Source organism: Bacillus massilinigeriensis (assembly GCF_900117315.1).
Classification (GTDB): domain Bacteria; phylum Bacillota; class Bacilli; order Bacillales; family Cytobacillaceae; genus Bacillus_BE; species Bacillus_BE massilionigeriensis.
This window is the reverse complement of the sequence record NZ_LT630337.1, coordinates 1,735,646-1,786,260: the sequence shown is the minus strand read 5'-3', so window position 1 is coordinate 1,786,260 and position 50,615 is coordinate 1,735,646. Positions and strand designations below refer to the sequence as shown.

At 33.5% G+C, this 50,615-nt stretch carries 37 protein-coding genes (2 of these 37 running past the window's edge); 28 read left to right on the top strand and 9 right to left on the bottom strand.

The features are described 5' to 3' along the window. The 5 genes from BQ6100_RS08825 to BQ6100_RS08810 all read left to right on the top strand — a co-directional run. On the top strand, positions 1 to 124 hold the end of the coding sequence (locus BQ6100_RS08825; protein ID WP_075981319.1) for a hypothetical protein. The gene continues 386 nt to the left of window position 1, outside the view; only the last 124 of its 510 coding nucleotides appear in the window; the start codon falls outside the window, past its left edge; its stop codon occupies positions 122 to 124. 20 nt (positions 125 to 144) lie between these two features. Further along, positions 145 to 273, top strand: coding sequence for a hypothetical protein (locus tag BQ6100_RS21830; RefSeq protein WP_261798574.1), 129 nt, complete (start codon positions 145 to 147; stop codon positions 271 to 273). Positions 274 to 796: 523 nt separating this feature from the next. Continuing rightward, positions 797 to 2,371 (top strand): hypothetical protein, encoded by a 1,575-nt coding sequence (locus BQ6100_RS08820; RefSeq protein WP_075981318.1) that lies wholly within the window; start codon positions 797 to 799, stop codon positions 2,369 to 2,371. Between the two features lie 415 nt (positions 2,372 to 2,786). Then, positions 2,787 to 3,050, top strand: a complete 264-nt coding sequence (locus BQ6100_RS08815; protein WP_075981317.1) for a hypothetical protein — start codon at positions 2,787 to 2,789, stop codon at positions 3,048 to 3,050. A 425-nt stretch (positions 3,051 to 3,475) separates the two neighbouring features. Next, positions 3,476 to 3,916 (top strand): hypothetical protein, encoded by a 441-nt coding sequence (locus BQ6100_RS08810; RefSeq protein ID WP_159433141.1) that lies wholly within the window; start codon positions 3,476 to 3,478, stop codon positions 3,914 to 3,916. 215 nt (positions 3,917 to 4,131) lie between these two features. Here BQ6100_RS08810 and BQ6100_RS08805 read toward each other — a convergent pair whose 3' ends face one another. Both BQ6100_RS08805 and BQ6100_RS08800 read right to left on the bottom strand, forming a co-directional pair. After that, positions 4,132 to 5,235, bottom strand: coding sequence for a tyrosine-type recombinase/integrase (locus tag BQ6100_RS08805; RefSeq protein ID WP_075981315.1), 1,104 nt, complete (start codon positions 5,233 to 5,235; stop codon positions 4,132 to 4,134). Between the two features lie 86 nt (positions 5,236 to 5,321). Further along, a complete protein-coding gene (locus BQ6100_RS08800; protein ID WP_084780299.1) occupies positions 5,322 to 5,708 on the bottom strand; it encodes a DUF771 domain-containing protein in 387 nt (128 codons plus the stop codon). 305 nt (positions 5,709 to 6,013) lie between these two features. Between BQ6100_RS08800 and BQ6100_RS21690 the strand changes: the two genes are divergently transcribed. The 4 genes from BQ6100_RS21690 to BQ6100_RS08785 all read left to right on the top strand — a co-directional run bounded on the left by BQ6100_RS21690 (position 6,014) and on the right by BQ6100_RS08785 (position 12,049). Further along, a complete protein-coding gene (locus BQ6100_RS21690; protein WP_235816508.1) occupies positions 6,014 to 6,424 on the top strand; it encodes a hypothetical protein in 411 nt (136 codons plus the stop codon). Between the two features lie 56 nt (positions 6,425 to 6,480). Continuing rightward, positions 6,481 to 7,029: an HNH endonuclease gene (locus BQ6100_RS21685; RefSeq protein ID WP_235816507.1), complete on the top strand. Its 549-nt coding sequence runs from the start codon at positions 6,481 to 6,483 to the stop codon at positions 7,027 to 7,029. 67 nt (positions 7,030 to 7,096) lie between these two features. Next, positions 7,097 to 7,315: a hypothetical protein gene (locus BQ6100_RS08790; RefSeq protein WP_075981314.1), complete on the top strand. Its 219-nt coding sequence runs from the start codon at positions 7,097 to 7,099 to the stop codon at positions 7,313 to 7,315. A gap of 240 nt (positions 7,316 to 7,555) precedes the next feature. Next, on the top strand, positions 7,556 to 12,049 hold the full coding sequence (locus BQ6100_RS08785) for a protein NO VEIN domain-containing protein (protein WP_075981313.1): 4,494 nt from the start codon (positions 7,556 to 7,558) through the stop codon (positions 12,047 to 12,049). Positions 12,050 to 12,368: 319 nt separating this feature from the next. On the opposite strand, the gene BQ6100_RS08780 is transcribed toward BQ6100_RS08785, so the two are convergent. Beyond that, positions 12,369 to 12,671: a hypothetical protein gene (locus tag BQ6100_RS08780; protein ID WP_075981312.1), complete on the bottom strand. Its 303-nt coding sequence runs from the start codon at positions 12,669 to 12,671 to the stop codon at positions 12,369 to 12,371. A 309-nt stretch (positions 12,672 to 12,980) separates the two neighbouring features. Here BQ6100_RS08780 and BQ6100_RS08775 point away from each other — a divergent pair, with 309 nt between their 5' ends. The 3 genes from BQ6100_RS08775 to BQ6100_RS08765 all read left to right on the top strand — a co-directional run bounded on the left by BQ6100_RS08775 (position 12,981) and on the right by BQ6100_RS08765 (position 15,517). Further along, positions 12,981 to 13,661 carry a hypothetical protein gene (locus tag BQ6100_RS08775; protein ID WP_075981311.1) on the top strand — a complete coding sequence of 227 codons (681 nt, stop codon included), beginning with the start codon at positions 12,981 to 12,983 and terminating at the stop codon, positions 13,659 to 13,661. A gap of 148 nt (positions 13,662 to 13,809) precedes the next feature. Further along, the gene (locus BQ6100_RS08770) at positions 13,810 to 15,054 is read left to right on the top strand and encodes a replication-relaxation family protein (RefSeq protein WP_075981310.1); all 1,245 of its coding nucleotides are present in this window, start codon (positions 13,810 to 13,812) and stop codon (positions 15,052 to 15,054) included. A 163-nt stretch (positions 15,055 to 15,217) separates the two neighbouring features. Next, positions 15,218 to 15,517 carry a hypothetical protein gene (locus tag BQ6100_RS08765; RefSeq protein WP_075981309.1) on the top strand — a complete coding sequence of 100 codons (300 nt, stop codon included), beginning with the start codon at positions 15,218 to 15,220 and terminating at the stop codon, positions 15,515 to 15,517. A 65-nt stretch (positions 15,518 to 15,582) separates the two neighbouring features. On the opposite strand, the gene BQ6100_RS08760 is transcribed toward BQ6100_RS08765, so the two are convergent. Beyond that, positions 15,583 to 15,879, bottom strand: coding sequence for a hypothetical protein (locus BQ6100_RS08760; RefSeq protein ID WP_075981308.1), 297 nt, complete (start codon positions 15,877 to 15,879; stop codon positions 15,583 to 15,585). Positions 15,880 to 16,606: 727 nt separating this feature from the next. On the opposite strand from BQ6100_RS08760, the gene BQ6100_RS08755 reads away from it, so the two are divergent. From BQ6100_RS08755 to BQ6100_RS08700, 12 genes are all read left to right on the top strand, one after another. Beyond that, positions 16,607 to 16,855: a TIGR04540 family protein gene (locus BQ6100_RS08755; protein WP_075981307.1), complete on the top strand. Its 249-nt coding sequence runs from the start codon at positions 16,607 to 16,609 to the stop codon at positions 16,853 to 16,855. A gap of 14 nt (positions 16,856 to 16,869) precedes the next feature. Continuing rightward, positions 16,870 to 18,615, top strand: a complete 1,746-nt coding sequence (locus BQ6100_RS08750) for a DEAD/DEAH box helicase (RefSeq protein ID WP_075981306.1) — start codon at positions 16,870 to 16,872, stop codon at positions 18,613 to 18,615. Next, complete coding sequence (gene drmA / locus BQ6100_RS08745; RefSeq protein ID WP_075981305.1) at positions 18,612 to 21,941, top strand: DISARM system helicase DrmA; 3,330 nt, start codon at positions 18,612 to 18,614, stop codon at positions 21,939 to 21,941. The genes BQ6100_RS08750 and drmA overlap by 4 nt, the downstream gene beginning before the upstream one ends. Next, a complete protein-coding gene (gene drmB / locus BQ6100_RS08740) occupies positions 21,934 to 23,643 on the top strand; it encodes a DUF1998 domain-containing protein (protein ID WP_075981304.1) in 1,710 nt (569 codons plus the stop codon). The genes drmA and drmB overlap by 8 nt, the downstream gene beginning before the upstream one ends. A 166-nt stretch (positions 23,644 to 23,809) precedes the next feature. Then, complete coding sequence (gene brxF, locus BQ6100_RS08735; RefSeq protein ID WP_075981303.1) at positions 23,810 to 24,250, top strand: BREX-3 system P-loop-containing protein BrxF; 441 nt, start codon at positions 23,810 to 23,812, stop codon at positions 24,248 to 24,250. 19 nt (positions 24,251 to 24,269) lie between these two features. Continuing rightward, positions 24,270 to 27,971, top strand: a complete 3,702-nt coding sequence (locus BQ6100_RS08730) for a DUF6079 family protein (RefSeq protein WP_075981302.1) — start codon at positions 24,270 to 24,272, stop codon at positions 27,969 to 27,971. Positions 27,972 to 27,983: 12 nt separating this feature from the next. Then, complete coding sequence (locus BQ6100_RS08725; protein ID WP_075981301.1) at positions 27,984 to 30,770, top strand: DNA methyltransferase; 2,787 nt, start codon at positions 27,984 to 27,986, stop codon at positions 30,768 to 30,770. An 83-nt stretch (positions 30,771 to 30,853) separates the two neighbouring features. Next, entirely contained in the window at positions 30,854 to 33,658 is a 2,805-nt protein-coding gene (locus BQ6100_RS08720; RefSeq protein WP_075981300.1) for a DNA methyltransferase, read from the top strand. A 12-nt stretch (positions 33,659 to 33,670) separates the two neighbouring features. Beyond that, positions 33,671 to 35,626, top strand: a complete 1,956-nt coding sequence (gene pglZ, locus BQ6100_RS08715; RefSeq protein ID WP_235816581.1) for a BREX-3 system phosphatase PglZ — start codon at positions 33,671 to 33,673, stop codon at positions 35,624 to 35,626. Next, entirely contained in the window at positions 35,619 to 36,335 is a 717-nt protein-coding gene (locus tag BQ6100_RS08710; protein WP_075981298.1) for a hypothetical protein, read from the top strand. Before pglZ ends, BQ6100_RS08710 begins: the two co-directional genes overlap by 8 nt. 49 nt (positions 36,336 to 36,384) lie before the next feature. Further along, entirely contained in the window at positions 36,385 to 39,570 is a 3,186-nt protein-coding gene (locus BQ6100_RS08705; RefSeq protein ID WP_075981297.1) for a DEAD/DEAH box helicase, read from the top strand. Between the two features lie 36 nt (positions 39,571 to 39,606). After that, positions 39,607 to 41,154, top strand: coding sequence for a caspase family protein (locus BQ6100_RS08700; RefSeq protein WP_075981296.1), 1,548 nt, complete (start codon positions 39,607 to 39,609; stop codon positions 41,152 to 41,154). A gap of 350 nt (positions 41,155 to 41,504) precedes the next feature. Here BQ6100_RS08700 and BQ6100_RS08695 read toward each other — a convergent pair whose 3' ends face one another. Continuing rightward, complete coding sequence (locus BQ6100_RS08695; protein WP_075981295.1) at positions 41,505 to 41,990, bottom strand: hypothetical protein; 486 nt, start codon at positions 41,988 to 41,990, stop codon at positions 41,505 to 41,507. A gap of 854 nt (positions 41,991 to 42,844) precedes the next feature. Between BQ6100_RS08695 and BQ6100_RS08690 the strand changes: the two genes are divergently transcribed. Together BQ6100_RS08690 and BQ6100_RS08685 are read left to right on the top strand one after the other, a co-directional pair. After that, positions 42,845 to 44,347: a malate:quinone oxidoreductase gene (locus BQ6100_RS08690; protein WP_075981294.1), complete on the top strand. Its 1,503-nt coding sequence runs from the start codon at positions 42,845 to 42,847 to the stop codon at positions 44,345 to 44,347. A gap of 469 nt (positions 44,348 to 44,816) precedes the next feature. Beyond that, positions 44,817 to 45,692, top strand: coding sequence for a putative RNA methyltransferase (locus BQ6100_RS08685; RefSeq protein WP_075981293.1), 876 nt, complete (start codon positions 44,817 to 44,819; stop codon positions 45,690 to 45,692). Between the two features lie 186 nt (positions 45,693 to 45,878). On the opposite strand, the gene BQ6100_RS08680 is transcribed toward BQ6100_RS08685, so the two are convergent. Further along, complete coding sequence (locus tag BQ6100_RS08680) at positions 45,879 to 46,307, bottom strand: DUF2383 domain-containing protein (protein ID WP_075981292.1); 429 nt, start codon at positions 46,305 to 46,307, stop codon at positions 45,879 to 45,881. 204 nt (positions 46,308 to 46,511) lie between these two features. Between BQ6100_RS08680 and BQ6100_RS08675 the strand changes: the two genes are divergently transcribed. Continuing rightward, complete coding sequence (locus BQ6100_RS08675) at positions 46,512 to 47,213, top strand: GNAT family N-acetyltransferase (protein ID WP_075981291.1); 702 nt, start codon at positions 46,512 to 46,514, stop codon at positions 47,211 to 47,213. Positions 47,214 to 47,327: 114 nt separating this feature from the next. Further along, positions 47,328 to 48,131, top strand: a complete 804-nt coding sequence (locus BQ6100_RS08670) for an alpha/beta fold hydrolase (RefSeq protein WP_075981290.1) — start codon at positions 47,328 to 47,330, stop codon at positions 48,129 to 48,131. A gap of 96 nt (positions 48,132 to 48,227) precedes the next feature. Here the strand turns inward: BQ6100_RS08670 and BQ6100_RS08665 are convergent, their stop codons facing one another. The 3 genes in view from BQ6100_RS08665 to BQ6100_RS08655 are tightly spaced (at most 21 nt apart) and all read right to left on the bottom strand, a layout consistent with a single transcriptional unit that may run on beyond the window. Then, positions 48,228 to 48,827 (bottom strand): hypothetical protein, encoded by a 600-nt coding sequence (locus BQ6100_RS08665; RefSeq protein ID WP_075981289.1) that lies wholly within the window; start codon positions 48,825 to 48,827, stop codon positions 48,228 to 48,230. A 21-nt stretch (positions 48,828 to 48,848) separates the two neighbouring features. Beyond that, complete coding sequence (locus BQ6100_RS08660) at positions 48,849 to 49,913, bottom strand: LolA-like protein (protein WP_075981288.1); 1,065 nt, start codon at positions 49,911 to 49,913, stop codon at positions 48,849 to 48,851. Beyond that, positions 49,900 to 50,615 carry the 3' portion of a sensor histidine kinase gene (locus tag BQ6100_RS08655; RefSeq protein ID WP_075981287.1) on the bottom strand. It continues 790 nt past the right edge of the window, so only the last 716 of its 1,506 coding nucleotides appear in the window; its start codon lies off the right edge, out of view — the gene reads right to left on this strand; it ends in the stop codon at positions 49,900 to 49,902. The genes BQ6100_RS08660 and BQ6100_RS08655 overlap by 14 nt, the downstream gene beginning before the upstream one ends.

The following is a 50,615-nucleotide window of genomic DNA, read 5'->3' as shown; positions in this document are numbered from 1 at the left end:
GGATAGCAACCAAAGTTTTGATTATGATGAACTGATATACGATGAGTATGTAGAAATATCAAAGAAACGCAGACAGTATCTTGAAGTAATATCATCGATTCATCATTTGAAGGAATTTTTGTAAGTTGGAAGGAGGGAGAATTGATGAGTCAATCAAGAATTATGCATGTAAAGAAACCCTGCCCTGTTAATGAAAACGATGAAGTATTTCGAAATGGAGTATTCATTTTAATATATCTAGAATATTGGAAGACATTCATTGTGGGAAACTAGTTGTTGATAAAGAATACATAGATATTAATGGATGGTTTAGATAGTATTATAGTCCAAGCTGAAATCCGTCCTGGAATATTTTCTATCATAGATGGCAATCACAGTAGATAAAGACATAAAAATGTGACAGCTCTGACATATATTAGAGCCAACTAAGTCAAAAATAGAGCACTTCGCTCAGTCCCTCTACGAATTTATCAGACATCAAGTAGATGCCCGCATAACCAAAAAGATGATAGAAATCTTATTTTTTATAACTTCCGCATTGCTTCTCATATTAGACTATATGGAAAACGCACCGGAGGGTCCCCATATTCCTCACTTCCAAGTATTACCTGAATTATAAGTAACACTTTTTAACGATTAATTGGAACAGTGAAAAATAAAAAGTTTCTTAGTATTTTTTCCTTTTTCAATAATTATACCTGACCCACATAAGGATTTTCTGAAAAAGCTTGTATATTTTTTATGGTTTCGGTACATAACTGTAGAAAACTTACGAAATGAAATGGGTTGAAGTCAAATGAAGCTAAGGAAAGGCATGCTTCAAGAGCAGGTGAATGAAACTCTGCAATCCAATGGTTATAATCTCAAACTATATAACAAGATATATTCCGGAAATAACCAATCCCATGATTGGCTTTGTCAATGCGGCGAATTAATACCTAACAGGAGTTTCTCTAAAATCAGGGAACGAATGTCTGTGCTTTGCAAGAAATGCCAATACCAAAAAACAGAGGAAAAATATAAAGCTGTCGTGGAACTAGAGCCAGATTATATTTATATTAGAAGTTTCAGAAGTGGCGACACCGTTGAAACTCCCAATAAAATAATAATGGTAAAGGACTCTCCCTATATAGAAATAAAACATAAGCCATGTAAAAAGATTTATAAAATCACCTTCGGCGGCTTTCAACAAGGGAAGAGGTGCCGCTGTGCCCCCTATGAAGATTCTGTAAAATGCTTATTTCCGGATGTCAGCAAGCTGATTTACTCCGATTCCGATGGCATCATTATTGATGACGAAATAAAAGGAACTATTCATGCTTATTCAGATCGGAAATTTCATTTTAAATGTGATAAGTGCGGAGAAATAAGTAATAAGTGTTTAGCGCTACACCAGGTCTCAATAGATGGATATAGCTGTAAATATTGCTCCGATGGCATCTCTTTACCAGAGAAATTTATTCTTTATCTACTGACAGCTTTAAATACACCGTTCATATTTCACAAATCATTTAAATGGAGCCAAAATAGGGTATATGACTTTTTTGTTCCGCCTTTTAAATTAATAGTGGAGGCCCATGGAATACAACATTATGAGGAATCCCCCCGAAGCGAACGGACATTAAATGAGGAACAGGAAAATGATCAACTGAAAAAAACTTTGGCTACATCCAGAGAATACAATTATGCAATCATTGATTGCAGGAATTCTACGCTTGATTGGCTTAAAGAAAATTGCATAAAGGCACTCAGCCCCTTATTTGACCTTTCCAAAATCAATTGGGACCAGATCTGGGAAAACTGCCAAAAAAGCTATGTAATAGAAAGTTGGAAACTTTGGAATTCCGGTCAATCTTTATCCGAAATTGCCGACGCATTAAAGTTAACGCCGACCACTGTGAGAAGATATTTAAAATCGGGATCCGCTATCAATAAATGCACTTACAATGCCCAGGAAGAAAAAGAACGAATAAAGCGTAAAGTCATATGTATCACAACCGGGAAAATATATGATAGTATTTCCAAAGCCGCGAAAGAAAATGGATTCACATTAAAAGCTTTACACCGTTGTTGTAATAGTAAATATAAGCGGTTAAAAAAAACGGATTCCTGCGAAATTTTAATTTGGATGTATCTCGATGAATTTCGTGCTTCTACCACGGAGTTCATTGAAGAATTAAAGAATGCCAACCCTCCAACGAAAAGAAGGGTCATGTGCATCACAACCGAAAAAAAATTCAACAGTCCGCGGGAAGCTGCCGAATATTATAAAATTGAACGTCGCAATATCGTATCTTGCTGCAACGGCCAAAGAAATTATTGTGGTAAATTGAAAGATGGCACTCCGCTTCAGTGGCGCTTCATCAGCTAAGCTAAGAATTCAGTTTTTTTAAAAAACCCTTGCCAAATAGGACCCCAGTGCTTTGCACTAGCAGTGTTTTGATTGAAAAACCTTTTCCTAACCTAACAGTACACTTTTTTACTTTTATTATAGAATAAATTTTTAAAAAGAATATAAAAAATTAAGGTGTTACCATAACTGGTAGCACCTTAATTTAGTAGCTTTGCTAAAGGCAATTAAACTTTAGTTTTGTAAATGATAGCAATCCTAGTATCACTGTATAGCTGTAAAGATACCTCTTTATTATTCAAATTGAAATATTGGAGTTGCTTTTATAAATTTTTACAACGGATTTCTAAACTTTCAAACATTTATTGACTACAAAAAAATCTATCATGATAATAAAGGAAGAATATAAAATTTATAGAAATGTGGGGAAAGAGCTATGTCTGGAAAAGATCTATTTAAAGGGTTAATAGGTGTAGGGCTAGGTATAGGGTCTAAACTTCTTTTGGACAGTAATGACCAAAATGACAGTAGTGGAGGATATTATGGGAGTTATACTACTGAGGAAATTCATAATAAACTTGAGGATTATTTGAATGAGTTATCAGAATTAACGGCACAAATAAACTACCTAAATGCAGAAATAAAATCAGCTAATGAGGAACTAAGACAAAGAAACGAAGAATTAGAGAATAGGGGCTAATCTACAGGGGGCCAGAGAACTTAGACAGGGGAAAACAACTGTTTTTAGGTGGGGCCCGCTGCCTAACTACTCAAACAAACCCCCTTTCGCGATTTTCACCCCGTAATGGCGGGGTTTCAGCACTCAAAACTGTTATTATTTAAGTGGCTTATTCAACGTTTTATATTTGCCATTCTATAGGAATGTCCCCTAGCGGATTCCTTACATTGATCACTACAAAATCTATTAACCCTAGAGGTGGGCCGGAATTACTTTCCACATCGTTTACAAGGCTTGTAGCTGTAGGGTGTAGAAATGAGTTTATTTTATTAAAAGTCCATTATAAAGGGAATATAAAAGGCTATGCCTTTGATTTTCTAGAATAATATAATTTAATAAAGCCTAATGTATGTAGAAATGAAAAGAGAAGGGTAGTGTTTTCCTTGTTGTTTGAATTAGATGTCATTGATGCCGTTTGCCAAGATTTAGTAGAAAGGGGTTATATAATCATAAATCGAAAGAAAGAAATTAAGCATTCAGGAAAGGATGTAATCGCAAAGAAAACAAACTCTAACAATGACATAAGACTTTTTATTGAGGCCATAGGGGAAACTAGTTCCGATTCTTCTTCAAAAAGATTCGGTAAGCCATTTGATAGAAGTCAAATAAAGGTTCATATATCGGAACTCATATTTGCCACAGCTGAAACACTCTCAATGCCCAAGTTAGATGGATACGTATATAAGACAGCCATTGCGATTCCAGATAATAAAGATCATCGAGAATTAATAAACAAAATTAAACCGTTTCTTGATTCTTTAGACATTGCAGTATTTTTTGTAAAAGGAAGTAAGGTATCTGAGATTATTAGTAGTTGGGAAGTATAATTTCAACAGTAGAACATATTTATAATTCAACAAAACATCCATAAGCTATGCTCAAAAAACAAAAAGGAACTCACCTTGCCTGGTAAGTAGTGTGAGTTCCTTTTTTCTTACACGCATATTAATTAGCCTCCACAATACTGCGGATGACCAATACTGGTGCTAGTGTTCGCGCACCGACATCTTTCATTCCACATCAATTTAAATTTGAATTGTGCTTACATATTCTCAAAAGTATCAATCGTCTGTTTCTCCTCTTGCTCCCGCATTTCCTTAAGCACGTGAGAATAGTACTTATAAGTCGTTTCGATATTGCTGTGTCCCAAACGTTCACTAACATAATTTACGTCAATCTTCCGATACAATAGAACACTTGCATGAGTATGCCTTAATCCATGCATCGTAATTGGAGAAATTCCAAGTTCTTTTAATGTTTTTTGCAAGAGCTTGTTGGCATTGGTGTTGCTGATTACTCTGTACTTGGACTCTGGGCTATAAAAGACTAATCCATACATATTAGGTGTTACTTTCTCGAAAAGTCTTCTAAATGCTATCATTGTCTTTTTATCTAGTTTGATAGTACGGTTGGATGCTTCATTTTTCGTTGGACCGAAACCTTGGGGATGCCTTTTTGCATAACCCCATGTTTTGTTAATGGTTATTGTGTTGTTTTTAAAGTCGAAATCCTTTCTTGTTAATCCCACTAACTCGCCAAACCTCGCTCCAGAAGTTAATCCTAATAGAATTATAAAATAACCTAGACTTTCACCTAACAAATTATAAATAGCTTCTAGTAATTTTTTAGTTTCAAAATAATTTAAATGCTTTTCTTCTGGTTTCTTTGCAGGATTTGTCCAAGTTAATACGGCTTTCCTAGTAAAATCATGCTGGATAATTTGCTCCTCAATTGCATCCTGAACACACCCCCGGATATGCGTATTTACTTTTTCTACTGTTTCTCGTGCCTTATCCGTGCCAAATTTATTTAAAAATAATTGATAGTCATGGCGCTTAATCTCCTGTAAAGGCTTGCTACCAAAATATTCTTTTATTGCTCTGGACGTATACTCGTAATGAAGCTTTGCTGTTTTTGTTAAATTGGATTTATAAAGCTTCACCCATTTCTCGAAATACTCATCAAACGGCATCGGCTTTAGATGTGGTAATATTCCTTTACTTAATTGCGCTTCAATTTCTGCTGCTGCAATTTGTGCCTCTTTTTTGGTTTTGAATCCACCTTTTCTTATCGGCTTCGCTACACCGTTAACCGTGTGACTCACGGTAAATTGATAGGTTTTACCCCGTTTTTGTATACTTGCCATTCTATGATGTCACCTTTCTAATGTTGTTTGGGGTTTAACCAAGCACGGTAAAAGGGGTGCTTGGTAGTTGTGTATATTAGTAGTCTTTAAGAAAAAATCCGGTTAAAGTTTTCATCTAAAAACTTTGCCATTTTTGATGCTTGAAATGACCAAGTTTGTCCCTTACTTCGTGGATAGAATACAAATCCACCATTTTGTGCATCCAGTACTTTTCGGAAACGTGAAGGATAAAGGATATTTTCTTTGATCCATTCACTTTTTCTATTCACTCTATTTTCAAGATCTTTCATTGACCAGTAGACTCCTGCTAACTGAATTTTTTTCAGTTCTTGTAATTCGATTTTAGAAATTATGACGCTATCTGCAGGTACAGGGATGTTTATATTAACTGATAGTGATTGAACATAACTCGATTCCTTTTGATGGTAGAAAAGTTGATTTTCACTTTGATTTTCTTGAAAGATAGTTGCCATTCTGTTCACCTCCTGCTTGAAAAATGTTTATCAAAGATACTTGGTTATCGGTAGGATAATAGAAATTTCTTTGGTCCAAATACTGGAAATGGCATGATGTGAAACGGTAAATACTTTATGTATTAATAGTAATATCGAATTTGGAGATTGGAAAATTTGTTGGGGGGTACATAACTAAAGATATTGACTAAGCTATTATAAAGTATTGATTTTGGTTCTTAGTTGGTAGAACTATTAATTTTTAGATAATATTGATAAATTAAATGTACAATGAAATTAGAATATACATATAAGGGGAGTATTAAATGGCTAGTCCGATTACTATTTTTAAAAACAACAACTTATTATTTGAAGCTAGGAATATACAAGAAGCAGCCAGGTTTTTAGAAGAACATTTTAATTCAAGTAAATATAAATATTATGACTCTATTGAAAGAGGGTATGTTTATAACATACCTTACTACGATGGGGAAGATGAATATCATTTTGTTGCACCTGAAGAAATAGCGGCAAATCGTCGTAAAGAACTTGAAGAAAGAGGGCACAAAAATGCTCGCCGTGTTTGGTTGATACCTGCTAATCCTAATGATTATGACGTGAAGGCGCATTTAGCTATTATGATACGATTGATTGGAAACGTTCTTTTAACTACGAAAATGGCGATATACTATTTATTTATGTATCCGGTAATATTCGAAAAGTCCGCTTTAAGGTAGAAGTTATAGAAGGTATTGTAAAGGATAAAGATATTACATATGATAAAAAATTCTGGTTGGATGAAGAAAAATATAAGAGGTCTAAGGAGTTTGATTATACAAAAATTCGATTACTTGATGAGATAGATACTCCAGAGCTTTCTCTTGCCAAATTGCGCAATTACGGTCTAAAAGGGAATATTCAAGGAGCTATGAAGCTAAAGGGGGAAATACATGACTATATCATGTCATTTTTTGAACAGGGCTTAACGGATGGATATTATCCTGAAGAAGTTTCTGAGGCGTTAGAAGAAGGGAAACGTAAAACTATTAATGTTAATGTATATGAGCGAAATCCCCTTGCTAGGAAGCAATGCATGGATTATTACGGTGTAATCTGTCAAATATGCAATTTTAATTTCGAAGAGAAATATGGGGAAGTTGGCAAAGATTTTATTCATGTACATCATATTGTTCCCCTACATCAAATACAGGGGGATTATAAAGTGGATCCGATAAGAGATTTAATTCCTGTTTGTCCAAACTGTCATGCAATGCTACATAGAAAGGAAAGGGGTTCCTATTTATCTGTAGAGCAATTAAAAAAGCGGATTAAAAATAATTAATGTTTCGTCGTGTCACAAGATACAACAAAATTACTAAAAAGTATAGGAAAGGAGAAGAGGAATTATCATGGATTTTAAGAGTTTTCTAATGGAAGAATACAAGATAGGAGAAAAATCAGCTCGTGATTATGAAGGACGATTAAATGGAATTATAGCGAGTGGAATTTATAATGGAGAAAGGGAGGTTTCTCCTAGTCTTATAAAGCTAATCGAAGAAAAATTTCCAAATTCATTCAATCATTATCGGCTTACCATTGAAAGATATATAGAATTTAAAAATCGATGAAAGAGAGGCTTAATTGTTTTTTGTAATAAGACTTTATTTAAAAGGGGGAAGGTGGAATTCCGTGCAGGGGAATGATAAAAGCGTTATTACTTGTGTGGGTTCAGAATGCACTAGTGATAACACTTTTTATTGTCTATGGGATTGATTAGAAATAAATACATTCAGAGGAATAGTTAAGTTCTATAGTACAATTAAATTAATAAAAGACATTACATATTTTTTAGAGGAGAAAGTACAGATATGAGCAATTGGAGGACGGTTGATGACCTACGTAATATTTTTATTGAGAAATACACTAATTCAAAATTAAGCAATGAACTTGAAAAAGCATGTAGTGAAGAATATGAACTGATGCGAGATTATAATGGTAGACAAATCTTGGAATTGCTTCAAAACGTGGATGACGCGTACGGTGATAAGAAAAAAGGCGAAAATCTTGATAGTAACGAAGAAGTAGAGGTTAAGATTACCTATAAAGACAATATCTTGGAAGTTGGGAATACAGGAACTACCTTTACAAAAGAAACGATTGAAAGATTATGCTTAGGACGGGCAAGTAATAAATCATCAATAAACATTGGGAATAAAGGTACTGGTTTCCGATCATTACTCAATGATGCGGAATGGATTGAGTTGTATTCCGGTGATTTTGCTATCAGATTCAGTGAGAATTTCGCAAGAAGCTGTTTTGAAAAGTATTCTCACATTGAGTTGATAAATGAACAAAGGAAGTCATGGAAAAAAGACTATTCATTATGTTTTCCGACAATGAACTGTCCCGAACAGATTGAAAAGGTTGACTCAGTTTTTGATACCTTAATTCGTGTGAAACTTAAAGAAAGTAATCGGAAAAAGGTAACTGGAGTATCACAGCAGTTAAAACAACCGTTTTATAAATCATTACTTTTTCTACCTAATATCACGAAAATCACGATTGAGACCGATGAAGAAACTCGAGAGTCAGAAAAATTAATTGACGGGATGGATGTGTTAATCGAGAGAACTGTAAATGGTACGAGCGAGCCTGTTGAAGAATACTTTGTTTTTGAAAGGAAAGTTGAAATTGATGAGAAAACAGCTTTCCTATCGATCGCAGTCCCAAAGGATAGAAATTATGATTTCAAGAAAGAAAAGTTGTACTGTTATTTCCCTATTCGCAATTTTCCAACTCCCATCAACGCTCTAATAAATGCACCATTTATTACCAATAACTCTCGTGATGATGTGCCAAATGATAGTGAGGAAATCAATAAGAAAATATTTGGTAAAGTCTTACCTTTTATTAAGGACGTTGCTGAGGAGCTAGCAAAACCTGAGTATGAAGATACAGCAATAAAAATGGTTACTCCTTTCCAAGATAATAAACTATGGGATAGTGATGTATTTAATTTTCAAGATGAATATTGTGGTTTACTATCTAATGCGATGATTCTACCAACTGTCAATGAAGAATACATTTCCATTTTAAATAAGCCCAAAATACTAATGAATGGATTTCCTATTGAATTCAAAGGGGAAGAATTCAATTTATTATTGCAGCTCTCAACTGAGGAGAATGTCGAGATCGTGACATTGTTATCAGAATATGTTGGTTATGATGAATTGGATTTCTCACCGGAAGATTTAGCAGAAAAGGTGAATCGATTGAATGACCACTGGGATATTTCGACTCAAATTAAAGTGTTTTTATGGTGGAGTAAGTATTACCGAGAAGCAGATATTGTTCCAAACTTGTTGATTGATAGTCGAAATAAATGGATACATAAATCCGAAAAAGTATTTTTACCAACTGATGGAGGTATTTCAGTATTACCTTATGAATTAAATTGGGTGAAACTCTGTGTCTTGCGTCAAGATTTTGTCGATGAACTAATTTCACAAATTAAATGGAATTATGGTGATGAATGGAAGAAAATAAATGATAAATTCAGTGCTGAAAAAACTGGTGATAAACGTTTGCTTGATGCATTTAGTGAAGACTATTTAGCTGTTGAATTTACAGAGCAAAGCAGTTCAGATTTAATCATTGGTACAATTAATCGTCAGATTGATCATGAGGATAAGGCCAAATCGTTTATTAATTGGTTCTTTGAAAATTATCGGGACAAATTAACTCAAGGTAGTGAGCTTTCAAAAGTTCCATTCAATTTACCTAATGTGAATGGAATTATTAAACCATCAACCAAATTATTTCTTGATGTAAATTATGGTAATCCATTAGGCGCTAAACTTTTTGCCAACACTACTTATTCTGCTTTAATGCAACCTCACAAACTCTACCAAGGAAACGATATTGATGCATTTACGAAATTTATTGAAATGTGCGGAGTTGCAAGGTTCCCATTGATTTATGAGACGAAGTCGTTGGTAAATAATTATGAATTCAAAAGATTCATTGCTGTAAAATATTCGGATAAGATTGATTTCAATATCAATTATCTAACCACTAAGACCATTGGCAATCTAGAAAGTCTAATTAGTAACCTGAATACTTCAGAAATTGTTGAGTGGGTTAATAAAGATGAAGAACTGCGAGAGTTATTGTATTCAAATCGAAAGGATTCAAATGTAACACAGCAATCTAACTGGACTGGGGTGCATTTCAACTCTAACGAGTACATAAAGTATGTGTTAAACACAACTCCGTGGATTCAATTTGATGGAAATAAGTACTCACCGCAACAGGTTGTAAAGTACGATAAGTTGAAGTCAAATGTCGATGATCTTTATGGAATATCTGAACAAGACTTGCTTGAAGTCGTTGGAAATGATCTTTTACAAAATCTTGATTTTAAAGATTCTATGGGTCTTCTTGACGACACTGATATTAAGAAAATTCTAGATACGCTACCAAAGTTTGATAAAGGTGAAATAAGTCGAAAAATCTACACAGAGATTATCAAATTCAAGAAAGAACAAGAACCAACTTATTCCCCTAAAGATATTCTTGTCCTAGCTAAGGACGGAAAATTTTATGGTGCTAATGAAGTGAAATATGCTGATAAAAAATTACCAAAAACGATAGAAAATAAGGCCCATTTTATATTCATTCCTGTAAAACAAAGCATTACCACCATAAATAATTGGCTCGGTGTTGAGCGTTTTAGAACCAATTTAGAGTTAGATTCGTTTAATAAAGTCGATTACGGTATCGACAGTTTCAAACAAGAAATTGATGAAGTGAAAACTGCGGTTTTATCAACAATTGATGATAACAAATCGAATGTTGATAAACTAAAAAGAATGCAAATCATACCTTGTAGCGAGATTTTTGCAATCGATAAGGAGCAAAGCAACCGAAAAGTACAACTTGAAGATTTTTTCTTTGTCGATGACGGAAGAGATTTTTACATTAAATTACCTAGCTCAAAACATAGTATTGAACAACTACGGTTGTCAGATGGATTTTCTAATGCAATCGTCGATATCTTTAAGCAGCTGTTGACACTTGAATTAGATGCTAACTTAATTGAACTGCTCGTTTCAAAAGATGCAACGAGAAAACGAGAAAAGATATCGGATGAATTTGGTGTTGACAAGTGGAATGAGTCGTACGAATTGCTCTTCAGTAAAAATGCTATAAACAAAATGATCTATGACTATTTTTCTGAGAATGGGGCAAGTCCTAGTACGTTGAGTCAGATTGAGAATGTTGATTTTTCATATGTTTTAAGAGATTCAGATTATGAGATGATTATATCCAGCTTGATAAAAATCAATCAAGATATATCCGATCTAAATAATCTATCTGAGTTGATAAATATTGATGTGAGAGAATATTGGCAAAAAAAGCTGAAACGGTATCTGTATGAGCATCAACAAGAATATGCAGACAAATTGTTTAGTAAACTCTTTTCTGATGGTGATGTCGAAAAACAAAATAGGTTTCTAGATGAGCTAGAAAAATACAAAGATTACACGATTAATCTTGGTAGTATAAAGAACTCTGTTAAATTTGATTTGGCACAAATTGTTTATCAAATTTTCCCCATTTTAATAGACAACATAGAAAAAAATGATGTGAAAACAATATACAAGGAACATTATGAGTCATTAAACCCAGAAAATTTGTTTCCTGATGAAATAGCTAACAATCAAAAAGCTCAAATCATGATCTATTTCAGAAGGGTTGATGAATTCAAGAACTGGTTAAACAAGCAACATGATAAGGTTGAGAAAGAACAATCCGAAAAATCAAAAGATACCTATAAACAATTGGAAGGGGTTACTCCAGAGGAACAAGCAATAGAATTTCATGAGTCAAAAGGATCCCCATCAACTAATAAAAGAAGACAAAGCGGTGCTTACACAAAAAGTGCTGAAGAGAAAGCAAATAAAGCTAAAAAAATAGTTGGTAACAAAGGGGAGTTACTGATTTACAATTTACTTTGTAAACAACATGGCAAAGAAAATGTATATCCGAAATCAGAGGCATTCGTCGAGATTGGTATTCTAAAACCTGGACAAGCTATTTCTGGAGAATACGACTTATCTTATAAGGATAAACATGGAAAATTGTACTACGTTGAAGTGAAAACAGGAGATGGAAAGTCATTCATCATTACTCCTGGTGAACTAGAATTTGCAAAACAAAATCCAGATCAATTTAAATTGTATTTAGTATCAGAAATTGATTCTGATCAACCTAAGTATCAAGAAGTACCATTACGTTTTTGGGAAATTGATAAATTCCGTTTGAAAGAAGTTGTAGAAAGAATAGAAGTTGAATTTTAGTTTTAAAGGCAAGTAATATAGATACTCTCCACCCATAGTGGATACGGTCACAGAATGAGCCCCTTTGAAACGGCTTTTTGGACATCATTTCCGAGGGTTATTTTTATATCAAGATTACAGTGCCTGCCCCCCGGCGCATTGGAAGAAGAGATTCATCAATTCATAATACTGAGGAGGCAGTAGGTCTTTCTAGTCGTCGCTTCTAAAATTGGTTATACAATGGTTATATACTTGTTAGATAAAACCAAACTAAATTTCCAGTGTTAGGGAACACCAAACCTTTACTTCATAGGTCTGTGTTCCCTTTTGTATATAGTTTCTAATAATATTCTTTCTCCCTCAATTCCTTCATTGCAGCCATTACCTCGTCTAAATCTTGATCCAGAATATGACATGGATAGATTGCTCTAATATCTCCATTCTTTCTTGCCTTTTCAAAATTTTCTTCCTCACCGTACTGCACAAATGGAACACAAGCCTTATGGATGTTGCCAGGATCAGCTGTATGCCAGTGTACAGTTCCGTAAAATATTCGATAGTAACGTTTTTTCCCTTTTAATTCGCCATGACTTGATGGAATAAGCTTGAATCCCCATTCTTGATAAGTTGGTTCTTTCTCCAATAATATCACCTCTCCACTTGACTTGAAGTAATTATAATCCGTATTGAAATTAAGAACAAAGTCCATATTCCGAGATTTTTTCTATAGGCTTTCTATACTGCCTATTAGGAAATTCTCTCGTTATCTAATAATCTCTTTGATTTTGAAATTTCTTTTTCCCTAATATGACAGCGAGAAATAAGGTAACAAATTGGAAAAAATTGCGAGGGAATTTTATGAATGTGCTACCGATAACCATTTTGTAGCACAGAAGAACCTTGAAAAATTACCACATGTGCTCACGAAACATAGATAGGAGGTGGAAATAATATGGCTCAACTTAAAGTTGGTGATTTTTCCAAGAAGGTTGGTAAGCATAGCAATACGGTTGCTAACTGGTTCAATCAACTACACGAATTAAAGCTTCACTGTGTGAACAGGTCTCCTTTAACTGGAGAAAAGGTATTTGATGAGTTGGATTTAGAAATCGCACTTCATATCAAGGCGCTAAGGGATAAGAAATTAAGTATCAAGGAAATATTTGAAGATATCGGAAATCATTGTAAGCTACGATATTTTAGTGTAGATGACTCTCTTGAAGAAGTGGAAGAGCACAATTCAGATTACGAGCGGTTAAAAATGGAATTGCTTTACATCGTGCAAGATGTTTTAAGTGAGAGTTTATGGGATGAATTTGAAACCATAAGAGAAAAGCTCGAAGCATTTATTAATGGATTCCCCAGCATGATGGACGAGCGACACAATAGAATAAATGATTTATTGACCATTAGAAGAATTGAAGCGGAGTTAGAAACGGAAGCACTTCACAAGTGGTCCACTGAGCCAGTGTCAGTCCGTATAAAACGTGGATTTTTCTTTAAAAAAGAAGAAAACATTGTAGCGCGTAACCAATATGTAAAGGGTTATATCATGAAAAACTTAGAGGAACGTTTATTAAAAGCAATTTCATTCCCGGATAATCAGAAAAATCCTTTTAAGCACTTTTATTAAGAAAACAATTACGGTTACTGAGTAACTATGCATTCAACCTAGTGATATATACAAAAGTACTTGCTGAATCAATAACAGTGGGTACTTCAGGGCAAAACACTAACTAGAACTATATATGTATAAAATTAATTAGAGAGGAGTCATCGTTATGGCATATTTATTAGGTTATGATTTAACGGAATATGATATAGATATAATTGATTGTTTGACTAATTATAGAGGTGTTAAACCTTATCATTTGGCAGTAATGAAATATGGTGTGAATTATACGAATAGTCAGGAGAAGACGATCTATAAGTATCTTAGAAAATTACTTGATCAAAAATTGCTTGCTAAGTATAAATTGCAAGATGGGTCAGAGGGATCCATGTATTTTCTTACGTCCAAAGGTTATGAATTAGCAAAAGACTTATTTAATATTGAGGAAGGAAAAAAGGGAGAAGGTTGGATTAATGAAGATGGATGTACAAGTCATGGTGACTTTCCATATGAATTATTTTCTCCTCCATTAGAACAAGCTCCACACCATCTATTGTCAATTGATTTTCTTTTTAAATTAAGATCTATAAATACAACCTTTATAGAACATCGTATTAATTTTTATAGCGCTGTAACTTATGGCAACTCTGAAAATAAGTTTCGTTTACGTCCAGATGCTGAGATTAGATTAGAGAATAATAGGATTTACGCGATTGAGATTGATAGAGGTAGCGAAAACCATGAACAGCTTTGTAAAAAGTTTAGAACGTACCGACATTATTATGAGACAGCAAAACAAAGTGGATTAGATGTTAGACATGCCGGAATTATTTTTATCGTGGAAGATAAGCGTAAAAAACATGGCATGAAACGTAGATGGAAGAATATTTGTGCAGCATTTTTTAAGGAGATGGGAGACTACCACAAATATGTTAATCTTATTATGACAACTGTCAGTGATACTAGTGAAACTATTCTTTTTGAGATAAATAGAAAGAATTATGAACAAAGGTTTATCAATAAATTAAGCACTTTTCTGAAGAAGAAAGGTAATCAGGATGTAAACCTTTATCTAATCAATGATCCAGATAATGATTATAAGCAAATCATTACAACTAATATGGCAGGAAACAATTCGTTTTATGTAACTGTTTATATAACATCGCAAACATTTGAGGCAAACGTTTATAGTAAATTTATGAATGTTTACCGTCAAATAAATGCCATTAAAAACCAAGAAGCAGTTAAAGGTCTAGAGTTTAAAGGATTTAGAAAGGTTACAATTTACGGAAACGAAATACCTTATATTATTAATGATATTGGACCATACGAGTTAGATGAGGAGTTCAACAATATGTTTCGGGAATTTAATGATAATGTTCAATATTATAGAGTTGATGATGTCTTGGTATAACATGTTTGTGACGCAGTATCATTTCTAGTTATAATATAGTTAGTTAAAAAGAACATATCAATAGGATTTTGCAATATATCCGCCCGGATTACCACTGGTAGGGATTCAATGTGATTGTATTTTTTTAGTAGCTACTTCAAAAAAAGCAAGGTGAATTGTTAGAATGGAAGAAATATCAAAAAACATTGGAACTGTACATGATATTGATCAGTTTTCTTTTATCGCGGAGCTTGAAGACTATTTCTTTAAGCATCAAAATCAAGATGTGGAAATAGAAATTCTGCAGGGTAAAAATACAACTGAAGGTTTATTAAATGTAAAAGCAACAGGTAAAAATGGTAATGTGACTGTTATAAAACATGATGACTCAATTAAGCTTATTGATACAGTATTCTCGATTAAGGCAGATGAGGTATATGTGAATTTCGCTGGGCACATTGTATATCTGATTGTATTGAAGTAATCCATAATATAGGATAAATCGAAAAGCCTATATTATGGATTTCCTTATTTAATCTAATAAAAATATTAGATCCTTGGTTCTCCTTTGTCATCATAGTAGGTTTCAAAATGCCTTGTTATTAAATCAAATAATTCCTTTTGAAATTTTTCGCTTATAGTATTGATACCAGGAAGATGGCCTACTTTTTTTAGTAGTGCTTCTTTTTCTACGTTTCTATCAATCAAGTATTTTACCTCCTCGTGCAGTTCTGGATATTTCTCCTCGATAATCATGGTTGTGTATTTAAACACCACATTCTTACTTCTCTTATTGAGATCATCTCTAAATCGAGGGAATAGAGCTTTTTCGCATTTTGGTTTCATCTGCTATCCCCACCTTTAATAATATTCGTAATCCGTTACTCATTGGCTTCACCTTCTTCGTTGTTATTTAGAGTCAACTAACCCTATAAAATGAGATTAAGTGAAGAGGGAGAAGGTGTCGAATTGGTAAGTGGGTTAATTGTATTGGGCTTTTCATAGCTATAGGAACTAAGACAATTAGAGGAAGTTTTACTGAAATAGATCCATGAGGTGAATAATATCAAAAATTAATGATTTCCGTTATAATATAGGTAGCAGTGAAGGCGTTCACTGTGGGATATAGGTAGTATCCACCCGACTCACTCTTCCACAGGGATCATCGGGTGGATATTTTTTTGTGCTTCCTTTTAATTTTTAGAAAACTCTATTTACTTTCTAAATCAAGCATTGATCTTGGTGAATCAAGAACTTTAGAATTTCGTGATTTTTAGGAGTATCCCCAAGTACGTATATAAAGTTACAAACTGTGGGACATTTCCTATTTTCAAATAGAATATAATATTAAGTCTTATACAAATGTAAGATCAACAGCAGACAGATAAGATGCCCAAAAGTGGGATACAAGCAATCCACCCTAAACTAGTTTAAATGAGGGGATAATTATCATTTATTCAAAGAGTAACAATAATTACTATCCTATAAAAACCAGAATTTGGTTGTGTTACTTAAGAACTAGTTATAAAATAAAGATAAAGTATAAATAAAGTAAGAACACCGAGGTGATTCTATGGATATAAAAATTTTTCAGAAGACACAAAGAGATTTAGCAGCGACTATAAATGTTGTAATAGATAAATATTGGGAAGATGGAATAAGTGAAAATGAAATGATAGAAATTGTTCAGAAGTTATATAGCAATAATGAGAGTAAGTTCTTGAAGGATGACCAATTTACTACTGTACTGCGTCAACAATGCGGTAAGCGTAGGTTAGAAGTGATTAGTAAGGTGTTGAACATTACCGTGCAACATAGTTAGATTGAGGTGTGGAATTGAATACTTTTTTAACAGAAAATGAAATTAGACAAACTGTAAATATATTAATAGAAAAATATAACGTTAGTGATATGATGCTAATAAAATTTTTGGGTACAGATAAATACTTGCAAATTAACAAGATGCTAAATGATTTAGAAGAAGATGACCTAGATAAATATAAATTAGCACGGATGGTTGTCATTGAGAAAGGTTCATACCGGTTTTCAGGTAGTAATAATAACATCAGGGAACTAAGGTCGTATTTATTAAAACAAATTGATAATAAGACACTGAGTCAATTGTACGAAAGAAATCCAATAAGCAACAGGAAAATTCAATCCCCTTCATATATGCCAAATGCATTAGCAGAAAAGAGATGGTCAATGGGAGGAAAATGGCCAAGAGACTTTGTTCAAACGCTTGGTTTTCCTTTAATTTTTTCAGGGATTTCAATTCCAAAGGACCATAGCACAGACCCTATTCAAGATATTGAACCGAGAAAAATGGTTCCGCCATTAGTCGAATATCAAAAAGGTCTAAAAGAAAAGATGTTGTCTGTTCTGAATCAAGAAAAAGAAAAGACGAGATGCGTTGTCACTTTACCAACAGGTGGGGGGAAAACTAGAGTAGCAGTGGAAAGTTTCATAGATTGGATGCAACCCCGTTTTAGTGAAGGAAAGTATTTATTATGGATTGCCCAAGGCGAAGAACTTTGTGAACAAGCAATATCATGTATATCCGATATGTGGCAAGAGAGAGAGTTTCCTGAATCATTGAGAGTTTATCGTTTTTTTGGTGGTAAGAAAATTAAAGAAGAGGATTTAATCGGTGGTGCTGTAATTGCAAGTATTCAACAACTATATACCCGAATCCAGAGTAAGGATAAAGCATTAGATGATTTATTAGCTAATTGTGGTGCAATGATTATTGATGAAGCTCATCATGCTACGACAAAGAGTTATGAATTACTTATTAATAAAGCTAAGGAATTAGTAGGAGAAGATCTTTTTCCTATATGCGGACTAACTGCTACACCAGGTCGAAGTAATGAAGAAACGATGACACTTGTTGAACAATTTGAAGCGTATTTAATTCACCCTTCTTTACCAGATATGAAGCGCTATGAAATAAATCCTCTCTTATATTTTAGGGAAGAAGGATATTTAGCTGAACCATTGTTTTTACTTCATGAAGATGGTGAAGAGATTGAAGTAACTAACGATATGATTGATAGTGAACAAGATGATTTAAATAATGAATTCCTCGATATCTTAGCAAAAGATGAAAAGAGAAATTTTCAAATAATAGAGTATATGATGGATATACCAGTAGGTTCATCTTCTTTAGTTTATGCATGTACCGTTGAGCATGCGGAATTCCTAGCATTAATGATGAATTCGGTTGGGAGAAAATCAGCTGTTATTTCTGCAGATACTCCGAAACCTATTAGACGAATGCATATTTCGGCGTTTAAGAAAGGTGAAATAGAATTCTTATTTAACTACGGAGTGTTAACAACAGGATTTGTTGCTCCAAAAACAGATCATATTATTATTTGTCGTCCAACTTCTAGTATAATTCTTTATGAGCAAATGGTAGGGCGGGGACTAAGAGGGGAAAAATTTGGCGGTACCAAATACTGTAATGTTGTTGATTTCTCTAGAAATATAAAACGTCATGGAGAACCTCTTGCCTATGCTAGATTTATAAAAGAATGGCAGGTTAAAGAGGTAAAGGACTTTGATGGGGTGATGGTATGAAACCAGGGGCTACGAAATTAGAAAAATATTTAAAGTCAAGTCAAGAGAACTCAATGTCTGTCACTGACTATATGGAGATAGATAGTAAATGGACAAGTCGTACTTTAAAAAGGATAGTTGATGAACACCCGGATTTATTTCAGATAACAGAAGGTAAAGTAACATTATTATCAAAAGAACCTGCTAATCATGATGGATATAAAGAAACAAGATCTGAGATAGTAAATAAATTAGAAAAATTTCTGGTTGGACCCTTTGATGAAAACGAGGTTCTAGGTAAAAGAAAAAGACCAATGGCTTTATACTTAACGGGAAAACTTGTACCTTTTGGTTCATCGGCAAATGTTATAAATGAGGCTGATCTGGATATTCAAACGAATCAGCTGACTGAAGACGAAAAGGTTGATGAATACTTAAGTAATCGTGACATGTTCCGTCCTTCCAGTATGGGTTTTAGCTTTAAGATGAAAAATCTAGGGAAAGTAACTATAAATGCAGGTTGGGCGATGTATTTAGGGGAATCTCATGAAAGATCTCAGAAACAAGAAACATGGACAGTGGAACTGAAATCAGATGTTACGCAAATATTAGAAAACAAAAATGCTGATTCAGATCCTGCCCGCGTAAAATATACTGTAATGAAGAGAGATGGAATCTATCATGTAAGTATCTTCATATATAACTCTTATCAGAGGGATAATCAGTACCCGAAACAGGATGAAATTATGTTTCAAACAAAATTGTCAATTAGTTTTGAAGAAGATAATATGGCAATATTTACTTCAAAGGCCGATCGATTTAATGTTGCGGATGAATTACTATATCGTGATTTTAAGGAATTAGCAATTGGCCATGGGGTAGGTGTGGATTGGAATATTGAGAATGGAAAAGTGAATATAGAATCCACTTGGCTTCCTTTCTATGAGTTACCAGCAGTAGAACATACTACATTTGAAGGATATTCTTTTTCCATGAAGGACCTTAGCAGGATGTCAGCCACAGAACTAAATGATTATTTATCAATTATACCAAAACAATATAATAGATGGCTAGATTTTCAGTCTGATGAAATTAAGGACTTGGAAGTACATTTAAAAAAAGAAGCGGAAGAGAACATAAAAAAAATCAGGAAAATAATTCAGCGAATTGAAAATGGTATTAAATTCATATCAAAATCAGATGATTGTATTGGGAAACAAGCTTTCCAATTTGCTAACAAGTGTATGATGTTGCAACGTGCTCACACGAAGGTGGCGTTGGAATATAGATCATCCAATAAAAGAACTAGGCCCATTCATGATGGGAAATGGCGTTTGTTTCAAATTATGTTTTTGCTTATGAGTATTGATGGTGTCTCTGATAAGAACCACGAGGACAGAGAAATGGTAGATTTAATTTGGTTTCCGACAGGTGGAGGAAAGACTGAAGCATATCTAGGAGTAGCTGCATATCTAATGGCATTTAGAAGACTAACTTCGGATATTTTTAATGTGGAAGAGTATGCAGGTGTGACTGTGTTTATGCGTTACACTTTACGTCTTCTAACCACCCAACAATTCCAACGTGCAACCGCACTAGTTTGTGCAGCAGAATATATTCGAGGAGAACAACCACATAAATATGGTACAGTGCCTTTTAGTATTGGACTTTGGATTGGTAATGACTCATCACCAAATCTATTGAAAGATGCTAGTGAAAAAATGGATGAGATTAGACAAGGAAAAGAAGTTCTAAAAGGAAATCCAATGCAACTCACACATTGTCCATGGTGTGGAACGGAATTATCACCTGATGACTATCATATTACTGAAAAAACTCAGAAAATCAGCTGTCATTACCCTCACTGTGAGTTTTATGGTGATTTAGGGCTCCCTGTTTGTACTGTTGATGAAGAGATATACAAAAAGGTTCCAACTATTATTATCGGTACAGTTGATAAAGTTGCTCAACTACCTTGGAAAAATAATATGTACGAGCTTTTCGGACAGAAAAATTTCTATCATCCAGAAAAAGGATTTATTTATGAAGATAAGGAAACGAAACGTGGGTGGGAGAGGATCGATCGATTAAAACCACCGGAGTTAATTATTCAGGATGAACTTCATCTAATTTCAGGTCCGCTTGGTTCATTAACAGGGCTTTATGAAGTAGCAGTAGATTTATTATGTCAACAAAATGGGATTGGTCCAAAAATTATCGCTTCCACAGCTACCATACGTGGTGCAGATGAACAAGTCAGAGCATTGTACGGTAGAGAAGTAACTCAATTCCCACTAGCTGTACAAAAATCAAATGATAACTTTGTATCTTACTCATTAGAAACGAAGGAAAAACCGGGACGTTTATATGTCGGAATTTGTGCACCTGGTGTCAGTGGCAAAATCCAATCAATTCAAACATATGCAGCTTTGACAACAATTACACGTGATTCAAAATCCGAGTTTATAGACCCATATTGGACAATGTTAGGTTATTTTAATACAGTCAAAGAACTTTCTGGTATGTTAACTACATTTAAAGATGAAATACCTACACGGTTAAATATGTTGGACAGTAGAAGCCATTTTTCACACGAATTAAATGTAGAAGAAATGACAAGTAGAAAAAAAGCCAAAGAAATACCAGAGTTGCTAAATAAAATGGAGAGAACAGTTAACGAACAAGGTGTGTTAGATGCTGTTTTAGCAACAAATATGATTTCTGTGGGGGTTGATGTGAATAGACTTGGAATTATGGTTATGCATGGTCAACCAAAAACAACTTCAGAATATATACAGGCGACAAGTCGGGTTGGAAGGGAATATCCTGGATTAGTATTAACTATCTTCAATTCCATGCGTTCACGAGATTTATCACATTATGAACGTTTTAGAGCCTATCATCAAACAATCTATCGTAATGTTGAAGCAATGAGTGTTACGCCATTTTCAATTGGAAGTAGAAAAAAGGGACTAACTGGCGCGTTTATAGGTTTCTTAAGACAGTCGCTCATTGAAATAAGTAATGAAAAGAGTGCCAACAAATTTTATAATTCTGAGAGAGTAGAAGCACTGAAAAATAAGTTTGTTGAACGTATTTCTAAGACGAATGCTTGGGAGAAAGTAGAAATAGAAGAACACCTAACAGGGTTTCTGAAATGGTGGGAAACTATGTCAGATAAGTATCAGGAACAATTAAGTTATAGATTAAGTCAATACAGTAAAAACCACTTATTAAAGCAGTTTACTGAAAAAGCAAAAACGAAGGAATCCAAACCAGCAATGATGTCGCTAAGAAATGTTGAAGGTGAAATTAAGGTGGAAGAGATGTGGTTTAAAGATGAGTAAAGAAATGGGGACATTGAGACCTTCTCAGTTAATCTATCACTTTGGACCAGGTTCTATTGTAGATATGATGAATCAAAGTGTAATCATTATGGCAGCAGATCTGTGGAATACACGTTATACACCACATGAAAAAGATGAACGAATTACTAGGGCATTGAACATAGATTATATAAAATTATTAAACGAAAGACCAGATTCAGTTAAAGTCAGAGCAACCCCATTTCCGAAATGGGAAATTTGCCCAAGTTGTAACATGATGACTGATTATAATAATACTTATTGTTACCATTGCAAACAAAAAGGTGAAGACATTGAGCTTTATCCCAGTAGATTTGTAGTGTCCTGCAACAATGGTCATATTAGTGATTTTCCTTATATAGAATGGGTTCATCAAGAAAAATCCTGTAATAGTGATAAGCCCATCCTAAAATTTATTCGGCAAGGTGATAGTGGTTCTCTATCAGATCTTTCTGTACAATGCGTCAAGTGTAAAGAGAAACAATCATTAGGAAAAATCATGCAAAAAGATGCAATGAAATCAATTTTACCATCTTGCACTGGTAACAGACCATGGATTGGTGATACAGAATTATGCAACGAATCAATGGAAACTTATTTACGGGGAGCATCTAACATATATTCACCAGCAGTGACAAGCTTTTTACAGATTCCGCTGAGTGAAGAAAATAGTGACCCACTGGTTTCTAAAGTGCTAGAAAATAAACCAGCATTGATAAAAGCAAAAGAAAAGGGATCAAATTCTTTCCAGACATTATTAAGCATACTAGATTTTAACGAATCAGAAGCAGATAAAATCGAAAAAATTCTGTCTGGTGAATATGAAGAAGAAATAAGTTTCCAGTCGATAAGAAAACAGGAATGGAATACGTTAGTTCAAGGAGATACGGATGATACTCATGATACTGGTTATAAATCGAGTTCAGTTAGTATTCATGAAAAAATGAAGCCCTATTTTTCAGCTGTTCATAAAATAGAATCATTGCCGGAAATCCAAGTTTTACAGGGGTTTACACGAATTGAATATTTAGATCGATTTGAATTCGCGGAATCAAAGGACTTGATTCCAGTTATGAAAGATAAGAATAATAAGTGGCTGCCAGGGATACGAAATAATGGCGAAGGTATCTTCTTTAATTTTGATAAGCATAAAATAAAAGAATGGGAACGTAATACCAATCATTCAGAGGTAACATCTGATATCATTTCGAGATATAATCGGAATCGGGATCAACTTGGTTACTCAGCGTTATCGATAGAAAGCAAACATTTGCTTCTGCATACGTTTAGTCATGCATTAATAAAGGAATTAGCCGCGTATTCGGGTTATTCAACAACATCATTGAAAGAACGAATCTACTGTAGTAATGATATGCAAGGAGTACTCATTTATACAGCATCTGGTGATTCTGAGGGAAGTCTAGGTGGGCTAATAGAACAGGCTGACCCAGATAAACTTTATCCGATTTTTATTCGGGCTATTGAACGTATGATGTATTGTTCTTCTGATCCAAACTGTTCTGAAGGAGAATTTAAATTCCAATCAACTGCTAATGGAGCTGCATGCCATTCTTGTTCTTATGTTTCAGAAACATCTTGTGAGTGGGGAAATCAATTGTTAGATCGTCGTCTCCTAATCAATATTAATCCAGGGGAAGATACTGGATTCTTTAATCAGCTGTAAAAAGTTACGAACACAAAAAAGTAATAAAGCATTCACAGATTTGTTATTAAAATATACTTATATTACAGTATTAATAGTATGAATTGTTTACATGGAAAACAGATCACTAAATCGCTTGGATTTATAAAATGTCATTTTTGACCATATTAGAAAAAGGATGTTTCAAGTGAATATAAACAGTTTTAAAAAAGAAATTCAAGAAATGGAACAATGGTGGCATAAATTGATATTTCTATGCAATAGGAATGCACAATTTAATACTACGATACCTATTACAGAACAATTCGAAAAAGTAAACGTTAATTTTATCTTAAGTCAGGGCTTAATAAACTTAGCTAAAAATAAATATCCGCTATATGTTGAAGATATACTTTTAGATTCTATAACAAATAGAAAAAAAGTATATCTCCTTCAACACATTGATATTCTTTTTGATCCAGTTTTACAAGTTCATCCTGTACGTTTATTGGAGAACATAAGTAAGACATACAAAATAGTTGTTGAATGGCCAGGGAAATATGAGGATGATAAACTGTACTATGCTGAATATGGGCATCCTGAATATTTTTCTTGTCGTGAATTTGAAGGGAAAATTATTATGAAGTAAAGATTTGGAGGGGAATATTATGCTTCGTTATGATGAATTAATTTCATTCGATCCAGTTGAATCCGTTGTCCAATTAAGAGAAGCGGACGATAAAAGTCGTGCTATCTCACTTTTAAAAACATATGTTATCTCAGATAATATGGCAGAGAAATTAATGAATGACATATTTGAAAACTTACAATTTGAACGTATGGTTGATAACAAAGGGATACTTATCGTTGGAAACTATGGATCCGGTAAATCTCACTTAATGAGTGTAGTTTCAACCATTGCGGAATTACCAGGTGCTAGTGAACATTTGCGTAACAAACAAGTAGCGGAAAAAGCAACAGAAATTGAGGGTAAGTTTCAAGTTATCCGTGCAGAGTTTGGTGCAGTGACAATGCCTCTCCGAGAAATTATTTGTCGTCAATTAGAAAAAGGACTAGCAAAGATGGGGATAGACTATTCTTTTCCTGCGGCAGATCAAGTGACAAATAATAAAGATATGATGTACGAAATGATGGAATTATTCCATGAAGAATATCCTGATAAAGGCTTATTACTTGTTATAGATGAGCTTCTTGACTACTTACGTGGAAGGAAAGAACAAGATCTTACGCTAGATCTAGGCTTTTTACGTGAAGTTGGTGAGGTCTGTAATAACACTCGTTTCCGTTTTATTTCTGGTGTACAGGAGATGCTTTTTGATAATCCGAAATTCAGCTTCGTAGCAGATTCACTACGCCGTGTAAAAGAACGATTTAAAGAAACTCGTATTGTTCGTGAAGATATTGCTTTTGTAGTGTCAGAAAGGCTATTAAAGAAAAATGATGAACAAAAAGCTCTTGTTCGTGAACACTTAGGGAAGTTTAAGAAACTGTATAGTGGGCTATCAGAAGAACTAGAAACCTACGTTAATTTGTTTCCAATTCATCCTGCATACCTTGAAATGTTTGAGAGAGTACATATTGGTGAAAAACGAGTTGCTCTACAAACAATAACAGGGGAAATTAAAAAATTACTATCTGAAGAAGTACCTGAGGATTCGACAGGACTAATATCTTTTGATAGGTATTGGACGTATATTGAAGGAGATTCCTCTTTGCGTTCAGATGAGCGCGTAAGGTTTATTACAGATAAAGTCGAGACATTGAAGGGGATTATTCAATCAAGTGTGAAAAGGCAGTATAAATCGATGGCAACACAGATGGTAAATGCCTTGGCGGTATTTCGTTTAACTACCGAAGACCTAAAAATACCAATTGGATTAAACTCTGATACACTCAGAGATAAATTATTCCTAAGTCAGCCTTCCCTTTTAGACTTTGAAGATGAAGCAGCTGATTTTTTGAAAACAACAATTGAAGCATCAATGAAAGATTTAAGAACAGCAGCTAGTTTTCAGTATATTTCTTTGAATAATGACAATGGACAGTATTATATTAACATCGATGAGTCTGTACCCGTGGATGAGCTAATACGTCAACGTGGAGAGGGTTTGAAGGACAGTCAATTAGATAGTTATTATTTTGATGTGTTAAAACAGGCAACTGAAGTATCGGAGATTGCTTCCTATGTTTTTGGATATAAAATCTGGCTACATGAAATTCCTTGGACGGCTAGGAGAATAAAACGAGAAGGTTATTTATTCTTCGGGGCGCCAAATGAGCGTTCCACTGCCCAACCTGAAAGAGATTTTTACATATATATGCTACAAGCATTTGAAGAACCAGATTTTAAAGATGAACAAAAGGAAGATGAAGTATTCTTCCGTCTAAAGAAAAAAAATAATACATTCATACAACTGTTGCGCTTATATGGTGGAGCAACAGAGATGTACAATGATACGACTACTAATAAAAAATTATATAAGCCTAAAATGGAAGATTATAAAAAGAAGTTAGTAAAATGGATTAAAGAAAATTTCGTTGATGCTTATGAAATTGTATATCGAGGAAAAAGTGCTGGAGTACTTGAGCATGGGATGTTTTTGCCAAGTAACCCTGACACATTAGTAGAACTTGTAGATTCGGTTTCACAAGACTTGCTTTCTCAGTGGTTTGAAGTTAAATATGAAGAATATCCTTCATTTAGAAAACTTGAACACTCATTTTTGACGAAAAAGAATATACACACTTATGTTAAAGATGCTTTAGATTACTTGAATGGCCGTAAAACAAATCAAGGGGAAGCAATTCTTGATGGCTTAATCTTATTTGATCAGCAAGGGAACCCTACAACAAAGAATTCGGGTTATGCAAAATGGGTAACCGATTCGCTTGATAGAATTGGTAATGGACAAGTATTAAACCAGAGTGAACTAATCGAGGTAATTAATACAACTCAAGGGACTCCCGATCAACGAATTACTAGAAGGTTCACCATGGAACCTGAATTACTAGTTGTAATCCTTGGTGCACTGATTCAAGATGGACAAATTGTAGTAACAGTTAAGGGAACACAGTATGAGGCTATGAATTTCAGTGAATTTGTACGACTTCCTGTACAAGATATTACTTATTTTGATCATATTAAAAAACCAACAGGATTACCTATTCGTGAAGTTCAAGCTTTATCAGACCTATTTGATTCAATCAAGATTGATTTCTCGAATCAAGAAAGAGTTGACTTTGTTATAAAACAAATTATTTCTGGCGCAAAGAAGGCTACTAATCGGACAGTTGAAATGATTGCTAATATACGCAATAAATTTCATGTATGGGATGGTCCTTTGTTTACACAAGAGGAAATAGAAGAAAAGCTTGAAAAGCTTTCAAGCCTCAATGATTTCTTGCAAGGGTTGCAGGTGTATAATTCACGGGCAAAAATGATGAATTTAAAGTTCAATATGGAACGAATTGAAAAAGAAAAGGTAAATCTGTTACTGTTGGATACATTAGATAATTTACAAAAGAAAATTAATGAATTCACTAAAGTAGCTGATTACCTTGTGAAAGCTAAGTTTATTACTTCTCCGAGTAGGAATTGGATTGACGGTGTCGATGTGTCACTAGATAACCTAAGCATTGCATTGAAAAATGATGAAGATTGTATAAACGAAATTCAGGAATTAGAGAGCCTGAAAAAAGATTATATAGATTACTATCTGTCTTTACATCAGAAAATGCGATTAAATGCGACAGAAAGCAAAATGAAAACTGAATTATTACAAGATAAACAATGTGACGCATTACAAGTATTATCATCAAAGATTGAATTATTACCAAGTGAGGTTTTTAAAGATTGGCAAGAAAAAGTGGCTTCATTAAAGGTCTGTTATCATGTAACAGCCGATAAATTGGAACACACCCCAGAATGTCAAAGTTGTCACTTTAATCCACGTGAAGAACTGCTAAATGAAAAGCCGTCCTTTTCAGAGCTTGAGGAAGAGTTGGATGATTTATTAGCTACATGGACAGATACGCTATTAACTAACTTTAATGATTCATCTGTAAAAGAGAGTATTGAGCTATTAGAGGTTGAAGAGAAACAATTAATAAATGAACTAATACAAAAGAAAGCATTTACTCTGCCGATTCCTATTAAGTTAATAAATGCAATTAATAAGGTATTAAAGGGAATTCATCAGGAGCATGTAGATGTTGAACAATTAAAAGAAGTGTTTGGTAATGGAAATCCAATCACTGTCAAAGAAGTTCGGGATAATTTAGATATGTTATTACGTGCACTTGTAGGTAATAATGATCAGGACAGAGTACGTTTAACTATCAGGAAATAGGAGGGGAAATCAATGGCGAAAGAGAATGAGCAACTTTCATTTGTTGAACAACATACAGAAGCAGACAACGACCCAGTTGTCTGCTTGGGGATGACCTTTAATAATGAAGATGAAAGACGGGAATATTTTCGAAATGAATTAAGAAAGAAATTGCCAGAATTGAAGAATATAGAAGGGTTTCCGATTGGAGAAGACGAGGATATTATTGCCTTGTCTGATCCTCCTTATTATACCGCGTGTCCTAACCCTTGGATTAGTGAATTTATAGATATTTGGGAGAAAACAAAGGAAAATAAAGATAAAAAGTACAAACGAGTTCCTTTTGTAACAGATGTGTCTGAGGGGAAAAATGATGCTCTATATAAAATACCATCTTATTTTACAAAAGTACCTCCCAAGGCAATAATTAGATATATTATTCATTATACTAATCCGGGGGATATTGTTTTAGATGCCTTTTCAGGGTCTGGTATGACTGGTTTAGCTGCTAACCTTAGTGGTGATTTAAATTATTTAAAGTCTATGGGGTACGCAATTGACAATAAGAATAATATCGTTCAAGATGGTGAGATTGTTTCAAAATTGGGAGAAAGAAAAGCAATACTAGCTGATTTATCTCCAGCTGCTACTTTTACGAGTTCAATTATTAGCCAAAAATTTAAAACAGAGGTTAATGATGTTAGTAAACTGAAGATTGTAGAATTTATTAATGAAAAAATAGCACCACTTTATGTAACAAATATAAACGATGTGGAAGTGGAATTTGATTATACAGTTTGGAGTTATTGGGGCGAGTGCAATAATTGTTCACATAGTTTTAGATTATTTGATCATGTTATAGATTGGGATAAGCAACGAATGAAAGATGTTTATAAATGTCCCAATTGTGGGGCTTTAATTGAATCAGATAAACAACAAAAAGCATTTAATATAGAGTTTGATCCTGTTCTTCAAAAAACAGTAAATCAGGCAAAGTCGTCCTTAACCTTAATTTCTTTTAAACAGGGTAACAAAACTGTTCGAACTGAACCTAAATCACTTGATTACGATAAACTGAGTAATATTAATTACAAAGAAGTTTCTTTAATTCCTGAAGAGCTTCCATACATGCATCTATCTCATGAGAGGAATAATCTTATAAAATATTGGGGATTTTCTCATGTCAATCATTTTTATTCGAATAGAAATTACTATGCCTTTGATCAAATAGTAAAGTATTGTCATAACAATAATGATAGGTTGGGTCTATTTGCTTTAGTATCAATTATAGAAAATAATGGTACTAAGAGAAATAGATTTTATGTTGATAAACGGAGACCAAAGGGATCTCCTATTGGGCCTTTATCCAATACTTTATATGTTCCTAATATGTATGTTGAAACAAATGTAGCAAAAAAAACTATCCAAAGGTTGGAACAAGTAGTTAAACAAAAAGCGTCTTGGGCAAAAGACATTTCTATTGTAACAAATCAAAGTGCTACTAATCTGACACAGATTCCTCAAGATAGTATAGACTTCATTTTTACTGATCCTCCTTTCGGTGGTAATATAAACTATTCAGAGCAAAACTACCTTAGTGAATGGTGGTTGAAAGTTAAAACAAACAACAAAAATGAAGTAATTACAAATAACGCACAACATAAAAGTGTTAAAGAATATCAGTCCTTAATGACTAGTGTTTTTAATGAGTATTATAGAGTATTAAAACCTAATCATTGGATTGTTGTAGAATTTCATAACTCATCTAATCTAATTTGGAACGCTATCCAACAATCGTTAGAAAATGCAGGTTTTATTGTTGCCAATGTAAGTATTCTTGATAAAAAACATGATACAATGCATCAAGGACATAAATCAGCCGCTGTAAATAAAGATTTAGTTATTGCCGCATATAAGTCGGATAATGAACTGCATAATGGATTGAAGAGTAGTAGCAGTGATCTTAAAAATGTTTGGATATTTGTAGAGAATCACTTGAGTAATCTTCCAGTAATAAAAATGGAAAATAATCAAGTTGAACCCATAATAGAACGAAAGAACTTTATGCTTTTTGATAGGATGGTTGCATTTTATGTTCAAAAAGGATTACCTATTCCAATGTCTGCTGCTGAATTTTACAGAGGATTGAGTGAAAGGTACTCTGAAAGGTTTGGTATGTATTTCCTTCAAGAGCAAGCTTTAGAATTTGATAAAAGAAAAATTAATTCAGATAATCTTGGTCAAATAGAGTTTTTTATTAGTGACGAGCGGAGTGCAATCGAGTATTTAAAGCAGCTATTAATTACAAAACCAAAAACATATAAACAAATACACCCAGATTTTATAAAGGAAATTCAACATATATCAAAACATGAGTTTTTACCTGAATTAAATGATTTGCTACAACAAAACTTTTTACAGTTTGAAGGAGACGGACCTGTTCCTAAACAAATAATTGCGTATTTAAGAAGAACATATAAAGACTTACGTGGCCTAGATACTAGTGATAAAAAAGTCATCGATAAGGCAATGCATCGTTGGTATGTTCCAGATCCGAATAAACAGGCAGACTTGGAAAAACTTCGTGAGAAAGCATTGTTACGAGAATTTGAAAGTTATCTGGATGAATTAGTAGGAAACAAGAAAAAGTTAAAAAATTTCCGTACAGAAGCTATTCGTGCTGGTTTCAAAAAAGCATATGTTGAAAAGGACTTTGAAAAGATTGTAAAAGTTGGAGAACGTCTACCTGAAAAAGTAATCCAAGAAGACGATAAATTACTAATGTTTTATGACAATGCATGTATTCGTTTGGGCTTATAAATGTAGGTGTTAATGAATTCGCATCTCTCTCTTAAAATAAAGATGGGGATCAATTAATAGAGGATAGGTTAGGGGATATGTATATGGCTAATAAAGGTCAACAACTTTCTTTTACCAAGTTACATTCTCAAGTAGACAATGGCCCTGTTGTCTGCTTAGGTATGACTTTTAATAACGAAAAAGAACGTCGCGAATATTTTCGGAGTGAATTGAGGAAGAAATTGCCCGAATTGAAGAATATAGAAGGATTTCCGGTTGGAGAAGATGAAGATATTATTGCTTTATCTGATCCACCGTATTATACCGCTTGTCCTAATCCATGGATAAATGACTTTATAGATGAATGGGAAAAAGAGAAAGTTGAACGTGATAGCGACATCAAAGAAGAATATCACCGTAAACCGTTTGCTTCTAATGTAAGTGAAGGAAAAAGTCACCCAATTTATATGGCTCATAGATATCATACAAAAGTACCACATAGAGCTATTATGAACTATATTTTACATTATACTAACCCAGGCGATGTAATCATAGATGGATTTTCAGGGTCAGGTATGACTGGTTTAGCTGGAAAGTTATGTGGACTAAAAGAAGAAATTAATAAGATTGGATATAATACTGAAAATAATAATGACATTATTAATTCAGAGGGTTACAAATTCTCATCAATTGGGGAAAGAAAAGTTATATTAAATGATTTATCGCCAATGGCAACTTACATTTCTAAAAATATAAATAATTTTTCAGAAAGATCAGTTCAGCATCTTATAGAGGAAGTAGACATTATAATTAAGGATATAGAGAAAGAATACGGCTGGGTATTTGAAACAAAACATTTTTCTAATGAAAAAGAAAAAAGTGAATTCGGTATGATTAATTATACTGTTTGGAGTGAAACATTTTTATGTCCAAACTGTTCAAATGAAATTGTATACTTCGATGCAACAGTAGATTTTGATAAAAAAGAGGTTTCTAACGAAATCACATGTACCAATTGTGGATACAAGTCTAATAAAAAAACACTAGAACGTGCATATGAAGCTGAATATGATCAATTATTGAATAAAGTAATACAAAAAGTTAAATTAATTCCCGTTTTTATTAATTATTCTATTGGTAAAACACGATTTTTTAAACGCCCAGATGCAGATGATATGGCAAAATTAAATGAAGTCAAAAGACAATTAAATAACTATTGGTATCCAACTAATAAAATGCTGGATGGTGAAGAATCAAGTAGAAATGATAAATATGGCCTTACAAATGTACATCATATGATGCCAGATAGAAATAAACTGATATTAGCTGCTTTTCTTCATAGAATAAAAATTAGAGGCATGGAAAATTTAGCTAAAATAATATTAACTGCCAGTATACCTAATTTAACATGGAATTATAGCTGGAGAATGAATGGAAAGGGTGGTTTTATTTCAGGTACACTTTATATCCCTTCGACTCCACAGGAGAACAATGCGTTAAACCAAATAAAAAGAAAGCTAAATGACTATGTTAAGGCATTGGGAACGGTTATGAATAATTATCAAGATACTGTAATAACAACTCAGTCCTTAACAGACCTAAACATTAAGGCAAACAGTGTAGATTATATATTTACTGATCCTCCTTTCGGCTCAAACCTAATGTATTCCGAATTGAATTTTATTTGGGAGTCCTGGTTAAAGGTTTTTACTAATAACAAAACCGAGGCTATCATTAATAAAACTCAAAGTAAAAAGTTGTTTGAATATCAAAGTTTGTTAGAAAAATGTTTTCAAAATTACTATAAAGTCTTAAAGCCAGGTCGATGGATGACAGTCGAATTTAGTAACTCTCAATCTAGTGTATGGAATGCAATCCAAGAAGCTATTCAAAAAGCCGGATTTGTTGTCGCAAATGTATCAGCACTTGATAAAAAGCAAGGGAGTTTTAAGGCTATTACTACTACTGTTGCTGTTAAACAGGACTTAGTTATTTCTGCATACAAACCGAAAAGGGAAAATGTAGATAAAATAATTAGACAACAAAATACAGTAGAATCAACTTGGACATTTGTTAAACAGCATTTAGAACAATTACCAGTATTTGTTGGACAAAAGGGAGAAGCTCAGGTAATAACAGAACGTACGCCAAGAATTCTCTTTGATAGAATGGTGGCTTATCACGTACAAAATAGTTTGCCTGTTCCCATTTCTTCAGCGGAATTTCAAGTGGGTGTTACACAACGCTTCCCGATGAGAGATGGAATGGCTTTCCTAGAAGATCAAGTTGCCGAATATGATAAAAAGCGAACTCTTGTTAAAGAATTTTCGCAACTTAGCTTGTTTGTTTCGGATGAAAGTAGTGCTATTGAGTGGATTCGTCAACAGCTTATGAAAAAGCCTCAATCACGCCAGGATATACATCCTAATTTTATGAAGGAAATTCAACATATTGCAAAACATGAGTTGTTACCTGAATTAGATGATTTGTTATATCAAAATTTTTTACTTTACGATGGTGATGGACAAGTTCCAGATCAAATTGTTTTGTATCTTAGAAGAACTTATAAAGATCTAAGAGGATTAGATAAAAATGATTCCACAGTAATTGAAAAGGCCAAAAAACGCTGGTATGTTCCTGATCCAACAAAGCAAGCTGATTTGGAAAAGCTTCGGGAGAAGTCTCTTTTACGTGAATTCGAAGGTTATCTTGAAGAGATGGAAGGAAATAAAAAGAAGTTACGTCAATTCCGAACTGAAGCAATTCGTGCTGGATTTAAGAAGGCATACAGTGAAAAGGACTTTGATAAGATTGTGAAGATTGGAGAACGTCTTCCTGAGAATATTATACAAGAAGATGATAAATTACTCATGTACTATGACAATGCATGCATTCGTTTAGGATTATAGTAGGTGAAAAAGATGATGCATGGATGGCGAAAGCAAATTATTGATAAAATCCATTTTCAACAAGCATCACTAATATTGGTGCTTGATAACGATCATTTATTAAACGATGAATTTGTCTTAAAAGAATTGCAATCACTTGGTTTTGATACGGTAAGATTTGAAGATAGTATTACATTTCGTTATCTGTATGAGCAAAAGTATCGCACTAATCATTCTGAACGTAAATTAGTGATTTATGTGAATGAGGATGTTGTATTTCCATACGAATTTCAAAGAAAAGCATTGAGTGTTAGGGTTAGTTTGCAAACTTTATTTCCTCAGTTCTCATTAAATATTATCCGACAAATGGATAGGGACGAATTTGATGCCTTGTATACTGTTCATGAACAGTATCAAGGCACTCCATCTGAGAGAGAAACATTAGAGTATATTATTAAATTCGTATATAAAATACCTTATGACATGATAGATAGTGAATCTGATTTATATAAGACTTTATTGTCTATACATTATCAATCAAAAGAGCTGCCCAATGTAGTTCAAGAGTATCTTTATGGAAAGTGGAAAGGTTATTCCGCTTTTACGGGCTTGTCATTAAAAAAGTTGATTCGATCACGAACTTTCTTTTATCATTATCTAGGTCAAAGATGGGATAATTATGTTAAACAATACCTTCAAGTGAAAAAAGGACAAATTAATGATTCAACTGATGTATATGAAAGTAATCCGATGGCTAATCATGATGTAAGAAGGTTAATGAATGATTTATTCCTTGAAGGGCAGATAACTAAGGTAAAAGAAGTATTAATACCAGATGATATTCCTGATTGGATGCGAATAGGAATTGAGGAAGCATCTAATAAAGAGACTGTTGAGAATCAATTAAACTATTTACGTGATAAATTATTAGATTGTTTATCAAGTGCCACACAATATAAAGATTGGTTCCATATAAATGGTTTAATTGCAGAATTTAAGCTAGTTTCCATGAAAAGTGACATCAATAAGACTATAATTGAAAAAACTATGAAAGATGTAAACGAAAAATTCATGGGGTGGATCGTAAATCAGTACCACACATTGACCAGTTTGCCACCTTATCCAAAACCAAAACTTGTTCATCATCTTCCACATGTTATTAGTAAGGAAAGACAAGGCGATGAAAAAGTAGCGTTGTTAGTTCTTGATGGGATGAATTTTGTACAATGGCGGGTGGTTCAGAAGTATTTGAAAGATAGAGGTTTTTTATGTGAAGAACAACAAGTCTTCGCGTGGGTTCCAACTCTAACATCTGTGTCTCGTCAAGCAATCTTCTCAGGTAACGTTCCTTTAACCTTTAGCAATTCGATTCAAACAACAACAGCGGAAGAAAGACTTTGGAAATCATTTTGGGAAAATCATGGTGTCCTAAAACAATATGTTACCTATCAGAAAGGTCTTGGGAACGAAGATTATGATAAACATACAATCCAGGGTCTAACTAGAAAGTCCTCGAAGGTATTTGGGGCAGTTATCGACGTGATTGATCAGTTAACACACCATGCAGTATTAGGAGAAAAGAGTATTTCTTCAAATCTTGCATTATGGTTAGAAACAAACTATCTTGTCAATTTTCTGTCGGATTTAGTAGATGCAGGTTATTCCGTATACCTTACATCTGATCATGGAAACACCAATGCAACTGGAATTGGTCGCGTGTCAGAAGGTGTACTTGTTGAACAAAAAGGAGAGCGAGTACGAATATATAATGATATGACGTTATATGAAGATGCTGCATCTAAACTGTCCGTACAAAAATGGCCTAGTATTGGATTACCTGAAAATTATCATGTTTTACTTGCTGGATATGGTCAAGCTTTTGTCCCTAAAAATCAATCAATTGTAACACATGGTGGAATTAGTATAGAAGAAGTAATTGTTCCTTTTGTAAAGGTACTAAAGAATAAAGGAAGTGGATTGGGTGAGTAAACCAATTGGATTTGATCAAAAGGTTTTGCTAAATCACCTGGATTATACAGCTAATCAAACTAAAAAGTATTCACGTAAAGAGATGTATACAATCTTGGACGGATATTTACGTGATGATATTACAGGTGCAAAATCAAGAAAGAATGCCATTACGATGTTGATGAAAATATGGTATCTAATTGATGCGGAATTGATACCAATTCGAGATGAAGTTCTAGGTGAATTTAGCCAATTAACCAATGAAGAAAGGCTTTTTGTACATTGGGGTTTAACGATGGTAGCTTATCCCTTTTTTAAAGATGTTGCTAATGAATTTGGGCGTTTATTCCAATTACAAGATGAAGTTTCTAGTAAAGCAATTGGCAAGCGGATGAAAGAAGCGTACGGTGACCGCAGACGTGTTGAGGTTGCAACCAGTGCAGTGTTAATGAGCATGAAAGCTTGGAATGTTATTCAACCAGTAGGGAGACATAGCTATACAAAAGGCGAAAAGATTGTAATTACGAATCCACTAATCCAATCATTTCTTGTGCAGGTTATATTATTTGTTATGGAAAGTGATTCACTGCACGTTGATTTAATAGAGAATCATCAGTTATTTTTTCCATTCTACTGTGAATTAAATATTACAGAGTTACGGGAAAGAAAGATATTTTCTTTTCATCGCCAAGGAGTAAAAGAATTGGTAATTGAAAAAAATGCAATATAAAAACCTTATTCATTGTAGAATAAGGTTTTTTTAGTAATGGGGGCATGACATGTTTAATAAAGGTGATATCATATCAAGCACTTACTTTCCAGAGGTTGTAGAAATCAAATATTGTGAGCATGTTGAAGGTTTTTATATCTTGGAGGCAATTGGAAAAGATACAAATCAATTTTATGAATTAATGATTGAACAAGAAAAAATAAATACCTTCCAACAACTTAATAATAAAGAAAATGATAATATCCAGGCCTCTGATGTACAAAAATATATTCAATACTTGCTTCTTCAAAATGAAATGAAGTTTTCTAAAACAAAAGCATTAGGTAATGAAAATCTATTACCACTGCCACACCAAATAGAAGCAGTATATGGTAGAATGCTTCAAGTACCACAGACCAGATTCTTACTAGCAGATGATCCAGGTGCCGGTAAGACAATCATGGCAGGTATGCTTATGAAGGAGTTAAAAGCACGGATTACTGTCGATCGTATTCTTATTCTTGTCCCTCCGCTTGTCCTAAAACAGTGGCAGGAAGAATTGAATCAGAAATTCGGTCTACATTTTCATATTATCAACCGGAATGTTGTAAATGAATATGGAGGGAGAAACCCTTTTGCGGAAAATTCATTCTGTTTGGCTTCGATGTATTGGGCTATACGTGATGATGTAAGAGCACTTATTCAAGAAGTTAGCTTTGATTTAGTCATTATTGATGAAGCGCATAAAATGTCTGCTTATACACAAGGGACTGCTACGAAAAAAGTATTTCGAACAAAGCTCTATCAGTTGGGAGAAGCAATATTAAGAAAATCGGAACATTGTCTGTTATTAACCGCTACACCACATAAAGGGGATACGGAAAATTTCAGGCATTTGATGAAATTAATTGATGAAGACGTCTTTTCGAGTAAAAGTATGAATGAGCGCATCCAGGAAAAAGCTAATCCATATATCATAAGACGTTTAAAGGAAAATCTCAACAATTTTGATGGAACGCCAATTTTTCCAAAACGCACATCAAAGACGATTCAATTTCAGCTAACAGATGAAGAATTAGAATTATACGATTCAGTAACGGTATATGTAACTCATTACTTTAATCGAGCAATAAATAATGGTAGCCAAAGTACCGCATTTGCCATGATGTTATTACAAAGAAGACTTAGTTCGTCAATAGAGGCAATCTATTTATCCTTACGAAGAAGGTATAACCGCCTAGTTAAATTGTATAAACAAACCGATAAGGAACGGACAAGGTATCTAAATAAAATCAAGAAGTTAGATACGGACAATTATTTAGAGGAGAGTAATGAGCAGCAAGAACAATTAAATGTTCAATTAGAACAGTCGATAGATGTAGTTGATATTAAGGAATTGAAGAAAGAAATTCTTGTTTTACAGGGGTTAATTAAACAAGCAGAGCACATTAAACTATACACAATAGAAAGAAAATACGAAGAGCTCGAGGAAACATTATTCGGAATCAATGGAATTCTTCAACATAATGAAAAAATTATTATCTTTACTGAATCAGTAGATACTTTGAATTACCTTGAAGGAAAACTATTAAAGCGGGTACCACAGGTTTCAAAAATTGTTGGTAGTTTCTCAATGGACAAGCGTCGGCAACAAGTTGAGATGTTTCGTAATGAATGTCAAATAATGCTAGCAACGGATGCTGGTGGAGAGTCCATAAATTTGCAATTCTGCAATCAAATGATCAATTACGATATTCCGTGGAATCCAAATAAATTGGAACAACGAATGGGTAGAATTCATAGAATTGGTCAAAAAAATGAAGTGTTTATATTTAATTTAGTAGCTAAGAATACCCGTGAAGGTAGTGTAATGGTACGATTGCTTGAGAAAATGGAAAAAATGAGAACTGACTTAGGCTCCGACTTAGTTTATGATTTTATTGGCGAAATTTTAGAAGACGAGTATGATAGCCTTGCAAATTTAATGGAAGATGCCATTTTAAATCGAGAAAAATTAGATGAAGTTATCGAAAAAATGGATAAGACTTTATCTGAAGAAAATAAAAAATTACTGAAGCTAATTGAAGAAGAAAGAATGGTAGAAGATAAAATTGATTTATCTGAGCTGAAGCGACAAAAAAATGATTGGTTAGTCGAAATGATACCTAAGCGATCATACACTGATTTTACATCATATATATTAGAAAAGAAGCGAGTTCGTATTAATAAATCAAAAGATGAAAAAATAATGCGCATTGAACGTTTACCTAAATTTATACGGGAGCAAATGCCAGAGCTGCAGGAAGAACAAGTACAAAGTTATCGCTTTACTAATTCTATTTATGCAGTGTCTGAGGGTGTTCCATTAATATCAGACATTCATCCACTATTCCATATTGGTTTACAATTAATGAAGAAAGAATTGGAAGGTAGATCTTGGAAGCATTATATATTAAATGCAAACCTACCTGAAAAACTCCATATTGAGATATATGAAATTACTATCACCGATGGAACAGGAAAAGATATAGATAAACATTTTATTCATTTGGCTAAACGTGAATCTGGTGAAATAATTACATTGAATTCCAATTGGGTATTTATGAATGATTTCATAGATCATGACTTTACTGTTCAAGACCAAGGCCAAAATGAATGCGGAAGCGAGATACTAAAACAAGCTATTACAATTAGGCAAGAGGTATTGTCAAATAGAGAAAAGCAGTTAAATAAAATGCACTCTTTCTTAGAAAAATCATTTAACCAGCAATATCGGGATACTTTAGGGAAATTGGAAACGTATCAACAAGAAAATATCGATAATAGAAACAGTGCGCTAATCAATCAAATGAATGCTAAATTAATTGATTTAGATATGAAAAAGGAAGAAAGATTAGGTTTAATAAATCGCCAAAAGAATGTGTCTATGAAGCCACCTAGAAAAGTACTATCATTGGAAGTAAATCTAATTGGGGAGAGTATAAGAGTTATTGCCTCTGATTATTATGATGCTGTGGTCAATTATGAAAAAGAAAATGGTCGACTTAATGTAAAACAATACGATAATCTAGGACTAATTGACTTTTCGAGTGAAAGATTTAATGGGGAGGAACGGTATATAGTATTAACATCAGACCCTTTTTTCAAATTGAGTGATAGGGACTTAGAGGATTTACATGATGTTTTGGATAAGTTGAATATTTATGTAGTGAAAGAAGGGGAAGTGTTGAATGAATTTACTGTGAAAGCTCCTTAATGGTTGGGAGTGACACAAAATACAAGGGGAGTTAATATGTCAAATGTTAAGGCGCTAATTGTAGGAGTTAGTAATTATTATCTTTCTGGTGCTAATGATTTACCTTTTTGTATGAATGACATTACTATAATGGAGAATGCTTTACTTAATGGTTTGAAATTAGACTACTCCGATATAATAACGTGTGGGAACTTAGGTGAATTAACGAAAAATGACTTTGAAAAAGCTTTTTCAGAAATGGTCACGCGAGCAACAAATAAGGATGATACACTAATTTTTTATTTTTCAGGACATGGAACCACATTAAAGGATAACCAACACTATCTTGTTTTTAGTGATGGACTTTTAAGCACTCAAAAGATTATTAGAAACCTTAAAGATATTCCAATCAAGAGTAAGATCATTATTTTAGATTGTTGTCACTCAGGGAACTTTTCTATTGATGGAACGTCGTCTCTAAATATAGAAAAAACGGTCTCTGAGTTTCAAGGGGAAGGTTACGCAGTTTTAGCATCTAGTAAATCCGAAGAAGTCTCATTTGGACATCCAGATAAACCTACAAGTCTATTTACAAGCTTTTTATGTGATGCTCTTCAGGATAGACTATTAATAAGAGATGGAAAAGTATCATTAAATGATATACAAAGACTAGTATCGTTATATTTGGATGTATGGAATAAAAAAAGTACATATGGAAAACAACATCCAATTTTTAGAGCTAATATGGGTGGTACAATTTATTTTAAAGTACAAGAGTTTCAGCCATTCTATTCAAAAAATGTTTACCTTAAGTCTGATAAGTATATAATCTATAAAGTTAAACCACTTCATACTGGGCAAGCAAAGAGATACGCTACAGAAGTAATTTTAAAGGAGCCTTTTTCATTTGAAGAAATTAATAAAATTTATAATGAAATAATTAATGTGGTTAAGAATGTGGAGGTGTATAACAATAAGAAATCTAAAGACAAATGGACGGGCAAAATAGCAAATATTATTTGGGTTTACTTTGGTCGGGATGAAAATGATATGATAAGTAGTAATTTTATTTGTCATACTACTTGGGTGGATGACAAACAAGACAAAGCTTGGTGGTATAAAGTTAATAACAGAAATACTTTTATATTAGGTGGGACCCATTTTAATGTACATAGTTACTATGAGCATCTAAAGATTTTTAATCAGAATAATTTAGGAAACAAAAATGAGTTAATAATTAAGACTAAGGAACTTTTATCGCATTTAGTAACTTTGGCTGAGAATGTAATCAGTTTATTTAATGAGTACAAAAATGGTATACTAACCGAAGTTAAGCTTGTCAAACAAATGGCACCCTTTATTCAAGAAATAAATGAGTATTATATTAAAAGTCATGATCTAGATATACCACCAATTGATATCAAAGTTTGGAGTGAAGCATGTTCGATATTATTCGGAACAGTATTTGACTTCACACTATATTACAATAAGCATTACATGTCACAAAGAACTAGTGATAATAGAAAAGTATGTATGGAGATGGCTATAAAACAGTATTATGCTGATTTAGAAAGTGTCGGGAATTTAGAAGAACAGTTATTATAATTTATGTTAATTATAATGGGAAAGCTAGAAGAAAGATTTTCTCCCGTCCTCTCATGAATTTACACAAACAAATTATTTTACACAAATTTTACGCATCACTCTCACTAAACCTTTTAAACTCAATATCTATTAAGCTTTTTCGACCCCGACCACCGGTATCAATTAAAAACTAAAATCCGCTTCTTTCTGCGGTATAAAAAGGATTTGTGAGTTTGGTCTTTATGACTGAACACGCAATCCTTTTTGTTTTGGTCGTTTATTTTTATGATGTGCTCCATATCTTATTTTGAATTAAGGGAGTGTAGAGTAATATGATATTTTTACTATATCGGTTGAGGTGAACACTTTTATTAGTATCTTAAAATGAGTCTCCATTTATCATTAAATTTCTCAAATTGAATTACATGATTTTCCTTCTCGTAAATAAAAATATGTCCAGGTTTTGTCGGTTTCCCCATTAATTTCAATATCTCATCTTTTGAATAATTAAGATCAACTTCTATCATAGAAATTTCGTTCATTTCATCCTCATAGATATAAAAAGATTGATTTTTAATCGTATATCCATAGAATTGTTGGTCTTCCAGGTCACGATGTTTATTTGGTTTGCCCCATACTTTTTCAATATCGCTCATCTTCAAATCCCTATCCAGTTTTAAAGGTGTTCCTCTTAAAACTCCTTTGTCTAAGTCATTTATTGATTCCGGATCTAAATTAAATACGCTGTGCCTTTGAATATCTTTTACCGTATTTTTTTCTTTTGGTTCTTGCAAACTACAACCCGATATAAATAGTAGAACGACACTCAATGTTATGAATACATTTATTAATTTCACATTTCATCACCTATTTGTAAAATTGAAGAAAAAAGTTTAGTTGCCTTTATTTCTTATATTCATATTTTACATATTTTAATAAGAATTAGGGTAAATACATTCGTTTTCTGGCAATTTCGCATTATGGGATAATGTAATGTTTAACAAAGAAAACAGAGCACGAAACCTTATCAAGAAATCATGTTCTAGAGTCGTTGATTGTGGAATTAGCAACTATCCGTAGTAATTCCAATATATCCACGATACTTAGATAGGGATAATCTCGCAGTACGAGTTAACGGTCCATTTCCCATGGTTCTGTATGATGGAGATGAGTATAGAGTCTATGATTGTTTTTTTTGAGCAATCTGTAAAGGAATGTTTGGGCCTTTCTCTTCATAATTATCAAAAGGAAAAGTCAAAATCGACTCATTCTTTTTCCATCTATTCAACAATTTGCTATACTATTTAATTATGTTAATATCATAAAAATTAGAATTTTATAAAATAATATTTGATTCATAAACCATTTGGTGATATATATTGTTCATAGAACCTTTGAAAAGTTAATGAGAAAAAAATCAGAGGGGGGCTCAAGTGTAAGGTATTTGCCATTTGTATCTTCTGGGCTTGTGTAGTATTATTCGTGTTTCGAAGGATTTTTTTGTAATCACTCTTTCTATAAACTTTTAAATAATTTATAATTATTAAATAATAGTAGATATTTTAATCTATAAATAATTATAATAGACTATGAAATAGTCATAATTGAGACAGAAAAGATGTGTTCATTTGTTGCTTTTTGCTATTTAGGGGTCACCATAGCAGGAGTGTGTATATCTTTTTTGCCAATATGGGGGATGAGGAAGGTTATAATGAGCAACATACAGAAAAAAACAGACGTTATTTTGATTGGTGCCGGGGTCATGAGCGCGACTTTGGGATCAATACTGAAAGAGTTAGCGCCAGATTGGGAAATCAAAGTCTTTGAGAAACTCGAAAATGTTGGAGAGGAAAGCTCCAACGAATGGAATAATGCCGGAACGGGTCATTCTGCATTGTGCGAACTAAACTATACATCCGAAAAATCTGATGGATCTATAGATATTAGTAAAGCAATTAAAATTAATGAACAGTTTCAACTTTCAAGACAGTTTTGGTCCTATCTTGTAAACAGTAAACTGATCAGTGATCCACATGATTTTATTATGCCATTGCCTCATATGAGTTTCGTTGAAGGTGATGAAAATGTAGCTTTCTTGAAAAAACGTTTTGAAGCGCTAACAAAAAGTCCCCTATTTAAAGGGATGGAATATTCTGATGACCCTGAAAAACTGAAGGAATGGGTTCCGCTAATGATAGAAGGCCGTTTATCGAATGAACCGATTGCGGCAACAAAAATTGACTCTGGAACGGATGTCAATTTTGGCGCTTTAACCAGAATGTTGTTTGACCACTTAAAGAATAAAAATGTAGAGATTAATTACAAGCATAGTGTTGAGGATATTAAACGATCTAGTGATGGCTTATGGGAAGTGAAAGTTCATAATATCGATGAGGGTAAAATGGAGTACCATACGGCTAAATTTGTATTTATCGGTGGTGGGGGTGGAAGTCTACCTTTATTACAAAAAACCGGTATACCTGAGTCAAAACATATTGGAGGATTCCCAGTAAGCGGACTATTTATGGTATGTAACAATCCGGAGGTTGTCGAGCAGCATCATGCAAAAGTATACGGTAAAGCTAAGGTTGGTGCTCCACCAATGTCTGTTCCGCATCTTGATACAAGATATATCAACAATAAAAAAACATTATTGTTTGGACCATTTGCTGGTTTCTCACCAAAGTTCTTAAAAACAGGCTCAATGTTTGATTTAGTAGCTTCCGTCAAGCCAAATAACGTATTAACTATGTTGGCTGCAGGGGTAAAAGAGATGGCCTTGACAAAATACTTAATTCAACAAGTTCTGTTATCGAATGAAAAGCGCATGGAAGAACTACGGGAGTTTATTCCAACTGCCCAACTTGAAGACTGGGATATGGTAGTAGCTGGTCAACGTGTGCAGGTTATCAAAGATACAGAAGAGGGCGGAAAAGGAACACTCCAATTTGGTACGGAAGTCATTACTGCATCTGATGGTTCGATTGCTGCCCTACTAGGTGCTTCACCTGGTGCTTCCACGGCTGTTCACGTTATGCTCGAGGTCATTAAAAAATGCTTCCCGCAACACATGAAGGATTGGGAATTGAAAATAAAAGAAATGATTCCTTCTTATGGCGAGTCTCTTACGGAAAATCCAGAGCTTCTGGAAAAGGTTCATATTGATACAGCTAAAACACTAGGTCTATGTGAAAAAGAGGCAGTCCTCAGTTAACTTTTTGAATGAAAATTTCAGGCCACCTTTTGGCTATGGTGTAAATTAAAGATATCTTTATCACAATAGGCTCAGAGCAATTGCTCTGGGCTATTTATTTATGCAAGAATAAAAATATATCCTAAATCATGTTAGAGACCTTACTTATAGATATTCGGATAGCCTTTTATAAAGAAATTGCGCTCGTTGGCAAGGGGTTTTGACTTTATTTATAAGTTTTTTTATAATAATAATTATGAAAAAATGGTAGGAGGATTATTAAAAAATGACAAATGCCATGAGACTTCGTTTCCAACTTTGAATAATTAATTTCATATGTTCAAAGTCTCTGTTTGTGTATACGGAGTAAACAGGATAAATCTGTCATTTTTTAATAATCTTCATTTTTCATAAAAGCAGGGGCCTAATTCCCTTTACTCAAATCACTTGCAGTTGCTTGTGATTTTTTTAATTGAAAGGAAGAGACAAGATGACTAAAAAAACAAAAAGTGCAGAACTTCTTAGTGAGGTCATATCAATATTTAAGTGTCCATTCTGTGAGACGGCTATGCGGGTGGAGGATCTTAAGAGCCTCAAATGTGTGAATGATCATACATTCGATATCGCAAAACAGGGTTATATTAACATGATGACTCACCCTTCAAAGACTCATTATAATAAGGAATTGTTCGAAGCGAGACATAAAACTATCATAGATACACATTTATATACCCCTCTACATGAGGCAATTTTAAAGATAATAAAAGAGCATATGAATGATTCAATCTCCCCATTGATGATTGCAGATTTAGGATGTGGAGAAGGATCACATTTACAAAGGATAGTTGATAATGGTAAGGATTTGAATGTGACTGGGGTCGGCATTGATATCTCTAAGGAAGGAATTGTCGAAGCGGCAAAGAGATACGAGGATCCTATTTGGATTGTAGGTGATCTGGCTAAATCACCATTTGAAGCGGAAGTCTTTCATGTCATTCTTAACATATTGTCTCCTTCAAATTACAAGGAATTTAAAAGGATATTAGTTCAAGATGGGTTAATAATTAAGGTAGTTCCCCGTTCAAATTATTTGAAGGAGCTAAGAGAAAACTTTGTGAAAAGCTCTGAAAATAAGGTCTATAAAAATGATAAAATCGTTACTCTTTTTAAAAGTCATTTCCATTTACTAGACAACTTTAGTTTGAGTTACTCTCAAAAGCTTAATAAAGAGCAATTGATTAATTTAGTTAAGATGACACCACTTTCATGGTCCGCAGAAAAAGAAGATATTGAAACATTCCTTCATCGTGGAAACTCTGAAATTACCATTGATTTAGAGGTTTTAGTTGGAGTGAATAGAAAATGAATTAATCCAGCAAATAGTTTCGGTGGTGTTAAGCCGAGTAGGGATTAAGTAAAAAGTTTTTGCTGATCTTGCCTATTTTGAGGAATAATCTCCGCCTGCATTAATTAAATAAGATAGAAGCAGAAGCATGGAATTCTGCTTCTTTTTTTCAAGAACATTGGCAAGAAGGATTTTTCTTATCGTATCCTAGTGAAGGTACTGCTTTAGTAGTTCTGCATGTCTTCTACTGTCATCTATAATTTCATCAGCAATGCGCTTACTTTCTGGGTCTAAATCTCCTTTAATAAGCTCATCGGAATAGTGAACGCCAAATTTCATCATACCTTCTATCGCGTCTTCAATTATTTTCTCATTTTCTTTAGGTATCATGAATTTATGCATAAAACTATGTATGGATCCAGAAAAACCCTCATCGTCTGCGGGAATTCCTCCTAAATTTTGAATTCGTTCTGCTAGGATTTGTGCATTCCTTTTATGTTCCTTTTGCATTTGCTGAAAGGTTTTTTTTAGTTCCTCGTCATTTACTTCTGAAATATAGTGTTCAAGGGAGCGGATTCCCATGTAGCTCCCTCTTAATAAAGTGTTAAGCTCCTCGATTATAGTCTCATTTGTCATAAATCATACCTCCTTATTCTATTGTGATATTTGGCAGTTGGAATATGCATGAATATATAGATTCTTCTTCTGATTAATTTTGTTTGAAAATGGTTGGTGTTTTTATTAAAATATTAAATGTTGTTCAATAATTCGGAAATACATGTAAAACATAAAGTAGAATATTTAACAAAACAATAAAAATCTTTATTGAGGCGCAAATAAATGATAGTGAAAAAGTTTTCGAAATCAAATCGTTCATTAGCATCAAAGGAAAATTATAATAAACTAGAATTAATAGAAGGAGATATTCATGATTTCAAAGATGTATATGAACAAATGTCTAATGACTTTGCATCAGAGGAGCTAAAGGAATATCACCATCTAAAAAGCCTAATTTATAGTAAAAAATACAAGCTAATATTAGCAAAAGACCAAATGATTCATCGCATAGTAGGATATGCCTTTATCTATGAATTGGAATATTTAAATGCCATTTGGCTAGATTATATTGCCGTTGATAAAAGCTTCCAGAATCAAGGCTATGGAACACATTTTATTAAGAAAATTGCTCAATCAAAGGACAATTTATTAGGCATTTTTCAGGAAGTGGAAGTCCCAATTGAGGCTAAAGGAAGCATAAGGAAAAACCAATTAAGAAGAGTCAATTTTTATGAAAGGTTAGGGGCTCAAAGATTGAACTTTCCATATGAGTTTCCGACAAAACAAGGTGGATTTCCGATGGATCTTTATTTTCGCCCATCCACCAATGTACAAATACTATCTAAGAAAGAAATTCAAGAATCAATATCTGAGGTATTTAGAAATATACATTCGGATGTAAAAAATAGGGACCAAATATTAAAAGGATTTTTTGATTCTATTCAGGATGAACGATTTATTTTAGAAGAGTCATCATATATGTAACTCACAGGATATTTTCATAGAAATGAGGTCATCGTTATTAAGGAACAACTAATTAAATTAAAAAATTCTATCGGAATTCATGTTCGGTATCAAAAAGACAAGGAGAGTACGATTTTGCTCCTTCATTTTAGTGGAGGAACCTCACATATGTGGGATGGGATTATTCCGCTAATTGAAAACGAATATAATATTGTGGCTCCTGATTATCGTGGACATGGAAAATCAGATAAACCTATAACTGGTTATCATATTGACGATATGGCAAATGACATTTTCCTGCTTTTGCAAGAATTAGAGGTTCGACAATGTCATATCATTGGAAGCTCCTTAGGTGCTGAGGTTGGTTTAAGTTTGGCAGCAAATCATCCGGAAATGGTTCAATCCTTCGTTTGTGAGGGCGCGCTCTATAACGAATTTGGTGAATTTGGACAGTTTAAGGGGACAGACGAGGAAATAGAGAGGGAAAAGGAGAGCATTCGTCTTCAATTGGCTAGTAGGATATTGCCAAACCACCCAACAAAAGAAGCCATTTTTAATGAAATGAAAGATTCATTTATTAATCAGGGTCTATGGAATGAATATTTTGCATCATTCGTAGAAAGCTGTATAGAAAAGACAGATGAAGGTTCCTTTACCAGTCATTATAAGAATAATGTTAGAATAGAGTACATTACTAAATATTGGGATTTAAGGTTTGAAGATTACTATAAAAAAGTTCGCTGTCCAGTTTTATTTCTTCCAAGTGAAGAGGAATGGGGTCATTCGAATATTCGAGGAAGTTTGGAAGCCTTTGCATGCTTCTTAAAATTCCCATATGAAATTGTCCAAATGAAGGATTCGATTCATGCATACGTATGGATGCAGCAGCCAACGATTGCAGGAAGAGTAGCCTTAGATTTTATTAAAAAATATAGTTAATGTGGAAATTTTTAACAATGTCAGATCGATCCATTTATATTAATAATTAGAGAAGGGGTAGGCGGGAAGGCCAACCCCTATATTTGTTTGTAAGGATTACACTTTTAGATTCCTATCCTCAGAATAACGTCTTCCACTTATCCTATTCCCTTGATGATGGAATATTAAAATGATAAGCGGGAAGATGAGTATGCTAGAAATGAAGATCATGGCAATGGTGCTAGAAAGTGGAGTAATTTCTTTTTCTAAATGATGCATATATTTTTGAAAAAAGCTCTTTATTTCTTCATTTCCAAATACATTGCTAGCTGTAAGGAATTCTTTCTTATCAAGATCATAGTAATAGACATCCTTCTTCTTAAAGATAAAGAGAGAATCTCTTTTTTGTTCATATTCGATATACCCTGCAATAATATGTGATGTATACTCCTCAGTTTTCTCTTCATTTTCCTCTGTATCTGGGTCGTCTGCGGAAATCGTTTTAAAAACATTTCCTTGGATATCTACAGAATCCAGGATGACGGAGGAATTCTCATGATAATAATTAATTGTGTCCTTTAAAGAGTCTTCAAGTGCTTTGGCAAATTCACTTATTCCTTCATTATTATTTTCATTTGCATAGGCCTTTTTTTCATTTATCCATAAAAAACTAAACAACAAAGGGATTAGCAAAACACTAATACTAATTTTCTTCATATATGCTCCTAACCTTTCATTTTAATAAAATCTCTTTAGTAATTGATTCAATTCTTGTTTTGTAGCAAAAGGATCAAAGTATAACAGCTCGTAGTTTTTGTTCTTCCATACCCAGGTTAATTCCATTCCAATACTAGGAATGGGCTGAATGTAAACAGGCTGTTTAAATATTCGTAGGGTGCTTTCTAACTTTGGCTGAAAAACATTCTTATCTTCACTATCCATTTCAATAGCCTTTAATTGAAAATATTCTTTTCCATCCTTTAAGAATAGTACTTGAATTCCTTTTTTCGGAGAGATTAATTCCTTTGCTTTATATATTTTGATTTGATTATTAGGTTTCATTTTTAAATAGTCTAAAGAAGCAAATTTGTCATTGGAAATCATTCGTTCAAAATATTTTGGCTCATGTTGAAAAACAATGTGATCAAAGTCAGGTAAAAGTAAGATATCCTGAGAGATTCTTGGATTCTCCAAGAACTTCTTTAAACGAACCACAACATATTTATCCTCAATCTTATAGCTCTGCTTTAGAATGACCCATGTTTTTTGACTTATCCATAGGTGCTGTTCACCTAATATATGGTTTTCATCTCTCGGGATAGCAATAATATGATAAGCATCTTCCTTCCCAACCTTGCTTTCTCCTTTTAATCGAACCTTGTGTGTACTTCTTAATGATTCCAATCTTTGGATGACATCGTTTTTATAGGAAAATAATGAATCTGTTGGTTGCTTTGTAATGGGTTTTATTGTTGCACGAAGATTTCCCTTTTTATAAATAGTCATATACCTATTTGTCATGAGTATATAAAAGGTTCCTTCCTCTGAATCAATTAGTTCATATTTGGCAACCCCAGAAACCGTATCTTCCCATACCTTTAACAGCTGAATACCAACTAGCTTTCCTTTGTAATACGTACTCGTTTCAACCTCTTGATAGAAACTCGAATAAGATGGTTTTTCTCTTTGTTCTACCATATTTTCTAATATTAAATTTGGAGAGGCTTTTTGCAATGCTGCAGGATGACAACTACTGAGTAGAAAAAAGAGAAAAAAAGATAACATATATTTAATATGTCTCATCTATAATTGGCTCCTTTATACTAGAGTTGCATTCTGGGAGAAAACAGATGAACGTGTTCCCATCCCCTTTTGATGAAGTCATAATTATTTCTCCACCAAGCTTTTCGATAATCATTTTTGAAATAGAAAGACCTAATCCACTCCCTCTGTCTCCTTGATTTGTTTTTTTCGTTCTCGAAGGATCTCCCTGATAGAGTGGTTCAAACAATTTCTTTTGCTCTAATAGTGGAACGGCCTCACCTTCATTTTGAACCACTAGCCAAACTCCCAATGAATCCATTTCCATCGTATTCATCCATTCCTTAGCCTCTGAAAAAAGAAACTCTGGTGTCTTTCTATCGTTGGAAAAGGCACAGCACCAAATGGTTCCACCCTTTTTTGTATGATGAATAGCATTGATGATTAAATTATCAAAAAGCCTTAACAGTTGTTTTGTATTGACGAGATAGTTTCCATTTACATCAATATGTGTACTTAATTGAATTCCAGTAGAACTAGCTAACGTGTCATAATCGGATAAAACCATTTCAAAAAATTCCTGACCCTCAACTTCAACAGTCTCAAGGGAATAATGACTCGATTGTAGAAGATTATAAATAGTTAGATCATCAATTAATTGGTGAATATAATCGGTTTTAGTTAAAATCATATTCAATTTGTTATTTCGCAAATTTCTGTCAATTCCATCATCTAATAAACCTT

What these genes read in the sequence shown, in the direction of transcription:
- BQ6100_RS08765 (WP_075981309.1), top strand. Translation starts at nt 15,218, where the DNA reads ATGGAAGAAATATCAAAAAACATTGGAACTGTACATGATATTGATCAG.
- BQ6100_RS08755 (WP_075981307.1), top strand. Translation starts at nt 16,607, where the DNA reads ATGGATATAAAAATTTTTCAGAAGACACAAAGAGATTTAGCAGCGACT.
- BQ6100_RS08680 (WP_075981292.1), bottom strand. Translation starts at nt 46,307, where the DNA reads ATGACAAATGAGACTATAATCGAGGAGCTTAACACTTTATTAAGAGGG.
- BQ6100_RS08720 (WP_075981300.1), top strand. Translation starts at nt 30,854, where the DNA reads ATGGCTAATAAAGGTCAACAACTTTCTTTTACCAAGTTACATTCTCAA.
- BQ6100_RS21690 (WP_235816508.1), top strand. Translation starts at nt 6,014, where the DNA reads ATGGCTAGTCCGATTACTATTTTTAAAAACAACAACTTATTATTTGAA.
- BQ6100_RS08705 (WP_075981297.1), top strand. Translation starts at nt 36,385, where the DNA reads ATGTTTAATAAAGGTGATATCATATCAAGCACTTACTTTCCAGAGGTT.
- drmB (WP_075981304.1), top strand. Translation starts at nt 21,934, where the DNA reads ATGAGTAAAGAAATGGGGACATTGAGACCTTCTCAGTTAATCTATCAC.
- pglZ (WP_235816581.1), top strand. Translation starts at nt 33,671, where the DNA reads ATGATGCATGGATGGCGAAAGCAAATTATTGATAAAATCCATTTTCAA.
- drmA (WP_075981305.1), top strand. Translation starts at nt 18,612, where the DNA reads ATGAAACCAGGGGCTACGAAATTAGAAAAATATTTAAAGTCAAGTCAA.
- BQ6100_RS08725 (WP_075981301.1), top strand. Translation starts at nt 27,984, where the DNA reads ATGGCGAAAGAGAATGAGCAACTTTCATTTGTTGAACAACATACAGAA.
- BQ6100_RS08730 (WP_075981302.1), top strand. Translation starts at nt 24,270, where the DNA reads ATGCTTCGTTATGATGAATTAATTTCATTCGATCCAGTTGAATCCGTT.
- BQ6100_RS08800 (WP_084780299.1), bottom strand. Translation starts at nt 5,708, where the DNA reads ATGGCAACTATCTTTCAAGAAAATCAAAGTGAAAATCAACTTTTCTAC.
- BQ6100_RS08665 (WP_075981289.1), bottom strand. Translation starts at nt 48,827, where the DNA reads ATGAAGAAAATTAGTATTAGTGTTTTGCTAATCCCTTTGTTGTTTAGT.
- BQ6100_RS08815 (WP_075981317.1), top strand. Translation starts at nt 2,787, where the DNA reads ATGTCTGGAAAAGATCTATTTAAAGGGTTAATAGGTGTAGGGCTAGGT.
- BQ6100_RS08700 (WP_075981296.1), top strand. Translation starts at nt 39,607, where the DNA reads ATGTCAAATGTTAAGGCGCTAATTGTAGGAGTTAGTAATTATTATCTT.
- BQ6100_RS08820 (WP_075981318.1), top strand. Translation starts at nt 797, where the DNA reads ATGAAGCTAAGGAAAGGCATGCTTCAAGAGCAGGTGAATGAAACTCTG.
- BQ6100_RS08785 (WP_075981313.1), top strand. Translation starts at nt 7,556, where the DNA reads ATGAGCAATTGGAGGACGGTTGATGACCTACGTAATATTTTTATTGAG.
- BQ6100_RS08790 (WP_075981314.1), top strand. Translation starts at nt 7,097, where the DNA reads ATGGATTTTAAGAGTTTTCTAATGGAAGAATACAAGATAGGAGAAAAA.
- BQ6100_RS08685 (WP_075981293.1), top strand. Translation starts at nt 44,817, where the DNA reads ATGACTAAAAAAACAAAAAGTGCAGAACTTCTTAGTGAGGTCATATCA.
- BQ6100_RS08805 (WP_075981315.1), bottom strand. Translation starts at nt 5,235, where the DNA reads ATGGCAAGTATACAAAAACGGGGTAAAACCTATCAATTTACCGTGAGT.
- BQ6100_RS08690 (WP_075981294.1), top strand. Translation starts at nt 42,845, where the DNA reads ATGAGCAACATACAGAAAAAAACAGACGTTATTTTGATTGGTGCCGGG.
- BQ6100_RS08770 (WP_075981310.1), top strand. Translation starts at nt 13,810, where the DNA reads ATGGCATATTTATTAGGTTATGATTTAACGGAATATGATATAGATATA.
- BQ6100_RS08675 (WP_075981291.1), top strand. Translation starts at nt 46,512, where the DNA reads ATGATAGTGAAAAAGTTTTCGAAATCAAATCGTTCATTAGCATCAAAG.
- BQ6100_RS08660 (WP_075981288.1), bottom strand. Translation starts at nt 49,913, where the DNA reads ATGAGACATATTAAATATATGTTATCTTTTTTTCTCTTTTTTCTACTC.
- BQ6100_RS21830 (WP_261798574.1), top strand. Translation starts at nt 145, where the DNA reads ATGAGTCAATCAAGAATTATGCATGTAAAGAAACCCTGCCCTGTTAAT.
- BQ6100_RS08775 (WP_075981311.1), top strand. Translation starts at nt 12,981, where the DNA reads ATGGCTCAACTTAAAGTTGGTGATTTTTCCAAGAAGGTTGGTAAGCAT.
- BQ6100_RS08760 (WP_075981308.1), bottom strand. Translation starts at nt 15,879, where the DNA reads ATGAAACCAAAATGCGAAAAAGCTCTATTCCCTCGATTTAGAGATGAT.